This is a genomic window from Mesorhizobium sp. WSM4307 (genome assembly GCF_007003945.1).
Lineage (GTDB): Bacteria > Pseudomonadota > Alphaproteobacteria > Rhizobiales > Rhizobiaceae > Mesorhizobium.
In genome coordinates, this window is sequence record NZ_VFTB01000017.1 from 56,983 (window position 1) to 110,715 (window position 53,733).

Sequence of the window (53,733 nt, forward strand, 5' to 3'; positions counted from 1 at the left end):
TCCAAGATGCCCGGCGCGACGCGCCGGGCATTTTCTTTTGGTGCGTTCGGGTCGGCGATGATCTTTCTTGCCGGCACCTCTCAGGCGGAGAGATCGCATCCAGGATCGAAATTGTCGTCATTGTTCCGTCCGTTCGGGCCAAGGCATGCGAGTGTTGGCCGGATAATTGATTTAAATCGGTTTAAACCGGCGTTGATTTTGTTTGCACTGCAGCATTTTCACGCTAATCATTGCACCGATTTCCCGTCCCTGCCGCTGCTGGAGCCCAGTCCTTGGCCATCACGAAGATCCTCGTCGCCAACCGGTCAGAAATCGCCATCCGCGTCTTTCGCGCGGCCAATGAGTTGGGCCTCAAAACCGTGGCGATCTGGGCCGAGGAAGACAAATATTCGTTGCACCGCTTCAAGGCCGACGAGAGCTACCAGGTCGGGCGTGGTCCGCATCTTGCCAAGGATATGGGGCCGATCGAGAGCTATCTGTCGATCGAGGAGGTGATCCGCGTCGCCAGGCTTTCCGGCGCCGATGCCATCCATCCCGGCTATGGGCTCCTGTCCGAAAGCCCCGAATTCGCCGAAGCCTGCGCGCAAGCGGGCATCACCTTCATCGGGCCGAAGCCGGACACGATGCGCCGTCTCGGCAACAAGGTCGCGGCGCGCAATCTCGCCATTGAGGTCGGCGTGCCGGTCATTCCCGCCACCGATCCGTTGCCGGACGATATGGAGGCGGTCAAGAAACTGGCCAAGGAGATCGGCTATCCGGTGATGCTGAAGGCCTCGTGGGGCGGCGGTGGGCGCGGCATGCGCGCCATCCGTTCCGAGGCCGATCTCGCCCGTGAGGTCACGGAAGGCAAGCGCGAGGCGAAGGCCGCCTTCGGCAAGGACGAGGTCTATCTCGAAAAGCTGATCGAGCGCGCCCGCCACGTCGAGGTGCAGGTGCTTGGCGACACGCATGGCAATGCCGTGCACCTGTTCGAGCGCGACTGCTCGATCCAGCGTCGCAACCAGAAGGTCGTCGAGCGGGCGCCGGCGCCCTATCTCGAAATGGCGCAGCGCGAGGAGCTTTGCGGCCACGCGCTGAAGATCGCGCGCGAGACCAGTTATATCGGCGCCGGCACGGTCGAGTTCCTGCAGGATGCCGATACCGGAAAATTCTATTTCATCGAGGTCAACCCGCGCATCCAGGTCGAGCATACCGTCACCGAACAGGTGACCGGCATCGACATCGTCAAGGCGCAGATCCACATCCTCGACGGCTTCGCCATCGGCACACCGCAATCGGGCGTGCCGGCGCAGAAGGACATCAGGCTCAACGGCCACGCCTTGCAGTGCCGCATCACCACCGAGGATCCCGAGCACAATTTCATTCCGGACTATGGCCGCATCACCGCCTACCGCGGCGCCACCGGCTTCGGCATCCGGCTGGATGGCGGCACTGCCTATTCCGGCGCGGTCATCACTCGCTTCTACGATCCGCTGCTGGAGAAGGTGACGGCGTGGGCACCGACGCCGGCCGAGACGATTGCCCGCATGAACCGGGCGCTTCGCGAATTCCGCATCCGCGGCGTCGCCACCAACCTCACCTTCCTCGAAGCGATCATCAACCACCCGAGCTTCGCCGACAATTCCTATACGACGAAGTTCATCGATACGACGCCGGAACTGTTCCAGCAGGTCAAGCGGCAGGACCGCGCGACCAAGCTGCTCAACTATCTGGCCGATGTCAGCGTCAACGGCCACCCCGAGACGCGCGGCCGGCCGATGCCGAAAGCCGATGCGGCGGCACCGGTGGTGCCCTACCTCAATGGCAATGTGCCGGGCGGCAGCAAGCAGAAGCTGGACGTGCTCGGTCCTGAGAGATTCGCCGGCTGGATGCGCGAGCAAAGGCAAGTTCTGGTCACCGACACGACGATGCGCGACGGCCACCAGTCGCTGCTGGCGACACGCATGCGCACGCATGACATTGCCAATATTGCCGGCACCTATGCCCGCGCCCTGCCGCAGCTTCTGTCGCTCGAATGCTGGGGCGGCGCGACCTTCGACGTCGCCATGCGCTTCCTCACCGAGGATCCTTGGGAGCGGCTGTCGCTGGTGCGCGAGGCGGCGCCCAACCTGTTGCTGCAAATGCTGCTGCGCGGCGCCAACGGCGTCGGCTACACCAACTATCCCGACAATGTCGTGCAGCATTTCGTCAAGCAGGCGGCTGCCGGCGGTATCGACCTGTTCCGCGTCTTCGATTGCCTGAACTGGGTCGAGAACATGCGCGTCGCCATGGACGCGGTCGGGGCCGAAGGCAAGCTGATCGAAGCGGCGATGTGCTACACCGGCGACATTCTCGATCCGGCGCGGGCCAAATACGATCTGAAATACTATGTCGGCCTGGCCGGGGAATTGCAGGCCGCCGGCGCCCATATCATCGCCGTCAAGGACATGGCGGGCCTGTTGAAGCCGGCCGCCGCCCGCGTGCTGTTCAGGGCGCTGCGCGAGGCGACCGACCTGCCGATCCATTTCCACACCCACGACACGTCTGGCCTGTCGGCGGCGACCGTGCTGGCGGCGGTGGAGAGTGGCGTCGACGCCATAGACGCGGCGATGGATGCCTTCTCCGGCAACACGTCGCAGCCTTGCCTGGGCTCGATCGTCGAGGCGCTGAAGGGCACCGAGCGCGACCCCGGCCTCGACCCGCAATGGATCCGCAAGATCTCGTTCTACTGGGAAGCGGTGCGCAACCAGTACGCCGCCTTCGAAAGCGATCTCAAGGGGCCGGCCTCGGAAGTCTATCTGCATGAAATGCCGGGCGGACAGTTCACCAACCTCAAGGAACAGGCGCGCTCGCTCGGGCTGGAAACGCGCTGGCACGAGGTGGCGCAGACCTATCATGACGTCAATCTGATGTTCGGCGACATCGTCAAGGTGACACCGTCATCCAAGGTCGTCGGCGACATGGCTCTGATGATGGTCAGCCAGGACCTCACCGTCGCCGATGTCGAGAACCCGGCCAGGGATATCGCCTTCCCTGACTCGGTCGTCTCGATGCTGCGCGGCGATCTCGGCCAGTCGCCCGGCGGTTGGCCGGCGGCGCTGCAGAAGAAGGCGCTGAAAGGCGACAGGCCGATCACGGCGCGGCCCGGCTCGCTGCTGAAGCCCGCCGATCTCAAGGCCAGCCGCAAGGAGATCGAGGAGAAGCTCGAGCGCAAGCTCTCGGAATACGAGTTCGCCTCCTGGCTGATGTATCCGAAGGTGTTCACCGACTTCGCCGGCGCGCAAGAGACCTACGGCCCGGTCAGCGTCCTGCCGACGCCGACCTATTTTTACGGCATGAAGTCCGAAGACGAGATCTTCATCGACATCGAGAAGGGCAAGACGCTGGTCGTGCGGTGCCTCGCCATCGGCGATGTCGACGAGAAGGGCTTGGTCACCGTGTTCTTCGAGCTCAACGGCCAGCCGCGGCGCGTGAAGGTGCCGGACCGGGCGCATGGCGCCTCCGCCGCCAAGGCGCGCCGCAAGGCCGAGCCTGGCAACGAGGCGCATGTCGGCGCGCCCATGCCGGGCGTGGTCTCCGCGCTTTCGGTCGCCACCGGCCAGGCGGTGAAGGCCGGCGACGTGCTGCTCTCCATCGAGGCGATGAAGATGGAAACGGCGCTGCATGCCGAGCGCGACGGCACCGTCGCCGAGGTGCTGGTCAAGGCCGGCGACCAGATCGATGCCAAGGATCTGCTGATCGCCTTCGCTTGAGAAGCGGCAAAGGGCGGGCAGGCTGTCGGCTTCTGTCGGCAGCCCCCATGCCTTGTTCGATAACGGCTTGACCCGCCGCCGCCGGTCGGGCATCGAACCGGCTCAAATTTGCCGCCGTCTTTCGCCGAGTCGCGGCGCCGAACCCTTTTGGAGAAAAACATGGCCGACGATATCACCGAGACCAGCCAGACTGTTGCCGCCGGCCAGCTGCGTGCCTTCATCGAGCGCATCGAGCGGCTCGAGGAAGAGAAGAAGACGATCGCCGACGACATCAAGGAAGTGTTCGCCGAGGCCAAGGGCACCGGCTTCGACACCAAGGCGATGCGCACCATCATCCGCCTGCGCAAGAAGGACCAGGCCGAGCGCCAGGAAGAGGATGCGATCCTCGATCTGTACATGGCCGCGCTCGGCATGGTGTAAGGCGCGTGGCCGCAAACCGGCCATGAGTGGTTTGACGTCGGCGGCCGCCGCGCCTCGGCCAGCGATGGCGGTGGCGTCACATGAGCAGGCCGGGCGGCTCAGGATGACGAAATCGATCCTGGCCGCCGCGTGAAGCCGAGGCCCCTCGATTTCGGATCGGCATATCGAGGGCGGAGCGCATCTAAATTTGGACCGCTGCTTAAAGCGCGTCGCGATCCTTCGGGTTCGCTCCATGCGCTTTAGGTTTTGATTTTACGCATGTCTTTATCCCGAAACCGGTGCCCACTTTCGGGAGACATGCTTGGTCGCCTGCAGCTCAGTGGTCACCTGCCGCAAAGTTTTCCCTGCCAACCGAGAACACCAAGGCCGTTGGCCTCGCGGACTGTGAGCAAGTCTTGAAAGTTGTGCGCGGATAAACGCTCTTCGCGCCGGCGCTGTGCTCCGCTACAACGGAGCCGAGGGATGTTCTCCACAAAAGACTGGTCGTTCAGCACACGGGGTTTAAATCCAAACGAACCGTCTTCGGCGGCGTCGCATCACCGAGAGCGATGCCCACGCTTACGCAGGACTTGTCGATGAACGAGACCGTCGTTGAAATCCGAAGATATTCCGGGGAGGTCGAGAGGCACCAGCATGACTATCCCCAAGTGGTCCTACCGGTTTCCGGAGCACTCGAAATCGATCTGGGGCACCGTTCAGGACGGGTTTCGGGCAGCACTGGCGTCTTTGTTTCTGCCGGTTGCCAGCACGCGTTCTACGCCAAACAAACGGGCTCTTTCGTCGTACTCGACCTGCCGTCCCGCCTCGGCATCCGGGAGCCGGATGAAGACATACCCGCATTTTTTGCGATCGGCCGGGAGGTTCACGGCCTGATCGACTACATGGCGGTGCTGGCGACATCGCAGGAGCTTTCCGCCTCGCTTCGACACGCCTGGTCTACATTGCTGCTGGATCGCATCGCTCCTGCAAGGGATCGTCCGGATCGAGCAGAGCTTGCTGTCAGAAGAGCCACGGCGTTCATGCAACGAAAGCTTGCCGACCCAATCCGCATTGCGGATATCGCGGAAGCGGCAGGGATGAGCCCAACCCGTCTGCATGAAGCCTTCACCAGACGGCGCGCGACCACGCCGCACGCGCATTTGGTTGCGATGCGCCTCGATGCGGCTGAACGGCTGCTTGCCGATCCGCGCCTTTCCATCGCGGATATCGCGATTTTCAGTGGTCACTCTGACCAGAGCGCCTTGACGCGCGCAATGCGGCGGGAGCGAAACTCAACCCCGGCCGAAATTCGCCGAAATCTGCTCGGAAGAACGGGAGGAAAAGCCTAAAATCCGGAAGGTTTTGCCGAGATATCGGCCTCGCGCGGCGCTACGGATACGGAAATTACGCGTGTGTGAGGATCACCGATATGGATTTGACTCGTTTCAAAGCGCTGACATTCGATGTCTATGGCACGCTCATCGACTGGGAAACCGGCATCTGGAACGCGCTTCAGCCGCTTTTGAGCATGGCAAATCGCGAAATCAGCCGAAACGAAGCGTTGGAAACCTATGGGGAAATAGAGACGCGGCAGGAAGCCGAGACTCCTTCCTTGCACTACAGAACACTGTTGGCGGCAGTGCACGCAAGGCTGGCTCGACATTGGGAGATCACCGCGCAGGCTGATCTGCATGAACGTTTCGGCACCTCGGTGCCCGATTGGCCCGCCTTTCCGGATTCCAGGGAGGCGCTGGCCTATCTGAAACAGCATTTCCGTTTGGTCGTATTGTCCAATGTCGACGGCCAGAGTTTCGCGGCTTCAAACCGCAAGCTCGGTGTGAGCTTCGATGCCGTTTACACGGCGGAAGACATAGGCAGCTACAAGCCGGATCTGGGCAACTTCCGTTTCCTGTTCGGCAGGCTGAAGCAGGATCTGGGCATTCAGCAGGACGAAGTCCTTCATGTGGCCCAGAGTCTGTTTCATGATCATGCGCCGGCAGAGAGCATCGGGCTCGCCAGCGTTTGGATCGACCGCAGGTTTGGGATGGAGGGGTCAGGTGCAACGAAGCGGCCTCTTGCCCAGCCGAAGGTCGGAGGTCATTTTCCAACCTTGGCAGACTTTGCCGCTATGCATCGCGCAGCGAAGGAGAAGCATTGATCCCGTTCGCCAGATACGGGCGACGAGATCTGACGGTACACGCCGTCCTCGGCCGCGACCAAATGCGGCGTCTGCCGCATTGGCTGTCCTGGCGTTTTCTGCGCCTGCGTTGCGTGCGGACCCAAATGTCCGCTACGCTACGTTCTCAAAACGCCATCATATGACTCGCCAGAACGAATTTCGAAACAGCCTCGGGCAGCGGGGCAGCCGGCCATGAACGAATTCGACTTCGGTGGCCGCCGTGCCTCGGAGTTCCGCCATCGCGGCTTCTGGGCACTGTTCGCCGAGCGGCATCCGCAAGAAAGAGCCACGCTTGCAAGGCGGGGGCCGTGGTTCTGGCAGCGCGGGCTGCCGGATTTCGCTTTGGTGCTTTCGATGTATGTCGCGCCGGCGCAGAACCAAGTCGGCGTCTTCTTCGGGCGCAACGAAAAGTTCGGCGCCACGGAGTCCTGGTCGCGGCTGAAGCCTTTCCAGCCGGCGATCGAGGCCAGGCTGAAGCTCAAGCCCGAACAGAGTTGCCAGGGTCTCGGCATCAACTCGGTGTGGCGGGTGAACTGCTACGCCGAAGACAACTGGCCGGCCATGACCGACTGGCTGGTGAGGGAGTGCACACGCTTCGAAGAGGCCGTGACCGACGTTCTGGGGCAGGGGTGACGCGTCGGCGATGACGGACTTTTTCCGTACGCGCTGGAGGGGTGAAGCGCCGCTCGACCGGCTGTTCTGGCGCGACATGCTGCTCGTCGGGACGATCTTGAGCATCCTCTCTTCGGCGCTGGCGCTGATCCTGCTTGGATTGAAGCTGCCGCTCTGGCTGGTGCTGGTGGTGCATTTCCTCCCCGTTCCCTACAATATCTTCCTCACCATCGCCGTCTGGCGGACGGTGGAGAAGGGCGGCGGCCTGAAGGCGCAGCTGATGATGCTGGGTGCGGCGCTCTGGCTGATCGCGACGGTCGTGGCATGAGCCAAACGAAAAAGGGCGGCTGAAGCCGCCCTTTGCGAAGTCTTTTCCGAGGCATCAAGCCGCCGGTTCGAATTTCAGCGCCACGCCATTGATGCAGTAGCGCAGGCCGGTCGGCGGCGGGCCATCCTCGAAGACGTGGCCAAGATGGCTGCCGCAGCGCGAGCAATGGCACTCGGTGCGGACCATGCCGTAGCTGCGGTCGACAGTGGTCTCGATCGAGCCGGGCACCGGGTCGTTGAAGCTCGGCCAGCCGGTGCCGCTCTCGAACTTCAGCTTGGATTCGAACAGCGACTGGTCGCAGCCGACGCAGGAAAATGTGCCGGCGCGCTTCTCGTAGAGCAAGGCGCAGCTGCCCGGCCGCTCGGTGCCGTGATTGCGCATGACCGCATATTGCTCCGGCGTCAGCCGGGCGCGCCATTCGGCATCGGTGCGGGTGACGGGGTAGGTTTGGGTGTCCATTTGATCTCCTCAGCCTTGGCGGCTCGTTCTTGGTTGCAAGCTATATTCGCCTGAAGATAGGCGTTTGTTACAGACCTGCCCAGTGCCTGACATTCCAAAGTCGAATTCGCCCCTTTGGCCTTTTTCAGGCGTCGGCGCCGCCCCTCGCCGGCAGGACGGTGAGGGGCAGCGCCAACTTCCACGATTGGTGATCCCTGGAGCGATAGTCCCGCACGTCTTGAACTAATGCTTTCTGGAAAGCTGCTTCGTCGCGCTTTCGAGTCCGGCCAGCGTCAGCGGGAACATGCGGCCGCCGAAGATGTCGCGGATCATGGCGATCGAATGGGTATAGCCCCAGTTCTTTTCGCTCTCGGGGTTGAGCCATACCGCGTTCGGCCATTGCCGCAGCAGGCGGCCGAGCCAGACGGCGCCGGCCTCCGGATTCCAGTGCTCCACTGACCCACCGGGGTGGGCGATCTCGTAAGGGCTCATCGAGGCGTCGCCGACGACGATCACCTTATAGTCCGGCCCGTATTTGTGGAGGAGGTCGAAGGTCGGCATCACCTCCGCATGGCGGCGCCGGTTGTCCTTCCACACGCCCTCGTAGAGGCAGTTGTGAAAGTAGAAATATTCGAGCTGGCGGAATTCGGCGCGGGCCGCTGAAAACAGCTCCTCGACGCTCTTGATGTGGTCGTCCATTGAGCCGCCGACATCGAAGAACATCAAAAGCTTCACCGCGTTGCGCCGCTCGGGCCGCGTCTGCACGTCGAGATAGCCATGTTCGGCGGTGGCGTGGATGGTGCCGGGCAGGTCGAATTCCTCCTCGGCACCCTCGCGCACCCAGCGGCGCAGGCGTTTCAGCGCGATCTTGATGTTGCGGGTGCCGAGCTCGACGGCATCGTCGAAATTGCGGAACTCGCGCTTGTCCCAGACCTTCACCGCGCGGCGGTTGCGGCTTTCGTGCTGGCCGATGCGCACGCCTTCGGGATTGTAGCCATAGGCGCCGAAGGGCGAGGTGCCGCCGGTGCCGATCCATTTCGAGCCGCCCTGGTGGCGGCCTTTTTGCTCCTCGAGCCTTTGCTTCAGGGTCTCCATCAGCCTTTCGAAGCCGCCGAGCGCCTCGACCAGCTTTTTCTCCTCCTCGGTCAGGTGCTTTTCGGCAAGCCGGCGCAGCCATTCCTCGGGAATATTGGCGACATCGACCGCATCCGGTCCGCCCAGCGCCTCGATGCCCTTGAAGACATGCGCGAACACCTGGTCGAAGCGGTCGATGTGGCGCTCATCCTTCACCAAGGCGGCGCGGGCCAGGTAGTAAAAACCCTCGACATCGTAGTCGACCAGCCCGGCTTCCAGCCCCTCCAGCAGCGACAGATATTCCCGGAGCGAGACGGGAACGCGTGCAGCCTTCAGTTCGAGGAAGAAAGGGATGAACATTTTCTATTTATAGCAGATCATACTCGATGAAGCCGGTGCGGCGCGCCACGTGGTCGTAGAGCTTGCGCGCCGTGGTGTTGGTTTCGTGCGTCATCCAGTAGACGTTCTTGACGCCGATCTTTGCCGCTTCCTGCTTTACGGCATTGATCAGCGCGGCACCGATGCCCTTGCCGCGCACGTCCGGGTCGGCGAACAGATCCTGCAGATAGCAGTTGTTTTTCTCGGACCAGCCCGAGCGATGGTAGAGATAGTGGGTGAGGCCGACGGCCTTGCCGTCGAGCGTGGCGATAAAACCCTTCGGCTCGAATTCGCCTGCCGTGAACAGCCGCTTCCAGGTGACGGCATAGACCTCTTCCGGCAGCCTGGTTTCATAGAAGGTCAGGTAGTCGGTCCACAGGCGCTTCCAGTCGGCGTGGTCGGACTGCGCGAGCGGGCGGACAATAATCTCAGACATTTCATCTCCTGCGAAAGATTGCGGCCGAAGCTGCCTTCCCGTCCGGCCGGCGGCAACGGTCCACGGAAGGGAAAGCGCTATTGCTGCGGCCCTATTGCTGCCTTCTGGCCATGAAAGCCAGCCGCTCGAACAGATGCACGTCCTGTTCGTTCTTCAGCAGCGCGCCATGCAGCTTGGGCAATGCGTTCTTCGGGTCGGCGCGCAAATCCTCGGGCGCGATGTCGTCGGCGACCAGCAGGCGGATCCAGTCGAGCGCCTCGGACGTCGATGGTTTTTTCTTCAGGCCCGGTACCTCGCGGATCTCGTAGAACTGGGTGAGGGCCGCGCGCACCAGATTCTGCTTGATGCCGGGATAGTGGACGTCGACGATCCTGTGCAGGGTGTCGACGTCGGGAAAGCGGATGTAGTGGAAGAAGCAGCGGCGCAGGAAGGCGTCCGGCAGTTCCTTCTCATTGTTGGAGGTGATGATGACGATCGGTCTGATAGCAGCGCGGATGGTCTCGCCGGTCTCGTAGACAAAGAACTCCATCCGGTCGAGTTCCTGCAGCAGGTCGTTGGGGAATTCGATGTCGGCCTTGTCGATCTCGTCGATCAAAAGCACGACCTTCTTGCCGGCCGCGAACGCCTCCCAGAGCTTGCCGCGCTTGATGTAGTTCTTGATGTCGTTGAACCTGGCGTCGCCGAGCTGGCTGTCGCGCAGCCGCGACACGGCGTCATACTCGTAAAGGCCTTGCTGGGCTCGCGTCGTCGATTTGACATGCCATTCGATGAGATCGAGGCCAAGTGCCGCCGCCACCTGGTGGGCAAGCTCGGTCTTGCCGGTGCCGGGCTCGCCCTTGACCAGCAAGGGCCGCTCCAGCGCGATCGCCGCGTTGACGGCCACCATCAGATCCTTGTCGGCAACATAGGCCGCCGTGCCTTCGAAACGCATTTTTGCTCCTTGGTTCACCCCGCGACCGTAAGGACGCCGCCCGGCCTGTGCAAGGGTGCGATGCCGGCGGCGAATAAAGCAGCCGAGACCGGCTGCGTCACTGGCGCTTGACCGATGAGCGGCCTATATTGGGGAGGACGGTCTGTGCTTCCCGGCAGGAGAACATTTTCCCCGGGGCCTTAACGATCCTTAGGGAGCTGTCCCTGGGAAGACCCGTGGGTTTTCTCACACGGCGCCCACCTACTTTGTAGGTTCCCGGGATCGCTCTCTCCACCGGTTGTGTGGATCGTCACTTCTTGCCCCTGTATCCACGCATTTCGGTGGATGATGCGGTGGAAAACGTCGCTCCCAACACGCCATCCCGATCCGGCCTTTTCTATCGTCCGCGCATGACATCTCTCAAAGACCAGAAGAAACAGCTGCGACTCCAGGCGCTTGGACGCCGCGACGCGCTCGACGAATTCTGGCGGGTGGAAATGGCGCTCGAAATGGCCGAGACGGCGCGCGATCATCTCGCCATTGAGCCCGGCAAGATCGTCTCCGGCTTCTGGCCGATGCGTTCGGAAGTCGACGTCAGGCCCTTGATGTTCGCCTTGCGCGAAAAGGGCGCCAGGCTTTGCCTGCCTGCCATTCTCGACAAGACCACGATCGTCTTTCGCGAACTGGTGCGCGGCGCGCCGATGGTCGACATGGGCTTTGGCACGATCGGACCCCATGAAGAAGCCGAGGTGCTTGACCCCGAGGTGATGCTGGTACCGCTTGCCGCCTTCGACGCGCGCGGCCACCGCATCGGCTATGGCGCCGGCTATTATGACCGCGCGATCGCGAAGCTCGTCGACAAGGGGCATTCGCCCCGGCTGATCGGTATCGCCTTCGACTGCCAGGAGGTGGCGCAGGTTCCGGACGAGAACCATGACGTGATCATCCCGGAAATACTCACCGAGAGCGGGTTGCGCCGCTTCACGCCAAAATTGTAGATAATGGAGGCATGATCGTTTCGCGGATGTCATGCAGCTTTTGCTTCGCTGACTCTCGGTGCGGGATCATATGAGACTTCTCTTCCTCGGTGACATGGTCGGAAAAACGGGACGCACGGCGGTGTGGGAACAACTGCCCGGCCTGATCTCGGACTTCAAACTCGATTTCGTCATCGTCAATGGCGAGAATGCCGCGGGTGGCTTCGGCATCACCGAAGAGATCTTTCGCGAGACGATCGCGGCCGGCGCCGATGTCGTCACCACCGGCAACCATGTCTGGGACCAGCGCGATGCGCTGGCCTTCGCGCCGCGCGAAGAACGCTTCCTGCGTCCGTCGAATTTTCCCAAAGGCACGCCCGGGCGCGGCTCCGGCGTCTACATCGCCAGAAGCGGCGCGCGCGTGCTGGTCGCCAACATCATGGGCCGGGTGTTCATGCATCCCGAGCTCGACGATCCGTTCCAGGCTGGCGAACGCGAGCTTGCCGCCTGCCCGCTCGGCGAGCAGGCGGATGCGGTGGTGATCGACTTCCACGCCGAGGCGACCTCGGAAAAGATGTGCTTTGCGCATTTCGTTGACGGCCGCGCCAGCCTGGTCGTCGGCACCCACACCCACCAGCCGACCGCCGACCACCAGATCCTCAATGGCGGCACCGGCTATCTGTCGGATGCCGGCATGTGCGGCGACTATGATTCCTCGCTCGGCATGGACAAGGAGGAACCGCTCAACCGGTTCCTGTCGAAAGTGCCGAAGGGGCGCTTCGAGGCGGCGACCGGCCCGGCGACCTTGTGCGGGGTCGGTGTCAATATTTCCGATCGTACCGGACTGACCGAGAGGATCGCGCCGTTTCGTCGCGGGCCGCGACTGGAAGAAACGACTCCGTCCTTCTGGTCATGACATTGATATAGGCGCGCGCGGTACCTAACTGCCGACGACATCTGCTTCAGATCGTTAACAGAGGGGACAACGACCTCCATGCAGCTTATCGAATTTCTTGCGCCGCATTTTCAATTCGTTTCCGATCCAACCGCATGGGTCGCCTTGCTGACGCTGGTGGTGCTCGAGATCGTGCTCGGCATCGACAATCTGATCTTCATCTCGATCCTGACCAACAAGCTGCCGGAAGCGCAGCGGGCCCGTGCCCGCCGGCTCGGCATTTCGGCGGCGCTGGTCATGCGGCTGGTGCTTCTGGCCACCATCTCGGTCATCGTCCAGCTGACGACGCCGGTCTTCACCGCCCTCGGCCACGGCTTTTCCTGGCGCGACCTGATCCTGATCGCCGGCGGCCTGTTCCTGGTGTGGAAGGCGACCAAGGAGATCCATCACACGGTCGATCCCGACGACCACAAGGACACGATGATGGGTGAGACGCTCAAGATCTCGCTTGCCGGCGCGATCTTCCAGATCCTGCTGCTCGACCTCGTCTTTTCGATCGATTCCATCATCACCGCGGTCGGCATGACCGACGAGATCGCCATCATGTACATCGCCGTGATCGTGGCCGTCAGCGTGATGATGCTGGCGGCGGGTCCGCTGGCCAACTTCATCGCCAAGAACCCCAGCATCGTCATGCTGGCCCTGGGCTTCCTGTTGATGATCGGCATGACGCTGATCGCCGACGGCATGGGTTACCATGTGCCCAAGGGCTACATCTACGCGGCGATGGGTTTCTCGGCGCTGGTCGAGGGGCTCAACATGCTGGCGCGGCGGCGCAGGAAAGCGAAGCCCGGCGACGGGCATTGAGTATCGGGGTGCTGGGCATCTAACGCCCCGGCGCACCCTCCGGGTGGCGGTCGCCGATCAGGCCTAGCGTCAGGCCCTGTTCCAGCCAGGCCTTCGCGCCGGCCAGCACGAGCGTGAAGCCACCGGTCGAGCCGATCGCTTCCTTGACCTGTTCGTCGGGCGTGCCAGCGAAACCGAAGTTGCGGACCTCGAGAAAGGTCGCATCGCCAGGCATTTCGGTGAACGTCCAGACCACCGTTGTCGGCGGATCGCTCCATTGCATGACGATCCTTTCATTCCTGACGATCTCGCTGACCTTGGCGGTCGTCGAGACGCCATACATGCGCCACTCCCAGCGGACCTCCTTGCCGCTGTCCAGCCGGCCGCTGCCATGGGTGAACCAGAATTTGGTGGTGATAGCCGGGTCGACGATGGCCTCGAACACCTCGGCGACGGGCCGTCGGATCAGCATGCCGGCTTCGGCTGTCGGGGTTTCACGGATCTCCATGGCGGTCTCCTTTCTGGTCGTGGCGCTCACCAGGCGTCGGGCTCGCGCAGCATGTGAACGATGCTGGCCGGGTTGGTGATCCAGCCGCCGCGAAAGCCTTCGCCCAAGGGCTCGATGGCATCGCAACGCACGATGCCGGCCTCGGCGAAGTGTGCGGCAGCGGTGAAAAAATCTTCGGTGAACAGTTCCAGCCAGACCTCGGCCTGGCTCAACATCGGCGCCTCGTCGATCCACAGGCGGTTGGGTCCGAGCTCGAAGCCGACCGCCGGCGCCTTGGCGGTGAACGGCTTCAGGCCGACGATGTCGCGGTAGAAGGCGATCGTCGCCTCATACTGATGCGGTGGCACCTTCATGGCTATGTTGATGCCGCCGGTGATTTTCGTCGTCATTGCTGTCTCCATTGCGCTGCGCTTGGGTCGGCCATGTTCGGTCAGGCCAGGTTGACCTGCCATGAGACACCAAACCTGTCGTTCAACCAGGCGAAGCGGCGGCTGAAACCATAATTGTCGGGTGGCATCAGGAATCCGCCCTCCTTTGCCAGTGCGTCGACAATGCGGTCCAGTTCCTCCAAGGAGGAACAGTCGACGTAGAACGAGACCGACGGCGTGAAGCCGAAGGCGTGGTGTACGGGGCTGTTGAAGACCATGACGTCCCGGCCGGCGATGGAAGCGCGCGCCAGCTTCAGCGTCCCTTCAGGGCCATCCTCACCGGCACCATAGCGCGTGATGTCGAGGATGCTGCTGCCGGGAATGGTGTCGCAATAGAGGGCCATCGCCTCCTCGGCCTTGCCCTCGAACATCAGGAACGGCGTTACTATCGTCATCGCTGGCCTCCGTTTCCCTGCTCAAACATTGGTCTCGTTGGCGGGCTCGCCCTTCATCTCGCTGCGGTAATAGCCGTCGCGCAGATTGATGCCGTATTCGACATAGGCCTTCATGCAGGCCAGCATCTGCGACCAGCCCTCGCAGTTGAGGTAGGATTTCTTCAGGCCGACTGCGCCTTCCTGCCAACCGCTTTCGGCGATGGTGACGAGGGTGCCGCCATCGTCCAGCGGTTCGAAATTCATCTCGATGCGCGTCTTGTAGGCCGGCTTGCCGTCCGCGTCGGTGGCGTCCCAGCGCAGCACGATACGGCTGTCCTTGACCACCTCGTCGACCTCGACCGGCACCTTGCCCCACCAGACGACGCTCGTGCCGGTTTGCAGCGGTGCGCTGGCGCCGCCGATGGTGGTGAAATAGCCGCTGAGCTTCTTGGGGTTGACGACGGCGTCGAAAACTTCGGCGGCCGGTTTGCCGATGCGGCCGGAAACGCGGAATCCAAGAGACATATCCACAGCTCCATCCTTGAAAGGTTCAACAATATGTTATATAAACATAACATGTCAAGTCGATCGCAAGATGACAATGTTTTCAAGGCGCTGGCGCACCCGCGCCGGCGCGAAATGCTCGATCGGCTGAAGGACGAGCCGAAGACCACCGGCATGCTGTGCGATGCCTTTCCCGATATCGACCGCTGCACCGTCATGCTGCACCTGAAGGTGCTGGAGGAGGCGAAGCTGATCGTTGCGCGCCGCGATGGACGCGAGCGCTGGAACCATCTCAACGCACTGCCGATCAAGCAGATCCACGATCGCTGGATCAGCCAGTATGCCGGCCATGCGCTCAGCATCATCGACCGGCTGAAGTCCGATCTGGAGGCGTAAGCGTTTGCAGCAGCCTGTCCGGTTACGCCACGCGCGCGGTGCGGCTGGACGAATTGAGCCGATTTATCTATAAGCCGGCCATTCCGACAAAGAGCGCCGTACGTCCTCCGGACGCATCAAGGACGTTCTGAAATTTTGAATTCGAGCATTTTGCAACAGGCGAGGTAATGCATCTCGCTGCAGAACGCTCTAGCCGAACACGACAGGGGTGCCATGGCTGGCCATTCACAGTTCAAGAACATCATGCACCGCAAGGGCCGTCAGGACGCGGTGCGGTCGAAAATGTTTTCCAAGCTGGCGCGCGAAATCACCGTGGCCGCCAAGAGCGGCACGCCCGACCCATCGATGAATCCACGCCTGCGGCTGGCGATCCAGAACGCCAAGGCAGTGTCGATGCCGAAGGACAACATCCAGCGCGCCATCAACAAGGCGTCGATGGGCGATGCCGAAAACTACGAGGCCGTGCGCTATGAGGGCTATGGCCCAGGCGGCGTCGCCGTCATCGTCGAGGCGTTGACCGACAACCGCAACCGCTCGGCGTCGAATGTGCGCGCCGCCTTCACCAAGGCCGGCGGCGCGATGGGCGAAACCGGCTCGGTGTCCTTCATGTGGGACCGTGTCGGTGAGATCTATTATCCGGCATCGGCCGGCAGTGCCGACAAGGTCATGGAAGCGGCGATCGAAGCCGGCGCCGACGACGTCGAAACCGACGAGGAAGGCCACACGATCTATTGCGCCTTCGAGAATCTCGGCGAGGTGTCGAAGGCACTGGAAGCCTCGCTCGGCGAAGCGGAATCGGTGAAGCTGATCTGGCGGCCGCAGAACAATGTTCCGGTCGACGAGGAGCGGGCACAGTCGCTGATGAAGCTGGTCGCCACGCTCGAGGACGACGATGACGTGCAAAGCGTCTACGCCAACTTCGAAGTCGACGACGAGACCTTGGCCAAGCTCAGCGCGGCGTGATGAGCGAGACGCCGCTGCCCGCCATCCGCATCACCTATTGCACGCAGTGCCAGTGGCTGCTGCGCGCCGGCTGGATGGCGCAGGAGCTGCTCTCCACCTTCGGCACCGACCTTGGCGAAGTGACGCTTGTGCCCGGCACCGGCGGCGTCTTCACCATTTCCTGCAACGACGTGCTCATCTGGGACCGCAAGCGCGACGGCGGCTTTCCGGACGCGGCAAAACTCAAGCAGCTGGTCCGCGACGTAATCGATCCGGACCGCGACCTGGGCCATGCCGACCGCAAAACGCACAAGAAGACAGACCCCGCCTGAGGCGGGGTCTTTTGCATTCGCGGGCTGCTGTCTTCAGATCAAAGCCATGATGAAGCAGGCCATCGCCACGATGGCGGTGACGGTGCGGACGTGGTTCCACATTACCCACTGGCTCAGATGGTTCGCCCATACGGCGGCGCCGTTGGCGCTCGCAGGATCGACGGCGGCGAGTGCGTCGTTGAGCGGCACGTTGAAGACCATGGTCACGATCGGATTGCCGATGAAATAGATCACGGCGCCGGCAAGCAGCCAGTATGAGCCTGATTGGCTCCAGTCCAGAAGAACGGCGGCAATCAGCACGAGGCAGATGAGGCCGGTGCCGAAAAGAGCGGTCATGAAGCTTGGGGTGATCACCGTGACGTTGATCGAATTCATCGCGGCGATGCCTTGCGGGACGGGCAGCCGGGCAAGGGCTGCCATGACGAAATTGGAAAAGGCGAAGAAGACGCCGCCGACGACGCCCGAGCCGATTGCGGCGATGATGGTGAGGGTGGGAACAAGCTTGCTCATCTCAGTTACTCCAGATTCGGCTAGCGGCGGTTTCGGTTGCGTAGGCGGAAAAGTCTTTCGGTGCACGGCCGAGCACGCGCTGGACGCCGTCAGTGAGCATCTCGTTGCGGCCGTCGAGCACTTGGGTGAACAGCTCATCGAGCAGCCAGACGATTTCGGGTGGCAGTTCATGCGACGCGATAGCGGCCGTGAACTCGTCATGCGAAATTCTGACAAAGCGGATGTCACGTCCGGCTGCCTTGGCAATTTCGGCGACCGCGTCGGCGAAGCTCAACAGCCGCGGCCCCGTCAGCTCATAGAGCTGGCCGACATGACCGGGCCCGGTCAGCACCGCTTTGGCGGCGTCAGCGATGTCGTCGACATCGACAAAGGGTTCGCCGACAGGTCCGACCGGCAGGGCCACTTCGCCCGCCAGCAACGGCTCGACGAGAAAGCCTTCGCTGAAGTTCTGCGAGAACCATGCGCAGCGCAGGATCGTCCAGTCGGCCCCGGAAGCCTGCAGCATCTCTTCGGCGCGCTGCGCCTCGTGCTCGCCGCGGCCCGACAACAGCACCAGACGTCGAACGCCATGCTCCTCGGCAAGGCGGGCGAAGGCATCGATCACTTCGGCGGCGCCCGGCACGGCGATGTCGGGATAGTAGCTGATATAGACCGCGCTGACGTCCTTGAGTGCCGGAGCCCAGCTTGCGGGCGCCTCCCAGTCGAAGCGCGGCGTGCCGGAACGCGAGCCGATGCGTACCGGAATGCCGCGCGCCGTCAGCCGCTCGGCAAGACGGCGGCCGGTCTTGCCGGTGCCGCCGAGGATCAGAATTGGTTTGGTGTCGGTCATGGTGGTTTTCCTCTGTTTGAAAACATGAGTAATCCTCATATTTGCAAAACGTGATAAACCCTCGTATTTTATCAGTCAAGCCATTTTCTCGGCGATTGTGCCGAATGCATTGTTGGAGACAGTCCATGGAAGGCACGCCGGCCAACGAGCAGATCGCTTCGCCACGGCGGGCGCCAAGCCAGCAGCGCAGCCGCGAGCGGGTGGAGCGCATGCTGGCCGCGGCCTCGGCGCTGATCACCGAGCAAGGCAGCGACGCCATGCGCATGGGCGAGGTCGCGGAACGGGCAGGGGTGTCGATCGGCTCGCTCTACCAGTTCTTCCCCGACAAGCGGGCGATCATCTGGGCACTGGCCGAGCGCTACACTGCCGAAAGCCAGGCCTGTATCTCGGCGGCACTCGCCGATGTCGGCGACGCCGAAGGCCTGCGACGGGCGTTTTCGGAGCTGGTCGATATCTACTACGGGCTGTTCCTGGCCGAGCCGGTGATGCGCGACATCTGGTCGGGCACGCAGGCCGACAAGGCGCTGCGGCAGCTCGAACTCGCCGACAGCCGGGCCAATGCGGAGTTCCTCGTGGCGGTGCTGAAGCGCTTGCGTCCCGGCGCCGACCCCCTCGCCCTGGAAACCACGGCGCTTCTCGTCTGGCAAATGGGCGAGGCCGCGGTACGGCTGGCCATCTCGGTCGAGCGGCAGGAGGGCGACAGGCTGGTCGCCGCCTACAAGCGCATGGCGCTGCGGGAGTTGTTGGACGGGTAGAATGCCTCCAACCCCTCCCTTTGTGGGGTCGAAGGAAGGGCAAGCCCCGTGGCTCGCCCCGGCAAGCCGCTGCGAAGCAGCAGGGTGGGGCCGGCGCCAGACCCCCACCCGGACCTCGGTCCGAGTTCCCCACAAGGGGGAGGTAGGGGTGGGCGCCAGCTCGAGGCGCGTCACCTCATCGCAACAAAAAACCCGCCACAAGGGCGGGTTTTTTGATCTGCGACAATGCCGAAGTGGCTTAGAGGCCGAAACCTTCGAAACGCTTCTTGAACTTGGAGAGGCGGCCGCCGCGGTCGAGCAGGGTCTGCTGGCCGCCGGTCCAGGCCGGGTGGGTGGTCGGGTCGATATCGAGGTTCATCGTATCGCCTTCCTTGCCCCAGGTCGAACGGGTCGTGTATTCGGTGCCGTCGGTCATGACGACCTTGATGGTGTGGTAGTCGGGATGAATAGCGCTCTTCATGGTTCGGTTCCTGGCTTGCCGGCGCGGCTGACGGGCATGAGCCTGCGTCGATGCGCCTCTTTTTAAAACTCGAAGCCGTAGCTATTGAGGAGCCACGGCTTCTAAAACGGTCGGCGAGCCTATACATCAGCCGAAATTGAATCACAAGGCCGCGTCAAACGCATATTGATGGCGCGCACGAAAAGGGCCAGAGGAAAACGGTCATGGCGGACATCAGTGGCGATGCGGACGAGCGTCGGCGCTCGCTCAAGCCGCTCAGGCGCCTGTTCCCCTACCTCGGCCGCTACCGGAAACTGGTCATCGGCGCCGTGATCTCGCTGACGGTCGCGGCGGCGACGACACTGGCCCTGCCGCTGGCGGTGCGGCGCATGATCGACCACGGCTTTTCGGCATCGGATTCCAGCTTCATCGCCGAATATTTCGGCATGCTGGTGGTGATGGCCGCCGTGCTGGCGGCGGCGTCGGCCTGCCGCTACTATTTCGTCATCACGCTCGGCGAACGTGTTGTCGCCGACATCCGCAATGACGTGTTCAGCCATGTGACGACCCTCTCGCCATCCTTCTTCGATACATCACAGTCGGGAGAGATCGTATCGCGGCTCGCGGCCGATACGACGCAGGTCAAGTCGGCCGTGGGGGCGACCGCCTCGGTTGCGCTGCGCAACGTCATCCTCGGCCTCGGCGCCGTGGCAATGATGGTCTTCACCAGCCCGAAACTGTCCGGCCTGGTCATCGCGGCCATCCCCGTCATCGTCTTGCCGCTGGTCGCCTTTGGGCGCTCGGTGCGTCGCAAGTCGCGGCTGGCGCAAGACACGCTGGCTAATGCGACCGCCTATGCCAGCGAGCAGATCGGCGCGGTGCGGACGCTGCAGGCTTTCACCAACGAAAGACTGGTCACCGGTCGCTTTTCGTCCGCCGTGGAGGCCGCCTTCGAGGCGGCGCGCGCCTCGATCTTCGCTCGCTCCTTCCTCACCTTCTTCGCCATCTTCATGATCTTTTCCTCCGTCGTGGCGGTGCTGTGGTTCGGATCGCGCGACGTGCTCGAAGGCACGCTGTCGCCGGGCACGCTTGGCCAGTTCCTGCTCTATTCGGTGTTCGCCGCAGGCGCGCTCGGCGCGCTGTCGGAGGTCTGGGGCGAACTTGCCCAGGCAGCGGGCGCGGCCGAGCGGCTGACCGAGATCCTGGCCGAAAAGCCGGCGATCCAGGCGCCGGCCGAGCCGAAGCCGCTGCCGGCGGTCGCCAAGGGCGCGATCGTCTTCGACGACGTCTCCTTCTCCTATCCGGCGCGGCCCGACCGGGCCGCCGTCCACGGCCTGAGTTTCCAGGTCATGCCCGGCGAGACAGTGGCCATCGTCGGCCCTTCGGGGGCGGGCAAGAGCACGGTCTTTTCGTTGATCCTGCGCTTCTACGATCCCGAAACCGGCAAGATCATGATCGATGGCGTCGATGTGCGCGAAGCCGATCCGGGTTCGGTGCGCGAACGCATAGCCATCGTGCCGCAGGACGTCACCATCTTCGCGGCGAGCGCGCGCGACAATATCGGCTTCGGCCGGCCGGGCGCAGGCAATGCCGAGATCGAGGCGGCGGCGAAGGACGCGCTGGCCGACGAATTCATCCTCAAGCTCGAGAACGGCTATGACAGCCAGGTCGGCGAACGCGGCGTGACGCTGTCCGGCGGCCAGCGCCAGCGCGTGGCGATCGCCCGCGCCATCCTGCGCGACGCGCCGATCCTGCTGCTCGACGAAGCCACCTCGGCGCTGGATGCCGAAAGCGAGACACTGGTGCAGACGGCGCTGGAGCGGCTGATGCAAGGCCGCACCACCATCGTCATCGCCCACCGGCTGGCAACGGTGCTGAAGGCCGACAGGATCCTGGTCATGGATGGCGGCCGCATCGTCGAGGAAGGCACGCATCAGAGCCTGGTCGCCAAGGGCGGCATCTATGCCAGGCTTGCCAAGCTGCAGTTCGAGACCGGCGCCAGCGCCTTCAGAGGGGCGGCGGAGTAGACAGGCGCTTCTGCCCTGTCGGTTCCCTCGATGGCTTCACGCGGTTCCATACCGTTTGCGCAGGTGATCGACGAAATACACGGCGTTGAGCTTTTCGCCGGTGGCGCGTTCGAGCAGGTCCGGCGTCGACCAGCGCGAGCCCTGCGACCATATCTTCTTGCGGCGCCAGTCATTGATATCCGTGAAATTCCCTTTCGCCAGGTCGTCATCTGCGGAAGGATGTTCGCGCGTCAGCGCGGCCCATTGCTGCGCCGCCATCATCGCGCCCAGCGTGTAGGACGGGAAGTAGCCGAAGGCGGCACCCGGCCAGTGCACGTCCTGCATCGGCCCGTCGGCCGGATTGTCCAACGTGGAGAGGCCGAGATAGTCGCGCATCTTGGCGTCCCAGGCTTCGGGCAAATCGGCAACCTCCAGCCTGCCCGAGACCAGCTCCTGCTCCAGCTCGTAGCGCACGATGACATGCAGGGGATAGGTCACCTCGTCGGCATCGACGCGGATCAGGCCGCGCTCGACGCGATGCACATGCGGCAGGAGATCGTCGAGCGACCAGGCCTCGCCGAGATGCTTTTCCACCACCGGTAGCGCCCAGCGCCAGAAGGCGGGATTGCGGCCGATCTGCTTTTCGACGAACAGGCTCTGGCTTTCATGCACGGCCATGCCGCGCGCCTTGCCGAGCGGCCAGTGCGACCACGCCTTCGGCAGGTTCTGTTCATAGAGCGCATGGCCGGTCTCGTGCAGCACGCCCATCAGCGCCGACAGGAAATCCGATGTCTTGTAACGGGTGGTGATGCGCACATCGCTGGGCACGCCGCCGCAGAAGGGATGGTGCGATACCGACAGCGAGCCGTGCGTCAGGTCGAAACCGACGGCCGCCATCATGGCAAGGCCAAGCTCGCGCTGCTTGTCGATCGCGTAGGTGCCTGAGAGCGGCCTCAGCGGATGCTTGCGCAGCCGCGCCTCCTGGATCGCCAGCGCCTCCGGCACGAATCCCTTGAGGAAGGCTTTCAGGTCGGCGAAGACGGGGGTGATGTCGGCGGTACGGTTGCCGGGATCGAATTGCTCCATCAGCGCATCGTAAGGGGCGAGGCCGAGCACGTCGGAACGCAGGGCCGCCTCTTCGCGCACCAGCGCCACCACGCCCTCGAGCGCCGGCTGGAAACCCGCCCAATCGTTCTTGGCGCGCAGGTCGCGCCACAGCTGCTCGCAACGCATGCGCGCCGTCGTCTGGCGTTCGACGAATTCGACCGGCAGGCAGGTCAGGTTGGTGTATTGCCGCCGCAGTTCGCCGAGCGCCGCACGCTGCTGGTCGTCGAGCGCCTCGCCTTCGGCGGTGGCGATCCAATCGGCGATTTCCGGAGCGGTCGCCCTGCTGTGGTACATGCCGGCCAGTGCCGCCATCGCCTCGGCGCGCTTCTCGCCGCCGCCGACGGCCATATGCGTGGCTTCGTCAGCGCCGAGGATGGCCAGCGCATGCTCAAGCGCTTCGAGCTTGTGGCCGAGGTCGTCGAGTTTCTGAAAGGACATGGCGGCTTCCGTGATTGAGGACGGCGCGAAAAGACACCAACGCAAAAGCGTTGGCAACCCTCGGATGCCCTCCGGCGGATGCATCTTGCGCAGGCGATGCCACACATGAAATGCTGCCGGCAACGCATGAAGGGGGAGCAAATGATCGGCAACATCCTGGTCGGCCTGGCGGCCTTGATCCATGTCTACATCGTCTATCTCGAGATGGTGCTGTGGGACACGCCGCGCGGGCACAAGACATTCCGCCTGACGCCGGAATTCGCCAGGGCGTCGAAGGTGCTCGCCGCCAATCAGGGCCTCTACAACGGATTTCTCGCCGCAGGCCTGATCTGGGGGCTGTATCTCGGCGCCGCCGGTTTTCAGGTCAAGGTCTTCTTCCTGTTGTGCGTGGCCATTGCCGGCCTTTACGGCGCGGCAACGGCCGGCCGCAAGATCCTGTTCATCCAGACCGTGCCGGCGGTGGTCGCGCTGATCGCGGTCTGGCTCGGTTGGTAGGCAGGCCGGGCTGGTGAGGAAAAAGGACGCCCGCGGGATTGGGGTCCCGAAGGCGCCAGGTGGTCCCTTCCTCTTGGACCTTGCCGGAGGCCTCAGCCGTTCGGATAGGCTCCGCCGTCGGCGCCGTCACCCATCAGGAAACCGCTGCCGGTATCGACCCACAGCCGCTGGTCGACATTGTCGAGGCGGCGCAGCAGGTCATGGTATTGCGCTGCCGGTATCCTGCCGTGATCGGACGCGGCTATCTTTTCGGCCGCCTGCCTGATGCGGGCGGTGCGCATTTCCAGGCGCTCCGCCACCGCCGGGGTGATGTTGTTGGCCTGCCTGGCGTCGACTATGCCGTGGCGGATGCCCTGAGCCTGTTCGATGAGAGCCTCGACACGCGGGCCGGTCATGTCTGTCGGGTCCGTCGCCTCGAGAGCGCCCTTGTGATGGCCTGCGGCATAGGCGCCGGCGAGCGGGGCGACAATGAGAACCGTGGCAAGCGTTGCCGTCTTGAGAGGTGTTGATGTGCGCATGGGGCGCTTCCTCCTGCTGGGAAGGGGGCGGTCGCGCCGCCTCGCCTTCCGACCGTTTGGGTCGTCCAGTTCCGTCGCGTCGCGATGGGAGGCATCGCCGGCGGTTCTCGGCCCTGAGCGGCAAGCTAGGAGCGCTCCGGCGCGAAGTGTAATTAAAAAAAGATAATCTTTTCAGGCCTTGCCGGCTACACTCTGCGCCCTAGAGTTGAGCCGGCGAACAAATTCGCGTGAGTTCGCGTGATGAGAAATCAACGTTCGGTGAGCTTCAGTTCAATGCGGCGGTTTTTGTTGCGCGCTTCGTCGGTGTCGGCGGGGTCGAGCGGCTGGAACTCACCGAAGCCGGCGGCGACCAGACGGTTGGCCGGCACGCCGTTCTCGATCAGGAACTTGACCACCGAGGTCGAACGCGCCGTCGACAATTCCCAATTGTCGCGGTAGCGGCCGGTGCCGGAGAGCGGCTTGTTGTCGGTATGGCCGTCGACGCGCAGCACCCAGTTGATCTCGGGCGGGATTTCCTTCTGCAACTCGATGATGGCGTCGGCGAGCTTCTTCATCTCGACCTTGCCGGCATCGTTGATCACCTCGGAGCCGGTCGGGAACAACACTTCCGACTGGAAGACGAAGCGGTCGCCGACGATGCGGATATTCTCGCGGTCGGCGAGGATCTCGCGCAGGCGTCCGAAGAAGTCGGAGCGGTAGCGGTTCAATTCCTGCACGCGCTGCGCCAGGGCGACGTTCAGCCGGCGGCCGAGATCGGCGATCTTGGTGTTGGAATCGCGGTCGCGGGCTTCGGACACGTTGAGGGCGTCTTCAAGCGCGCCGATCTGCTTGCGCAGCGCGGCGATCTGCTGGTTGAGGATCTCGACCTGGCTCAGCGCCTGCTGGCTGATCTGGCGCTGGCTGTCGAGTTCGCCCGAAAGCGCCGCGGCGCGCTGGTTGGCCTGGTCGCCGGCGCCGGCGCCTTGCGCCAGCAACTGTTCGAGCCGGCTCTTCTCGGCCTCGGCCGCCGACAGCGACGCCTGCAGGTTGGCGAGCGAGTCCTCCTTGTCCTGCGCTGTCGAGCGCTCCAGCGCCAGAAGTTGTGTCAGTTCGTTGATCTGCGAGTTGAGGCGGTTGAGCACCGTGTCCTTGCCGGAAATCTCGCGGCCGAGCAGGAACTGGGCCAGCACGAAGACGGTGAGCAGGAACATGATGGCGAGCAGCAGCGTCGACAGCGCGTCGACGAAGCCCGGCCAGTAGTCGATGCGGCGGTCGGCGCGCCGTCTTGCTAGCGCCACGTCAGTGGACCCCTTGCTTCTTCAGCGCGTCGGCGATCTTCTCCAGCGTGTTGCGCATCGCCTTCTGCTCGTCGGACTGGGCCTCGACCCAGTCACGCATGATCTGTTGTTCCGAACGCATGTTCTTGACCAGGCCGGAAATGCCGTCGGCGAGATTGGCCATGGCGGTGGCGACGCGCGGATTGGAGCCGCCGCCATTCTCCTGCATGCTGCGCAGGCGCTCCGACAGCAGACGGATTTCGTCGGATGGTTCGCTCTTGGCCTGATCGGAGACGACGATGTCGGAGGAGAGATCGGTGACCGAGGACAGCCAGTTCTCAAGCTCGGTGTAGAAGCGCGTCTGGGCGCGGCCCGCCTGCAGGTCGAGGAAGCCGAGCACGAGCGAGCCGGAGAGGCCGAACAGCGAGGACGAGAAGGCCGTACCCATGCCGGCCAGAGGCGCTGCAAGCCCTTGCTTCAGCGAATCCAGCACGGCGGCGGCGTCGCCGCTGCCGGGATCGAGCGCTTCGATGGTTTCGCGAATCGAGCCTATCGTGTTCAGCAGGCCCCAGAAGGTGCCGAGCAGGCCGAGGAACACCAGGAGGCCGACCAGGTAGCGCGAGGTGTCGCGGCTTTCGTCGAGGCGCGTGGCGATGGAATCGAGCATGGTGCGCATCGAGGAGGTCGAGAATGCCATGGTCGAGGAGCGGCCGATCATGGCTTTCATCGGCGCCAGCAGCACCGGCTCGGTGGTCTCCGAACCGGCGCGGAAGGAGTTGAGCCAGCGCACTTCGCGAAACAGCCGCCCGACCTGGGCGAAGGCAAGCAGGATGCCGACCGCCAGCACGCCGATGATAAGACCGTTGAGCCCGGGATTGGTGACGAAAGCCGTCGAGATCTGTCGCGTCAGGATAGCGGCAATGAAGGCGACGATGGCCAGGAAGATGACCATGGTCAGCAGGAACACCTGCGGACTCGACAGTTTATGCGGATCGTAGATCAGTACGTCGGAGCGCTTGCCCATGCCGAAGGATCTGAGAAAAGCCATCCGTGCCCCGTTTCGCTGCCGCTGCCGCCGATCACGTCGTTCGCGACTCTAAACGCAATTGTGACCAAATTGAATGGCGCTTGGCAATATTGCCACGAGCGGATCAGAAACGGTTTATCACCAGACAGTCGACCATGGCCGCCAGATGCAGGCCTGCGCCGGTGACGACGAAGCCGTGCCACAAGGCGTTGTGAAAGCGCAGACCCTTCCAGGCGAAGAAGATGACGCCGCAGGAATAGACGACGCCACCGGCAACGATGAGCACGATCGACGTCGTCGGCAGCGTCGCGACAAGCGGCTTGACCAGGACGATGCCGCTCCAGCCGATGGCGAGATAGAAGACGATCGCCAGCCGGTCAAAACGGCCGGGAAAGCCCACCTTGATGGCGATGCCCGTCGCCGCCGCGATCCAGACCAGCACGATCATCCAGCGGGCCAGCGGCGACGCGTCGAGCTGGGCCAGAAAAGGCGTGTAGGTGGCGGCGATGAGAAGATAGATCGCGGCGTGATCGAAGCGCCGCAGAACCCATTTGGCCGGCGACGTCACCGGCCACAGATTGTAGGCCAGCGACACCGAGAGCACGGTCAGCAGCGAAACGACATAGAAGGCGGCGGCGATGTACTCGCCAGGTCCGACGCGAAACGCCGCCAGCGCCAGCAACGCCGAGCCGGCCGCGATCGCCAGCACGATGCCGACAGCATGGACAATGCCGTCGGCGATCATCTCCGCGCGGGAGTAGTGCCAGCGCCCGACAAAGGGGATTTCGATTTGCGGCGGGATGTTGGTCATCGATCGTCCTGCATCACCCCATATCTGGGCAACCGCCGGACAGTATTTCAAGCTCAGGTGGCGGTTTTGCGACCGCGGCCGTTCAGCGCGGCGGGAGGGCTTCAGCGGGGTGCCAGGGGCTTTTTCACCGTCTTCAGCAGCGCACGCTGGATGACCTCGTTGCCGGCAACGACGGAGCCGTTGTCCAGCATGTCCTGCCCGCCATCCATGTCCGAGACGAAACCGCCGGCTTCGCGGATCAGGAGCAGGCCGGCGGCGATGTCCCAGGCCGACAGGCCGGTTTCCCAGAAACCGTCCATGCGGCCGGCAGCGACATAAGCGAGATCGAGCGCGGCGGAACCGAGACGGCGCACGCCCGAGACCTCGGCCATGACGTTGCGCAATTCCACGAGGAAATTGCCGTGGTGGCCGCGTCCCAGATGCGGCATGCCGCAGCCGATCACCGTGTCAACCAGCTTCGTGCGGCCGGCCACGCGCAGCCGGCGGTCGTTCATGAATGCGCCGCCACCGCGCTCGGTCGTGTAGAGCTCGTCCATGGCCGGGTTGTAGATGACTCCAGCTACGATCTGGCCCTGGCGCTCCAACGCGATCGAGACGGCGAAAAGCGGAATGCCGTGCAGGAAATTGGTGGTGCCGTCGAGTGGATCGACGATCCAGCGGTGCTGGCTGTCTTCGCCTTCCACCGCACCGCGCTCTTCCATCAGGAAACCGTAGCCCGGACGCGCCTTCGACAATTCGGCAAAGATGATGTCCTCGGCCTTGCGGTCGGCCTGGCTGACATAATCGCCGGGTCCCTTCAACGAGACCTGCAGGTTCTGGACCTCGCCGAAGTCGCGCGACAGCGAGCGGCCGGCCTTCATTGCGGCCTGGACCATGACGTTGAGAAGGGCTGAGCGTGCCATCGTATGTCTTCCTGCTGCAGCGCGTCAGTCGGCGCGGCGCACGTAAGTGATTTCGTTGGTGTCGACGATGATGCGTTCGCCGGCGCCGATGAAGGGCGGCACCAGCACGCGAATGCCGTTCTCCAGCACCGCCGGCTTGTAGGAGGATGCAGCCGTCTGGCCCTTCACCACCGGGTCGGCCTCGGTGATGGTCAGGGTCACCTGATCGGGCAGCGAAATGCCGATCGGCCTCTCCTCATAGAGCTGGACAGTCACCATCATGCCGTCCTGCAGGAACGCGGCGCGGTCGCCGACGAAATCCTTGTTCAGTTCGAGCTGTTCGTAGCTTTGGGTGTCCATGAACACCAGCGCGTCGTCCTGCTCGTAGAGAAAGGAAAAATCCTTCAGGTCGAGGCGGATCTGTTCGACCGTCTCGGCCGAGCGGAAGCGCTCGTTGAGCTTGGTGCCGTTGATGAGGTTCTTCAGTTCGACCTGGTTGTAGGCGCCGCCCTTGCCGGGCTTGACGGTGTTGGTCCTGACCGCCACCCACAGGCCGCCATCATGCTCGATGACGTAGCCGGGACGGATTTCGTTGCCATTGATCTTGGCCATGATGGGGTGATCCGGAATGAGATTTTCGCCGGGACTAGCGATTTAGGGGCTCCCAAGACCACAAATCGTCCGGAGAGGCAAGGGACGCCGATCGGCCCCAGCCGGTCAGTCGGCATCAAGCCTCGATCTTGATGGCTTCGCCGACGGTCTTTGCAATGGCCTCAACGACCTTCGCCAGCCGGTTGAGATGTGGCGAGCGCAATGCCACGACCTGCAATGAAAGGTCGACACCTTCGAGATCGACAAGCGCGAGGCCGTCGGGAAGGCCACGCGTCGCGAGCCGCAACGGCATGAGGCCGAGGCCGTGTCCCCGACGCACCCATTCCACCTGCATCGCCGGATCCTGAATTTCCGCCGCCACAATGAGCGGATGCCGTTCACCGCCCAAACTGGAGAGGAGCGTCTGACGCGCGTCGCAAGGCTCGGGGCTGAGAACCCAGGGCATGCTGGTCCGAGCGTCCGCGAGATGGGCGCCGGCTTGCGCTATGATGCAAAGACGTTCGGTGCCAAGCGCGTCCGGGCCTTGATGACCGGCAGGTCGCAGAACGATCGCCATATCGAGTTGACCGCGTTCGAACTGCTCGACCAGCTCAGCGCTCCAACCGGTCTTGAGCCGCAACGATATCTTTGGGAACGCAGCGGCGGCGCCGGCGACAGCGCCCGCAACGCTTGCATCGGACAAGCCATGCGCCAGGCCGACACGCAGCACGCCCTGCGGCTCGGCGTCGGCGGCGAACGCTTTCAGAGCTTCGACCGAAGCCAGTATGTCCTTTGCCCGCGCCAGCACCTCCAATCCCGCCGCAGTCAGCCGCGGCGGCTTCTGCCGGCGATCGAGAAGCGTTGTCGCGAGCATATCCTCCAGCCGCTGCATCTGCCGGGTGACGGCCGGCTGCGTCAAAGGCAGGCGGCGGGCCACATTCTGGATCGAGCCTTCCTCGGCAAAGAGGACAAGCGTGCGCAATTCTTCCAGCATCCTTTGGTCCTCAAACGCATAATCATTCTGATTATTATGAATTTGAAATCAAGGTGCTGGCAAGCGATTTTCCTTTCGACGGACTTTCAAAAGGAAAGGGAAGACAATGAAGGCAATCGAATTGCAGGCCCCCGGCGGCATCGACAATCTCAGACTGGTCGAGCGGCCGATGCCAGAACCGGGCCGCCAGGAGATGATCATCAAGGTCAAGGCAACAGCGCTCAACTACCGCGATGTGGAGATCGCCCGTGGCAGCTACCACACCGCCTTTGCGCTGCCGCTGATACCGCTTTCGGACGGTGTGGGCGAAGTGGTCGCGGTTGGCGCCGAAGTGACCCGTTTCAAGGTCGGCGACCGCGTTTGCAGCACGTTCTGGCAGCGCTGGGTCGGCGGCAGTTTTGCCATGGCCGAGCCGTCCTATCAGCGTGGCGGCCCCATCGACGGTTTGCTCAGCGAGTTCGCGCGGCTGGACGAACAGGCGGCCGTGCTGGCGCCGCCACATCTAAGTGATGTCGAGGCGGCGACATTGCCTTGCGCCGCGGTCACTGCCTGGCATGCGTTGTTCACCGAAGGCCAGTTGAAACCGGGCGAGACGGTGCTGAGCCTGGGCACTGGCGGCGTCTCGTTGTTTGCCGTGCAGTTCGCCGCGGCAGCCGGCGCACGGGTCATCGTCACGTCAAGCAGCGACGACAAGCTCACGCTGGCAAAGGCGCTTGGCGCGCATGACGGCATCAACTATCGCGACAATCCCGATTGGTCGTCAGCCGTGCTGGCGCTGACCGGAGGCGGCGGCGCGGACCATATTATCGAGGTCGGCGGGCCGCAAAGCTTCACCCAGTCGCTGAAGGCTTCGGCGCGTGGCGCCCAGATCAACGTCATCGGCTATCTCGGCGGCAACGAAGGGTCCATCAATCCCCTCGACATCTTCCGCCGCCAGGTCAAGGCGCGCGGCATACCCGTGGGCTCACGCGAATCCTTCGAGGCAATGAACCGAGGCCTGACAGTCAACCGGATAAGACCCGTGATCGAGAAGGTATTTGCCTGGAAGGACGCGGCGGCAGCCTTCCGGTACCTCGAACACGCCTCGCCCTTCGGCAAGGGCGTCCTCGATCACACGCAATGATCCACCAACCGCCGTCACGGCAAACGATTCGCCTTCTGCAGGGCCTGTTTGGTCTGGTCGTCGCTCAGTCCTTGCAGGAAATCATCCATGTCGGGGTCGATCAGACCGGCGCGGCGGGCGGCGATGTACCAGGCGCCGGCGAGCACCAGGTCCGGGTCGGTACCGATGCCTTGCATGTAGAGTTTTGCCAGCCGGTTCCGCGCGGCGACGTTGCCGCCCTCGGCTGCCTGCTTTGTCCAGCCGAAAGCCGATTTCAGGTCGCGGACACCGCCGCGGCCCTCGATCATCCAGGCGGCGAGATCGATCTGCGCGGTGTCGTAGTTCTGCCGCGCGGCCTGGGCGAGGAAGCGTCTTGCCTGCGCGTCGTCGCGCGGCTTGCCGCCGACGCCATTGGCATAGATCTGGGACATGGCGTATTGCGCGTCGGCGAGGCCGGTCGCGGCGGCGCGCTCATAATAGGAAACCGCCTTGGCCAGGCCCGCATCGCCGGGATCCTGCTGAACCAGCATCTGCGCGAAATTGAACTGCGCCAGCTGGTTGCCGGCTTCGGCGGCAGCCTGCATCAGGGCGTAGGCCTCTTTCGGGTCCTTCTTGACGTAACGGCCGTCGAGCAGCATCAGCGCATACTGGAACTGCGCCTCAGGCACACCCTGTTCGGCGGCAAGCGCATACCATTTCGAGGCTTCCGCCGCATTCAGCGGCACGCCGAGCCCGCGCGACAGGATCTCGGCCACCAATGTCTGCGCCGCCGGGTCGCCATTCTGGGCGCGGGTCAGCGCCAGGTTATAGGCCGTTTTGTAGAGCCCGCGCTGGAAGGCGCCATAGGCCGCATCCGCCGGCTTGGCGCCGAAGCGGTCGGGATTGATGCTGTCAACTGAGGGCAGCGGTGCCGGCTCCGCCGTGGTGGCGGGCTGCGGCAGCTGCTTTTCGATCGGCTTGTCGGTGTGCAGGCCGGTTTCAGGCTTGGGCTGTGGCTGGGGTATGGGTTCGGCGGCGGCGGCCTGGATCATGACCGCTGCAAGCAAGGCCTGAAGGGGAAGCCTTACCGAAGTCACATCAGTCCTCGAAGCGCGGCGCGGTTTCGTCGAGCAACGCGTTGGCACGGGCCACGGCGGTTTTCGGATCGACGCCGTCGGCGAACACCGCGCTCGACAGCGCGACGAACTCGGCGCCGGTGGCGGCCACGTCCTCTACGGAAGCCAGATCGGATCCGGCCATGACGATGCAGGGGATCTGGATCATCTGCGCCCACCACTCGCCCAGCGACAGGTTGCGCGGATGCGGCTCCGGCTTGTTGTCGTAGCCGAAGCGGCCGAAGAAGATGTAGTCGGGCCTGACCTCACCAAGCTCGAGCGCGTCGTCGCGCTTCTTGGCGCCGCCGGCGCCGACCATCATCTTCGCCTGGAAATGTTCGATCGTTTCGGCCAGTTCGGCCTTGGACGCCTCGACATGGATGCCGTCGGCCTGGACACGGCCGGCGATGCGGGTGTCGCCGGCGATGATCACGGCCACGCCCGCCGCCTGCGCCGTCGGCACGATCTGTTCGGCAAAGGCCTGGAAGGAGGCCTCGTCCATGCCGTTTTCGGGCAGGATCAGCGAAGCGACGTCGCCGCCGTCGAATGCGGCGGCGATACGGGCGGCCGGCACGCCGGGCGGCGCGATCAGCACGATGCGGCAACGATTTGGGGGTGTGGCGTCGTTCATGGTTCTTCGATCCCGGGTTTCGCCTATGCCGGGCGAAGATGGTTGCATTGCGGCATAGAGCAAACTGCCCGCTTTGAACAGGCGGGCAGTCGGGATCGCGTTTCCTGGCCGCCGGGCGGCGCCTGCCCTACTTGACCGGCTCAGGGCTCGCGGTGACCGGCTTCGATTTCCACAAGGACCAGCCGAGATTCATGCCGGCGGCAGCCACCAGGATTGCGGCGGCGCCGGCGACCTGGCTGAGATGCAGCCGATGGCCGAAAGCCACGACATCGACCAGGATGGCGACAACCGGATAGATGAAGGACAGCGATCCCTGCAGATGCGTCGGCAGCTTCTGGATGGCGCCGTACATCAATATGTACATCAGGCCGGTGTGGACGATGCCGAGCGTCGCCAGCATGGCCCAGTTCCACGGATCGGCGGGAAGACGCGAGACATTGGCGAAGGGCGCCAGCATGACGACGCCGACGCAGACCTGGATCAGCGCGATCAGATGCGGCGGCGTGCCCTTGAGCTTCTTGGTGACGATGGCCGCGACGGCCCAGAAAAAGGCCGCGGCCAGCGCCATGAGGATGCCGGCAAAATAGTTGGTGCCGACATCGCCGGCGTCAGGGGCGGCCTCGACGATCAACACCATGCCGGCAAAGGCTATTGCCAGCCATGTCAGCTTGGTCAGCGTCAGCCGTTCGGCGAAGAAGAGCGCGCCGAAGCCGACCAGCATGAAGGGCTGGGTGTTGTAGACGGCGGTGGCGATCGAGATCGACGCGCGGGAGAAGGCGCTGAACAGGAGCAGCCAGTTGATGACGATGGCCGCGCCGCCAAGCGCGGCGAGGCCGATGACGCGCAGCGACAGCCTGCCGCGCAACAATCCCAGGCAAGCGCAGATGATCAGCAGCGTCACCGCGCCGAACGCGCAGCGCCAGAACACCACGTCCATGATCGGCTGGCCGGACATGACGACGAACCATCCGATCGTCCCGAGGATCGCCATTGCGGCCGACATTTCGACCGTGCCACGTACCATATCGTTCATGATAATCTCCGAGCCCATTTTGACGCGGCATAATCTCATGCGAGATGGGCGCTTTCCACCTGATTGGAAAGGTTGTATGATTGTATGACCTAATTATATTAGGCTACTTCCGCGAATTTGTGAGAAATCTGAAATGCTTGACGATCTCGACCGAAATCTCCTCGAAATCCTAGTACGGGATGCGCGGACTTCACTGAAGGAACTGGCTGCCAAGGTCGGGCTGTCGTCGCCGAGCGTTTCGGAGCGGCTGCGACGGCTCGAGGAGCGCGGCGTCATCCGGGCGTTCACAGTCGAGATCGATCCGCTGGCGCTCGGCTATACGCTGCAGGCGATCGTGCGCATCCGGCCTTTGCCGGGCAAGCTGCACATCGTCCAGAAACTGATCGAGGAGATCGCCGAGTTCGGCGAATGCGACAAGGTGACCGGTGACGACTGTTTCGTCGCGCGGCTGTTCGTGCGCTCGATCGGCGACCTCGACGGCATTCTCGATCGCATTGCCGACAAGGCCGAGACCAGCACCGCCATCATCAAGGCGCAGCCGATCCGGCGGCGGCCGCCACCGCTCGGGGTTCCATCTTCTTCGTCTTGACTCCGTATGGCAGTGGTGGACAGGCGCGATCAGTCCACTAAATGTCAGCCCGCCAGATGATTTGCCGAGAGACGAGGAAGACATGGCACAGAATATCTACGACCAACCGGATTTCTTCGCTGGCTACAGCCAGCTTGGCCGGTCGATCGAAGGCCTTGGCGGCGCCGCCGAATGGCCGGCGCTGCGCGCCATGCTGCCTGACCTCGGCGGCTTGCGGGTCGTCGACCTCGGCTGCGGTTTCGGCTGGTTCTGCCGCTGGGCGCATGAGCATGGGGCGAGCCATGTCCTGGGGCTGGACCTGTCGGAGAAGATGCTGGCCCGGGCGAGGGCCGCCGGCCCGGACACCGGCATCATTTATGAGAGGGCCGACCTCGACCAGCTCAGCCTGCCGCGAGCCGGCTTCGATCTCGCCTACAGCTCACTTGCGCTGCATTATGTCGAGGATGTCGCGCGGCTGTTCAGGACGGTGCACAAGGCGCTGTCGCCCGGCGGGCATTTCGTCTTCTCGACGGAGCATCCGATCTACATGGCTCCGACCAGGCCCGGCTGGGCGGTCGATGCCGAAGGCCGCAGGACATGGCCTGTCGACCGCTATCTGGTGGAGGGTCCACGCAAGACCGACTGGCTGGCCAAAGGCGTGGTGAAACATCATCGCACCATCGGCACGACGCTGAACGCGCTGATCGTGTCCGGTTTCGCGATCGAGCATGTCGAGGAGTTCTGTCCGACAGACGCGCAGATCACGGCCAGGCCGGAACTGGCGGAAGAGCTCGATCGGCCGATGTTCCTGCTGGTCTCGGCCCGGCGATAGGCACGAGTCGGACATTGGCGGGTGTTCGGCAACCTGTCGGGATTTACAGTCGCCCCAAGCGCAATTCTGGGCTATTCAGGCGTTGACGCCTTCCCTCCAGACCAGCTCCTCCCCATGTCAGGCCTGCTTCTCGATCCGTGGTTCTACGCGGCCGCCATTCCGGCGGTCATTCTGGTCGGCCTGTCCAAGGGCGGCTTCGGCGGCGCCGTCGGTTTCGTCGGCGTGCCGCTGATGGCGCTGACCATGCCGCCGGTGCAGGCAGCCGCCATCCTGCTGCCGATCCTGTGCCTGATGGACATTGTCTCGGTGTGGACATGGTGGGGCGTCTACGACCGCAAGATGCTGGTCGACATGATGCCGGGTGCCATCATCGGCATCGGCCTTGGCTGGCTGACGGCGGCTTTGGTCACCGAGGAAGCGGTGCGGCTCATCGTCGGCGCTGTTGCCATCATCTTCGTGCTGCGCTGGCTTTATCTGCAGTTCCGCCATGGTGCCGACCACGCCGCCGAACCCAACCGCGTGGCTGCGGCGATCTGGGGAACGGTCGCCGGCTTCACCAGCTTCGTCGCCCATGTCGGCGGCCCGCCCTTCCAGGTCTATGCACTGCCGATCCGGCTCGACCCCAAGGTCCTGTCGGGCACCGCTGCGATCTTCTTTGCCGCGACCAATGCGCTGAAGCTCATCCCCTATTTCGCGCTCGGCCAGTTCGACACCGCCAACCTGACGGCGTCGGCCGTGCTGATGCCGCTGGCGCCGCTTTCGACGATCGCCGGCGCCTGGCTGGTGCGGCGCATGCGGCCGGAGATTTTTTATCCCTTCACCTACGCGACCGTGGCGGTCGTGGCGCTGAAGCTTTTGTGGGACGGCCTCGCCGGCCTGATGTAGACAGGCGAGGCGGCTCGTCGGCCGCTCTCACCGTCAGGGAGATCAGGCGGCGCTCGGCACGAGGCGACGGCTGCCGCCAAAGGCCAGTATAGCGCCCGCTGCTATGACCAGCGCCATGCCGGCGAGGGTGCCGATATCATGCATGGTCGGCTTGAGCACCATGTCGGCGACGATCACCAGCATCACCGCATAGTCGAAGCGTGCCGCGCTCATCATGCGCTGGCCGATGGCCAGAACAGCCGGCGTGATGCCCTCGTTGGCGATCATCGCGCCCATGCGCTCGCCGGTCGGCTTGAAGATTAGCATGCCGATCGAGAAGGTCGTGGCGTAGCCGGCCAGGCCGATGATGATCCACAGGTCGGAGAAGCCGACCCAGAAGCCACACATGATGAGGCCGAAGATCAGGGTCAGCATCGACATCGGCGCGAAGAAACGCCCGCCCAACTGCCCGCTGGCCCGTATCGCCTGAAGCTTGTCCTCGATGTTGCCGTCGCGCTCGGCAAGCACGCCGAGGAGGAACAATACGAAGCCGCCTCCGACCCACAATATGGCCGAGGTGACGTGGAGGAATTTGACGATCGAGTACCAGTCCATGGCTTGCTCCGGGTAGGTTTGCGGTGGAGCGGATTTGCGCCAGCCGTCAGAGGAGCGGGCGTTTAGCGCGGCGCGTGTTTCGGAACGATGTCGCGGAAAACCCGGCTCTGTTTCGGCTACCTTTTTCGCGGGCATAAGCTGCAACGACCGCAGATGCCCAGATTCGTTTCTGCTAATATACGAAGTGTCGGGAGGGGTTTGGCGCGACATCGTCCGGAAACATTGCCAATGCTAGTGCGCCGACGCCGGGAGCCGGTGGCGACAGGAATCGCCTGACAATCAACCCATTCCCGCAGACGGGAAGAGGCAATCGAGGGGACATATGCAAGGGGTAGCACGGAATTTCTTCACGCTGGCCATCATCTATGCGCTGTGCGGCATGGCGCTCGGCCTGTCCATGGCGATCAGCCAGGACCATGGCCAGATGCCGACTCACGCCCACACGATGGTGGCCGGATGGCTGATGTCGGCGGTCTTCGCCTTTTTCTACCATCTGTTTCCGGCGGTCGGGCAAAAGACGCTCGCCGTCGTCCATTTCTGGCTGACGGCGATCAGCGGCATCGGCCTGCTGATCGGGCTCTACTTCCTGCTTGCCGGCAATGCCGCGATCGAACCGATGGTGGCGGCGTCCTCGATGGGGTTCTACGCGGCCATGCTGCTGTTTGCCTTCATCGCCTTGCCGGCCGTCTGGAAGAAGGCCTGAATGAGCTTCGGGGCTGTGCTGTTACGGCACAGAAAGGGGGCATTCGGTCAAAAAACATCGGGGCCGTTAAAGGTTCATTAAGCTTTACAGGCGTTTACTATGCGCATCCAGTGATCTGGATTCTTACCGAGTGGTTGGAGCCACTTTGTTTGACGCCTCCCTGTTAAACTCCTGAGAGCCGCCTTATCCGCGGCTCTTTTTTTGTCCGCATTCCAGGGATCCTGACGCAACGGCTCGCCGTTAACCTTCTGTTAAACATGTGCTTGCCTTCACCCCGTGCAAAGCGCATTTTCAAGCTTCAGTCAGATAGGGTGCCGGGTGTATCGGCAGAGAACCGAATCGGCCGGTTGCAAGTGCAGGGGCGTATCAATGAACGAGCCTTCGAAGGGCAGTGCGAACACCGTCAAACTGGCGGAGCGTCGGGTTTTTTCGCACTCCTTCAAGCCGCTCTACCAGGAAGGCATGGGGCTGGTCGAACAGGCGGCCGAGTATCTCGACGGCAAGGGCCGCGCCGAGGCCAAGAAGCTGTCGCGGCTGGCGGCCACGCTCTACGCGGCCGAATCGATGCGGCTGACGACCAGGCTGATGCAGGTGGCCTCATGGCTGCTTTTGCAGCGCGCGGCCAATTCCGGCGAGATGACCCGCGACCAGGTCGCTTCGGAAAAGTCCAAGGTGCGCCTCGATACCGCTTCCGCGCATGATGAAGCCGCCGGCTGGGCCGAATTGCCCGAGGAGTTCCTCGACCTGGTCAACCGCTCGCTTCGCCTGCAGGCATTGGTGCGCCGCATGGACGACGAGATCTACGGCGCCGGCGCCGTGGTCGACATGCAGCCGATGGGCCGCCGGCCCAATCCGGTTTCCGACCAGATCAGCCTGCTCAACACGGCGTTCGCCCGCAACTGAGCGGCTTCGGACTATTTCCCGCCGGATAGGCCTCCGTTTCCGGTTTGTTCACATTTCGCTGGCATCGCTGTCCCCCGGAGGTAAAGTGACCGGATGGGGGACGCGATTCGCATCATCGGCATCGATCCGGGGCTCAGGCGCACCGGCTGGGGCATCGTAGAGAGCCTCGGCAATTCCTTGCGCTTCGTCGCGTCCGGCACGGTGCGCTCCGAGGACAAGGCGGCGCTGGCGACGCGGCTCTGCCAATTGCATGACGGGCTCGCCGAAGTCCTGCATGCGGCAATGCCGCATGAGGCGGCCGTCGAACAGACCTTCGTCAACAAGGATGCTGTGGCAACGTTGAAGCTCGGCCAGGCGCGCGGCATCGCTATGCTGGTGCCGGCGCGTGCCGGCCTTGTCGTCGCCGAATACGCGCCCAATGCGGTGAAGAAGGCGGTCATCGGCGTCGGCCATGGCGACAAGAAGCAGATCCACATGATGGTGAAAGTGCTGCTGCCCAAGGCGACCTTCGACACCGAACATGCCGCCGACGCGCTGGCCATCGCAATTTGCCACGCGCACCACCGGCAGAGCGCTGCCTATCGGATGGCGGCATTGGCATCGTGAGGAATTGTTGGGCATGATCGGCAAGCTCAAGGGCACGCTGGACGAGATCGACGAGGATCATTGCCTCGTCGACATTCATGGCGTCGGCTATGTCGCCTACTGTTCGGCGCGCACACTGGCAGCGCTGCCTTCGCCCGGCGAGGCGGTGGTGCTGTTCATCGAGACCTATGTGCGCGAGGACATGATCCGGCTTTACGGCTTCCAGTCGGCGCTGGAGCGCGAATGGTTCCGGCTGTTGATGAGCAATGTGCAGGGCGTCGGCGCCAAGGTGGCGCTCGCCATCCTGTCGACGCTGGCGCCCGCCGATCTGGCCAATGCGATCGCGCTGCGCGACATCGCCATGGTTTCCCGCGCGCCTGGTGTCGGCAAGAAGGTGGCCGAGCGCATCGTCACCGAATTGAAGAACAAGGCGCCGGCCTATGCGGGCGCGGCCTCGGGCACCATCGGCCTGAAACAGGAGCTCGGTGAAGGTGTCGCCTCGGCCCCGATCACCGACGCGGTCTCGGCGCTGGTCAATCTCGGTTATTCGCGCGACACCGCCGCCAATGCGGTGGCCGCGGCGCTGAAGACTGCGGGCGAGGACGCGGATGCCTCGAAGCTTATCCGCTTCGGGCTGAAGGAACTGGCGCGGTGAGGGCTCGCTTGCCCCTCCTCTTGCCATATGCAAGGAAGACAGCATGAGCCTGTCGCCCCGTCTCATAGCTCCGGAAAAACGCGGCGAGGATGCCGATCAGACCTTGCGGCCGCAAACACTCGCCGATTTTGTCGGCCAGGCGGCGGTGCGGGCCAACCTCAAGGTCTTCATCGAGGCCGCCAAGGGCCGCAACGAGGCGCTCGACCATGTGCTGTTCGTCGGGCCGCCGGGGCTGGGCAAGACGACGCTGGCGCAGATCATGGCGCGCGAACTCGGCGTCAATTTCCGCTCGACGTCCGGGCCGGTCATCGCCAAGGCCGGTGATCTCGCCGCACTGCTCACCAATCTCGAAGAAGGCGACGTGCTGTTCATCGACGAGATCCACCGGCTCAACCCTGCGGTGGAGGAAATCCTCTATCCGGCGATGGAGGATTTCCAGCTCGACCTGATCATCGGCGAGGGGCCGGCGGCGCGCTCTGTCAAGATCGACCTCGCCCGCTTCACCCTCGTCGCGGCCACCACGCGGCTTGGCCTGCTCACCAATCCGCTGCGCGACCGGTTCGGCATTCCGGTGCGGCTCAACTTCTATACGGTCGAGGAACTGGAGCAGATCGTCCGGCGCGGCGCGCGCATCCTGCAAATGCCGCTCGGCGACGACGGCGCGCTGGAGATCGCGCGGCGCGCGCGCGGCACACCGCGCATCGCGGGGCGGCTGTTGCGCCGCGTGCGCGACTTCGCCTCGGTCGCCGGCGACGGCCATGTCGATCGCCTGATCGCCGACGAGGCATTGACCCGGCTGGAGGTCGACGCGCTCGGCCTCGATGCGCTCGACCGCCGCTATCTCTCGATGATCGCCCGCAATTTCGGCGGCGGGCCGGTCGGTATCGAGACGATCGCCGCCGGCCTGTCCGAGCCGCGCGACGCCATCGAGGACATCATCGAGCCCTATCTGATCCAGCAGGGCTTCATCCAGCGCACGCCGCGCGGGCGCATGCTGACGGCCAATGCCTGGCGCCATCTCGGCCTCGATGCGCCGAAGGATTTGGCGCAGCAGCAGATCAACCTGTTCCAGGAAGAATAGCCGCCAAGCGTTCAGGCGCGGGTTCCCAGACCAGCGATCAAGGATATGTGACCCATCCTGCGCAAAATCTGCGCGTCTTTGCCGATTTGCCGGCGTAATCGTGGATTTTATCGGACGCGTGCGGGGAATCGCGCGATCGAAGGGCTGGGAGCCAATCCATGATAACCAGACGCGGGTTCCTGCGTTTCATCGGCGGGTCGTTCCTGACGGCTGCCGCGCTCGGCGCCTATGCGGTCGGCATCGAGCCGATGCTATTGACCCATGTGAAGCGCTACGCTCTGGCGCCGCCGCACTGGCCTGATGGCCTGAAGCTGCGGGTTGTCGCGCTCGCCGATATTCATGCCTGCCGGCCGTGGATGACGCCGGAACGTATTGCTTCGCTCGTCGAAGACGCCAATGCGCTGCAACCGGACCTCATCGTGCTGCTGGGCGACTACATTGCCGGCATGCCCCTGGTGACGGGACCGGTGACGCCGTCGCAGTGGGCCTCCGCCCTGTCGGGCCTCAAGGCGCCGCTCGGCGTTCTGTCGATCCTTGGTAACCATGATTGGTGGAGCGACGGCTTTGCGCAGCGCGCCGGCGCGGGTCCAATCATCGCACGCAAGGCACTGGAAAAGGCCGGCATCCCGGTGCTGGAGAACGATGTCGTGCGCCTGGAAAAGGATGGTCATGGCGTTTGGATCGCCGGCCTTGCCGACCAGCTGGCGCTGCTGCCGGCCAGGAGGGGCGACGACTGCAAGGGGCTCGACGATCTCGACGGCACGTTGGCCAAGGTCGGCGACTCCGCGCCGATTATCCTGCTCGCCCATGAGCCGGATATTTTTCCGACCGTCCCGTCGCGGGTTTCGCTGACCCTGTCGGGCCACACTCATGGCGGGCAGGTGCGGCTGTTTGGCTATTCGCCCGTCGTGCCGTCGCGTTTCGGCAACCGCTACGCCTATGGCCATGTCGTCGAGAACGACCGCAATCTGATCGTCTCCGGCGGGCTCGGCTTCAGCATCATGCCGGTGCGTTTCGGCGTGCGCCCGGAGGTCCTGCAGATCGACCTTGGCTGATTTGAACGACAGCGCTCAGGGAAGCGAGCGGATCACGTCCATCACATCCGGCTCGGCCTTGTCGCCATTGAAGGCATCGACGATGCCGAAGGCGCCGCCATAGCTCCACACCGACCATGAGAAACCATGCGCCTCGGCGCGGGCGATCATGTCCTTGACGTAAGCGGCGCGGTACCGTGCCGGCATTACATAGGCATTGCCGTATTCCTGGCGGATCATGCCGAACTCACCAAGCGTGATGTTTTCGGGCTTGATGCCGCTGGCCTTCGCCCATGCCTCGACCCTTTTGAACGGCGCGTCCATCAGGCCGAGCAGCTTGCCGGGGCCATCCATGCTGGCGATCTGTTCGTCGAGATAGGCAAGCAGCCCGCTCTGCCGTGTCCACGGCGCTTCGGCCTTGATCCGGGCGCGGATGGTGTCGAGCGTGACGTCGAGCTGCGCCTTCGGCACGGCGTCGAGCGGATAGGGCAGGCCGGTCACATAGGGGATAAAATCGCCGGCCCAGGTCGCGCCCTGGTGGGTGAGCAGGAATGGGTCATAGGAATGGAAGGTCCAGATGACATTGTCTTCGGGGATCGCCTTGGGATCGATCTTCTCCAGGGACGAAGCGGCGGAATAGCAGCCGCCGGTCAGCACCAAGGTCAATTTCGTCGCCGAGGATCGTGCCGCGGCGAACAATTTGCGCTGGCGGTCCGGCCACAGGCTGGTGCCGTCGCTGTCGCAGTCGACGATCGGTTCGTTCATCAATTCGAAGGCGACCTGGCTCGGATCTTCGCCGGCCAGGGTGCGGGCCACCTTGCGCACCATGTCGACGTAGCGGTCGAAGGTCTGGGGATCGTCCATTACCTGCGCCATGCCGATCTTGCGGCTGCCGCCGGCCGGGATCAGGTGCATGTCGACGATCACCTTCAGGCCGGCGCGGTTGATCATGCGAACGGAGTCCAGCACGCTGTCATAGAGGTCTCCACGCAACGCCGTTGTCTGGTCGGACAGGAAAGGCGACGGGTCGACCGGCATGCGCAGGAAATCGAAACCCGCTTCCTTGAGCGCTCTGAGATCGTCGGCCTTGAGGAATTTGCGCCATTCCGGATAGGGCAGTATGGTCTTGGCGTCGCCCCACTGATCCTCGCCGGGCCAGGTGACCCACTGGTCGAGATTGAGGCCGCGCTTCATCGCAAAAGTAGCCGCCTGACCAGGCAGCGCCAAGGCCATCAGCAACAGCAGCGCCGCCATCAAGCTCTTGATCATCGCCCTCAACAGTGCCATCCGATGTTTCTGGAGCATGATCTCTGGCCAAACGGAAACCCGTTTGGCCGAGAAAACCGGTTCCCACTTTTCGGGATCATGCTCTAGGTCACGCGCGGAACAGGTGCCTCGCCGCGACTGAAAAAGGAAGCGCAATGGACGATCATGGTGAATCGGCGACGCTGCTGGCCGGGCTTTCCGGCGCGCTGACGGCGTTCGGCCACCGGCTGATGGCGCGGGTCTATTATGCCGACACCGATTTCTCCGGTGTCGTCTACCACGCGCGCTATCTCGAATTTCTCGAGCGCGGCCGCTCCGACTATCTCAGGCTCACCGGCGTGCATCACACGGAACTCGCCGACGGCAAGCATGGCGAGAAGATCGTCTGGGTGGTGCGCCGCATGGAGATCGACTTCCGCAGCCCCGCCCGCATCGACGACATCCTGACCGTCGACACCCGCACCGACACCATTTCCGGCGCGCGCATCTTCATGGCGCAGCAGCTCAAGCGCGGCGACGAGGTGCTGGTCGAAGCCAAGGTCGAGGCGGCGATCATCGGCGAGAATGGCCGACCGAGGCGTTTTCCCAAGGAGTGGGTCGCGGCGTTCATGCCCAAGGTGGGCTGATATTCAGGTGATGCCGGCCGGCAAACGGCGGCTTCCTGCGCTTCCCCGTTCTACTGCGACGCAGCAGAACGGCGCTCCCAGAAGTACGCTCCGCTCCGGTTCTCGGAGCCCACCATTTTCGACTCGGCCTAGCCTGAATCTCAACCCACCTTTGAGCGTCGTATGAGTTGACGCAGGCCCGGTTCGGAGGCTGCCAGGCGCGGCAATGCGCCGCGCCTTATTCACTAACCCATCCTTAACCATAACGGTTCATGAAGAGATTGGTGAAGATTGGCGCTGTCCAGCGCCTTCCTTTCACCAATATTTGCCCTGAAAAGGCCGCTAACGGCACGGTTTGGGGCGTCCGGTAGCTTCGTGCGAACCGACCACAAGGGATGCCAGGGGCCAGCCGCCAGCTTTGCCCGGAAAATCTTAAGGACGTAACGATGGAAAATATCGCACTCGCCGAACCGGGCGCGCAATTGTCGATTTGGGCGCTGTTCATGCAGGCCAGCTGGGTGGTCAAGCTGGTCATGATCGGGCTGCTCTGCGCCTCGGTCTGGACCTGGGCGATCATCATCGACAAGCTTGTTGCCTATGGCCGGATGCGGCTGGCGCTGAACCGCTTCGAGCAGGTCTTCTGGTCCGGGCAGTCGCTGGAGGAACTCTACCGCACACTCGCCGACCGCAAAACCTCAGGCATGGGCGCCATTTTCGTCGCCGCCATGCGCGAGTGGAAGAAGAGCTTCGAGAAAGGCGCCAAGACGCCGCTCGGGCTGCAGACCCGCATCGACAAGGCAATGGACCTGGCGCTGACCCGCGAGATGGAGAAGCTGGAGGGCCGCCTCGGCTTCCTCGCCACCACGGGCTCGGCGGCCCCGTTCATCGGTCTGTTCGGCACGGTCATCGGCATCATGACCTCGTTCCAGGCCATCGCCGGCTCCAAGAACACCAGCCTTGCGGTTGTCGCACCCGGCATCGCCGAGGCGTTGCTGGCGACGGCCATCGGCCTGCTCGCCGCCATCCCGGCGGTCATCGCCTACAACAAGCTGTCATCGGATGCGAGCAAGCTCGCGGTGCGCATGGAAGGGTTCTCCGACGAGTTCTCCGCCATACTCTCGCGCCAAATCGATGAAAAAGTCGCGCCGAAGGCCTGAGGAGTAGCTGATGGGTATGTCCGTAGGCATGGCTGGACGCGGCGGGCGCGGCCACAGGCGGCGCGGCCGTCACCATGGGCTGATGTCGGAGATCAACGTCACGCCGATGGTCGACGTGATGCTGGTGCTTTTGATCATCTTCATGGTCGCCGCACCGATGCTGACGGTTGGCGTGCCGATCGACCTGCCCGACACGCAGGCCAAGGCGATGAATGCCGACACGCAGCCGATCACCGTTTCGATCAACGCCACCGGCCAGATCTATCTCCAGGAAACCGAGATCCCGATCGAAGAGCTGGTGGCCAAGCTGCAGGCGATCTCGAAGACCGGCTACGAGGAGCGCATCTTCATCCGTGGTGACAAGTCCACCGACTACGGCACGGCGATGAAGGTGATGGCCCGCATTTCGGCCGCCGGCTACAAGAATATCGGCCTGGTTTCGCTGCAGGAACAGGATCAATAGACGCGCGATGAAGACCGGCCTCACCACATCGGTGATCTTGCACACGGCGGTGCTGGCCTTCGGCCTCTTCACGCTGTCGGCGCCGGCCGCGCTTCCGTCCGCCGATGTCGAGTCGGTCGCGGTCGATATCGTGCCGATGGAAGCCATCGCGCAGACGCTGCAGGGCGACAAGAAGGCCGTGATGCATCAAAAGCCGGCGCCGCTGCCGACGCAGCGCCCGGATATCGTGCCGGCTTCGCAGAAGGTCGGCGAGAACAGCGTCGACACCGACAAGCCGATAACGCCGGAGGCCAAGCCGAAGCCCGTCGACATGACATCGGCCCCGCCGCCCGCGCCGACTCCCAAAGAGACGCCGAAGACCGAGGACGTGCCGAAGCCGCAGGAAAAGCCGAAGCCCATTCCGGCGACGGAAGTGGCGCCTGCGCCGACGCCCAAGGAAGAGGTCAAGCCCGAGCCGGTCAAGCAGACCGAGCCGAAGCCGACGCCGGCCAAGCCGGCGCCGACCCCGCCGCCGCAGGACAAGACCGCCGCTATCGATCCGACGCCCGAGGTCAAGCCGGATGCCGTCGCCGAGGCCATAGCCAAGGATCCGCCGACCGAAGAGACGCAACTGCCGAGCTCGGCGCCCGCGCCGGAAGCGCGGCCGAAGCCGCAGCCGGCACAGGCTGAAAGCGCCAAGGCGCCTGAACGCAAGGATGCCGACAAGCCGGTCAAGGAAGCGTCGTCGAAGCCGAAATCCGACGACAAGCAGTTCAACGCCAACGAGATCTCCGCGCTCCTCGACAAGCAGAAGCCGTCCGGCGGCGGTGCCAAGCGCTCGACGCAGCAGGCCTCGCTCGGCGGTGACAAGGACCAGGGCCAGAAGCTGTCGAAGTCGGAACAGGGCGCCCTGGAAAGCCAGTTGGGTGGTTGCTGGACATTGCCTGTCGGCCTCGAGGGCTCGGAGAATTTCGTAGTGGTCGTGCGCTTCAACCTGGACAACTCCGGCAAGCTCGATGGCCGTCCGTCCGTTGAAAAGTCGAGCGGCAACCGGCAGTTCGATGAAAGCGCGGTTCGTGCGGTTCAGAAATGCGACGTGGCCGGCCTGCAGGTTCCTGCCGGCAAGCAGGACATCTGGAACGACATCCGGGTCACTTTCGATCCAAGGGAGATGCTCGGCCTCTAGGCCTGGCGCCCAACCAATCAAAAGAAGAGAAGCGAGAAGATATGAGATCCTTCCTCAAGCCGCTCCTGACGATTGCAGCCGTGGCGCTGGGCATGACGGCGGTAGTCCCCATGCCGGCGTGGGCGCTCGTCGAGCTCAACGTCAACAAAGGCAATGTCGAGCCGCTGCCGATCGCCATCACGGATTTCCAGGGCGGCGACGCGCTTGGCGCGCAGATCTCTCAGATCGTCACGGCCGACCTGAAGCGCTCGGGCCTGTTCGCGCCGATCGACAAGAGCGCCTTCATCGAGAAGATCTCGAACCCGGATGCCGCACCCCGCTTCGACGACTGGAAGGTGATCAACGCGCAGGCGCTGGTCACCGGCAGCGTCAGCAAGGAGGCCGATGGCCGCATCCGTGCGCAGTACCGGCTTTGGGACACTTTCGCCGGACAGCAGATGTCGGGTGAGCAGTTCTTCGCCAACGACGCCAACCAGCGCCGCGTCGCCCACATCATCGCGGACGCCATCTATGAACGGCTGACCGGCGAGAAGGGCTACTTCGACACGCGCGTGGTGTTCATCGACGAATCCGGCGCCAAGAACGCGCGCAAGAAGCGCCTGGCCATCATGGACCAGGACGGCGCCAATGTCCGCTATCTCTCGGACGGCCGGTCGATCGTGCTGACGCCGCGTTTCTCGCCGAACCGGCAGGAAATCACCTACATGTCCTATGAGAGCGGCCAGCCGCGGGTCTATCTCCTGCAGATCGAGACCGGGCAGCGCGAACTGGTCGGCAATTTCCCCGGCATGACGTTTGCGCCGCGCTTCTCGCCCGACGGCCAGAAGGTGATCATGAGCCTGCTGCGCGACGACGGCAATTCCAACATCTTCGCCATGGACCTGCGCAGCCGCTCGACGACGCGGCTGACCAACTCGACCGCCATCGACACCTCGCCCTCCTATTCGCCCGACGGCAGCAAGGTGGTGTTCACCTCGGACCGCGGCGGCCGCGCGCAGATCTATGTGATGGGCGCCGACGGCTCGGGCCAGACCCGAATCTCCTTCGGCGACGGCGTCTATTCAACGCCGGTGTGGTCGCCGCGCGGCGATCTCATCGCCTTCACCAAGCAGACCGGCGGCGAATTCCAGATCGGCGTCATGAAGACCGACGGTTCCGGCGAGCGCATTCTGTCGTCCGGTTTCCAGCAGGAAGGACCGACCTGGGCGCCAAACGGCCGCGTGCTGATGTTCTTCCGCGACTCCAATGGCGGCCCGAAGCTGGTTTCTGTCGATCTCACCGGCCGCAATGAGCAGCCGATCCCGACCGCGAACTTCGCGTCGGATCCGGCCTGGTCGCCGCTGCTGGAATAGCGTCGGCCGAATTGCCACACATGCTGAAAAGGGGCCGTTTCGGCCCCTTCTCCATGCCTTCGTCGCGTTTTGGCCGCATTTCCGCCTAGGGTCCGCGCCAACTGTGACCCCGATCAAAAGGTTGCGGACGGGCAGCCTAAACCAAATTTTAACCGTGTTTCTTGAATGCCGGTTAACCCAAACGTGGTTACTGGGTGATCAACGAAATCACTCGAAATGCGAAGGAGAGGCGGCATGGGCCGTATCGCAGCACTTACCAGAAACCCGGTCATGATCGCGCTGGTGGCGATGCTCGCCATCGCCGGTTGCGCTTCGAAGAAGACGCCCAACAGCGCCGCCGATCTTGGCCTCAACGGTGCCGGCGCCGCAACGCCCGGCTCGGCGCAAGATTTCACCGTCAACATTGGCGACCGGATCTTCTTCGATACGGACTCGTCCTCGATCCGTGCCGATGCGCAGACGACGCTGGCCCGCCAGGCGCAGTGGCTGAACCAGTACAAGCAGTACGCCATCGTCGTCGAAGGTCACGCCGACGAACGCGGCACGCGCGAATACAATCTGGCGCTCGGCGCCCGCCGCGCCGCCGCCGCCCGCGACTTCCTCGTTTCCAAGGGTGTCGCTTCCAGCCGCCTGAAGACCATTTCCTACGGCAAGGAACGTCCGGTCGCGGTGTGCGACGACATCTCCTGCTGGTCGCAGAATCGCCGCGCCGTCACCACGCTCAGCGGCGCCGGTTCCTGAGTTGGCCGCGCGTCGGGAGACGCGATCGCGCCGACTGGCAAAAATGCAACACAGCTTTGCGAAAGGCGGCCTCCGGGCCGCCTTTTTCATATCCGGGTGACCGAAACAAAATTTGGCCGAAGTCTCGCGTCCTGCTATGAGCCGAGGGCGCCTGGCTGGTCCCATCCTGATTGGAAGGCGCGAACAGACAAACGACACACGGCGAGAGGCACATGCATTTGAGATCGGTTCTGAGCGGCACGCTTGCGGCGCTGCTCCTATCAGGCTTCACCGCCCTGGCAAGCGGTCCGGGGGCAAGCGCCCCAGGGCAGTCAACCGACAGCGGCTTTTCCTTCCATCTGCCGAGCCTCGAGTTGCCGAGCCTCTTCGGCGACAAGAAGAAACCCGACCAGGTCCAGCTCGCGCAGCAGTCGAACGGCGCCGGCGCCACCGGGCTCGAGGACCAGCTGCGCCAGATGAACGGCAAGATCGAAGAGCTCAATTTCCAGATCCTGCAGATGCAGGAACAGATGCGCAAGCAGCAGGAAGACAACGAGTTCCGCTTCCAGCAGCTTGAAGGCGGCGCGCAAGGCGGACAGCCTCCGGCGCAGAAGAAATCCGATGCCACCACCGACACCAACGCCGACGTGGCGGCGGCCCCGGCAACCCAGGCTCCGGCCGATGCCGGCGCCGCGCCCGGCGCCAATCAGTCCGCGGGCGGCAAGACGGTCGAGGACGTCATCGTCGAATCGCCGGATGGCGACCCCGGCAAGGTGATCCCCGGCACGGGAGCCCCGGAAAAGACCTTTGGTTCCATCACCGTCGACAAGAACGGCAATGTGATCGACGCCGGCGGCAACACCCAGTCGACCGCGCCGGCGCAAGATGGCGCCCCGGCCACCGGCGCTCCGGCCAAGGCCGGCAAGTCCAATGGCACGATCGTCGCGGCGCTGCCCTCCACCAAGGACCCGGAGGAACTCTACCGCAATTCCTACCAGTTCATCCTGTCGGGCGACTACAGCACCGCCGAACAGGGTTTTCGCGATCATATCTCGCGCTTCCCGCGCGATGCGAAGGCGGCGGACGCGCATTACTGGCTAGGTGAATCGCTGCTTGGCCAGCAGAAATACCGCGACGCGGCCGAAGTCTTCCTCGCCGCCAGCAAGGACTACCCCAAGGCCAAGAAGGCGCCCGACATGCTGTTGAAACTCGGCGTGTCGCTGGTCGGCCTCAAGCAGCACGACGTCGCCTGCGCCACCTTCAGCGAAGTCGGCAAGCGCTACCCCGACATCTCCAGTGCCCTGAAGGAACGCGTCAAGCAGGAGAAGGCCCTGGCTGCGTGCTGATTTTTCCCAGGCATGTCTTGGTCCTTGGACCGCGACCGCCTTTGGACGACATGCGTTGATGCTCGACACCGAGCCTGATCTTTCGACCAGACTTTTTTCGCCTATCGATTTTACCCGCGGCGCCATTGCGGCCGTGTCCGGCGGCAGCGACTCGACCGCCCTGCTTCTCCTTCTCAAACAGCATCTCGACCGAACCGCATCGTCAGCGAAGCTGCTGGCCGTGACGATCGACCATGGCCTGCGCCAGGGTTCGGCAGCCGAGGCGCAAGCCGTGGCGAAGCTGTGCGCCGAGCGCGGCATTGCCCACCGCACCCTGACGTGGTCCGGGCGCAAGCCATCGACCGGCCTGCCGGCGGCGGCGCGCGAGGCGCGCTACCATCTGCTGGCCGAGGCGGCGCGCGCGGAAGGCATCGGCCTGATCGTCACCGGTCATACCGCCGACGACCAGGCCGAGACGGTGCTGATGCGGCATGCACGCGGCCGGGAGCTTGCCGACATGGCAGGCCGTGGGCTTGCCGGCATGGCGCCGGGCACCCTCTATGACTGGCGCGAGTGGATCGTTCGCCCACTTCTGGAGATGCGGCGCTCGGCGCTTCGCGATTTCCTGCGGCATGAACATGTTGGCTGGGCCGATGACCCGACCAATATCGACGAGGCCTTCGAGCGGCCGCGCGTGCGCGCAGCACTTGCCGGCGAAAGTGCCGGCCACATGGAGAATGCGCTGCGGGTCGCTGGCCAAGCCGCCGTCGAGCGCAGGCAGCTTGGCGCCAGCGCTGCCGATCTGATCCATCGCTTCGCCAGCCAGCCGTGCACGGGTCTCGTCCGGCTCGATCCAGCAATGCTGACCGCGGACGACGGCCGGGCGCCCGCCTATGCGTTGCGCATCCTGCTGGCCACCGCCGGAGGCGTTGCCTTCCTGCCGGACCAGGCGCGCAGCGAGGCGCTGTTGGGCCGGCTGAAGGCCGGATTTCTTTGCGCCACATTGTCGCGGACGGTGGTCGATTTCCGGCGAACCGGTCTCTTCCTGCGCCGCGAGGCGCGGGGTTTGCCGCCCGCCGCAACAGCTGTCGACAACACCATCTGGGACGGCCGCCGCCACATCACATTGAACGACAGGTCCGGCGCATTGTTGATCGCACCGTTGGGCGTGACAGCTGCGAGGCGGCTGGCGATCGATGATGGAGAAACCCCGGCAAGCCTGATGCGCGCCGCAATGGCCGCGGAACCGACATTGCGACAAGCCCTTGAAAAGCCTGGTTCGCCGCAGGGCGGGCCGGGGTCGCTGGCGTTCGCGGCGCGACCGGTCGTGTCGCCTTTTTCCCGCTTTCTGCCGTCCTTCGATCTGGCGCCGGCGCGGGCCGTCGCCGAACTGATCGGCGCGTCACCGCTTCCCGCTTCGCCATTGGGCGGCCACAGTGCCGATTGATGGTGGCCGAAAGCTTAACCCAGACGTGCTGTTCTGCTTGGCAAGGGGAGACGCTCTCCCTATGTTAGGCTCAAGTTTCCTCTCATGATGCTGTCCGTGCGCGGACGCCAACGGGACAATTGATGAATCCGAACTATCGCAACCTCGCGCTCTGGGCGATCATAGCGGTCCTGCTCATCGCTCTCTTCAATCTGTTCCAGACGCCGCAGACGCGCGGGGCTTCGAGCGATGTGCCTTATTCGCAGTTCCTGCAGGATGTCGCGGCCGGCCGGGTCAAGACGGTGACCATTGCGGGCGCCCGCATCACCGGCACCTACACCGACAATTCCACCGGCTTCCAGACGTATTCGCCCGGCGATCCCCAGCTGGTCTCGCGGCTGCAGGACAAGAACGTCACCATCAATGCGCGGCCCGAGACCGACGGTTCCAATTCGCTGTTCGGCTACCTGATCTCCTGGCTGCCGATGATCCTGATCCTCGGCGTCTGGATATTCTTCATGCGCCAGATGCAGTCTGGATCAGGGCGCGCCATGGGTTTTGGCAAGTCGAAGGCCAAGCTTCTGACGGAGGCGCATGGCCGCGTCACGTTCCAGGACGTCGCCGGCGTCGACGAAGCCAAGGAAGATCTGGAAGAGATCGTCGAGTTCCTGCGCGATCCGCAGAAGTTCCAGCGTCTCGGCGGCAAGATTCCGCGCGGCGTGCTTTTGGTCGGCCCTCCCGGCACCGGCAAGACGCTGCTCGCCCGCTCGGTCGCCGGCGAAGCCAACGTGCCGTTCTTCACCATTTCGGGTTCGGACTTCGTCGAGATGTTCGTCGGCGTCGGTGCATCCCGCGTGCGTGACATGTTCGACCAGGCCAAGAAGAACGCGCCCTGCATCATCTTCATCGACGAAATCGACGCGGTCGGGCGCCACCGCGGCGCCGGCCTCGGCGGCGGCAATGACGAGCGCGAGCAGACGCTGAATCAGCTGCTGGTCGAGATGGACGGCTTCGAATCCAACGAAAGCATCATCCTGATCGCCGCCACCAATCGTCCCGACGTGCTCGATCCGGCGCTGCTGCGTCCGGGTCGTTTCGACCGCCAGGTGGTGGTGCCGAACCCCGATATCGTCGGCCGCGAGAAGATCCTCAAGGTGCATGTGCGCAACGTGCCGCTGGCCCCCAATGTCGATCTCAAGGTTGTCGCGCGTGGCACGCCGGGCTTCTCCGGCGCCGACCTGATGAACCTTGTCAACGAATCGGCGCTGATGGCGGCGCGGCGCAACAAGCGCCTCGTCACCATGGCCGAGTTCGAGGACGCCAAGGACAAGATCATGATGGGCGCCGAACGCCGCTCATCGGCCATGACCCAGGCCGAGAAGGAGCTGACCGCCTATCACGAAGCCGGCCACGCCATACTGGCGCTCAACGTGCCGTCGGCCGACCCGCTGCACAAGGCCACCATCATTCCGCGTGGCCGCGCGCTCGGCATGGTCATGCAGTTGCCGGAAGGCGACCGCTATTCGATGAGCTACAAATACATGATCTCGCGCCTTGCCATCATGATGGGCGGCCGCGTTGCCGAGGAGTTCAAATTCGGCAAGGAGAACATCACTTCGGGCGCCTCTTCCGACATCGAGCAGGCAACCAAGCTGGCGCGCGCCATGGTCACGCGCTGGGGCTTTTCCGACAAGCTCGGCCATGTCGCCTATGGCGACAACCAGGAAGAAGTGTTCCTCGGCCATTCGGTGGCGCGCACGCAAAACATCTCGGAAGAGACCGCGCAGATCATCGACGCCGAAGTGCGTCGCCTGATCGACGAGGCCTATTCGACAGCAAAGTCCATCCTGACCAAGAAGAAGAAGGAATGGATCGCGCTGGCGCAGGGCCTGCTCGAATACGAGACGCTGTCGGGCGACGAGATCAAGCAGCTGATCGCCGGCGAGAAGCCCGCGCGCGATCTCGGCGACGACACGCCGCCCAGCCGCGGCTCGGCCGTGCCGAAGTCCGGCGGCCGCCGCAAGAAGGGTCCCGAGCCCGAAGGCGGCATGGAGCCACAGCCGTCAAGCTGAGCCGGGGCGGACAGCAGATCCTCGGGACAAGCCCGAGGATCACGGCTCAACGTCTGCGTGACCGCTTTATCCGCCGTATTCCATTTTTATGATTCAGCTTTCAGCCGCGCATTGCACAGGCTGTAATAACCGCCGCCCTTCTGGATCCAGCGAAGGCCGTTCAACGTACCCGCGTCCTTGTTGCCGTGGTAACCCTGCAGGCAGGTCTTCATCCGCGCCTTCGCGGGCTTTTCGGTCTTGAACTCGGCGGCGAGGGTGGTTGGGAATGTCACGCCTGCCGGCGCTACAGTGGGGGCGACCGCCGCGTCGGATTCCTTTTTCGGCTGCGGCGCGGTTTTGACGGTATCCCCGCTGACACTCTCCGCGGCGGGCGTCGCGCATTTCTCCTTGCGGAAAGCGGCCCAGTCCATGCCGTTCAGAGTGCCGCCTTCTTTGGCCGTCCGATAGGTCTCGCCGCATTCCTTCATCGTCAATGCGCTTGCAGGGGCGACGCTCCAAGCAACCGATGCCGTCACAGCCAATACCGCCAATTTCAAATTGGGCATAAGATCCTCCCGGTTGATAACAAGTTAGACATCCTTTTGTATACTGTTTGTTCCTGATATGTTCAATTAGAATCTTTGGGAGCTCGCGATAAGGGCCGGCGGTGGGCAGTGTGGGCGAATTGATGCCGACAGCTCCCGCGATAGATGCGAGCAAGGCCGCGGGCGTCGTCGCGAGCAACAAAAGGCCCGCGAAGCAGATGCGTCGCGGGCCTTTACCTGTCCTTGCCTGACTTTCCGTCTAACTCAATTCGATCTCAACCGGCTCATGCCTCATCGATCCGGGGGAATGCGTAGCTTAGCCCTTCAGCTTGGCATTGCACAGGCTGTAGAAGCCGCCGCCCTTCTGGATCCACTTCAGGCCGCCAAGCGCATTGGCGTCCTTGAGGGCATAGTACTGGTCGAGGCAGGTGTGCATGCGGCCCTTTCCGGGGGTCTCGCTGGCATATTTCGGCGAGATCGCGGACGGGAAGGTGACGCCCTTGGGCGCAACCGTCGTCGGCTTCGCCGGCTCCTTGGTGTAATTTGCTTCACTCGGGGCAGGCACGGTGTCGTCATCCGAGGCGCTGGCGCCGCATTCGGCCTTGCGGAAGTCG

Annotated in this window: 60 protein-coding genes and 1 other RNA gene (1 of these 61 only partly in view); 35 read left to right on the forward strand and 26 right to left on the reverse strand. The window is 63.7% G+C overall.

Annotation, left to right across the window (positions count from 1 at the left end; translation table 11 throughout):
- The first annotated feature begins 272 nt into the window (after window positions 1-272).
- From pyc to FJV83_RS32165, 6 genes are all read left to right on the forward strand, one after another.
- Window positions 273-3,731, forward strand: a complete 3,459-nt coding sequence (pyc, locus tag FJV83_RS32140; protein WP_142886815.1) for a pyruvate carboxylase — start codon at window positions 273-275, stop codon at window positions 3,729-3,731.
- A 159-nt stretch (window positions 3,732-3,890) separates the two neighbouring features.
- Window positions 3,891-4,151 (forward strand): DUF2312 domain-containing protein, encoded by a 261-nt coding sequence (locus FJV83_RS32145; protein ID WP_095772329.1) that lies wholly within the window; start codon window positions 3,891-3,893, stop codon window positions 4,149-4,151.
- 575 nt (window positions 4,152-4,726) lie between these two features.
- On the forward strand, window positions 4,727-5,479 hold the full coding sequence (locus tag FJV83_RS32150; protein ID WP_142877004.1) for an AraC family transcriptional regulator: 753 nt from the start codon (window positions 4,727-4,729) through the stop codon (window positions 5,477-5,479).
- A gap of 80 nt (window positions 5,480-5,559) precedes the next feature.
- Entirely contained in the window at window positions 5,560-6,288 is a 729-nt protein-coding gene (locus FJV83_RS32155; protein WP_142886816.1) for a haloacid dehalogenase type II, read from the forward strand.
- Window positions 6,289-6,501: 213 nt separating this feature from the next.
- A complete protein-coding gene (locus FJV83_RS32160; protein WP_095772016.1) occupies window positions 6,502-6,942 on the forward strand; it encodes a hypothetical protein in 441 nt (146 codons plus the stop codon).
- Between the two features lie 10 nt (window positions 6,943-6,952).
- On the forward strand, window positions 6,953-7,249 hold the full coding sequence (locus tag FJV83_RS32165; protein WP_095772017.1) for a hypothetical protein: 297 nt from the start codon (window positions 6,953-6,955) through the stop codon (window positions 7,247-7,249).
- A 54-nt stretch (window positions 7,250-7,303) separates the two neighbouring features.
- Here the strand turns inward: FJV83_RS32165 and msrB are convergent, their stop codons facing one another.
- The 4 genes from msrB to FJV83_RS32185 form a co-directional block, all read right to left on the reverse strand.
- Window positions 7,304-7,708 carry a peptide-methionine (R)-S-oxide reductase MsrB gene (gene msrB / locus FJV83_RS32170; RefSeq protein WP_095772018.1) on the reverse strand — a complete coding sequence of 135 codons (405 nt, stop codon included), beginning with the start codon at window positions 7,706-7,708 and terminating at the stop codon, window positions 7,304-7,306.
- A 222-nt stretch (window positions 7,709-7,930) separates the two neighbouring features.
- Window positions 7,931-9,121, reverse strand: coding sequence for a VWA domain-containing protein (locus tag FJV83_RS32175; RefSeq protein ID WP_095793465.1), 1,191 nt, complete (start codon window positions 9,119-9,121; stop codon window positions 7,931-7,933).
- A 7-nt stretch (window positions 9,122-9,128) separates the two neighbouring features.
- Window positions 9,129-9,575, reverse strand: coding sequence for a GNAT family N-acetyltransferase (locus tag FJV83_RS32180; protein WP_095789917.1), 447 nt, complete (start codon window positions 9,573-9,575; stop codon window positions 9,129-9,131).
- A 91-nt stretch (window positions 9,576-9,666) separates the two neighbouring features.
- Window positions 9,667-10,506, reverse strand: a complete 840-nt coding sequence (locus FJV83_RS32185; RefSeq protein ID WP_142886817.1) for a MoxR family ATPase — start codon at window positions 10,504-10,506, stop codon at window positions 9,667-9,669.
- Between the two features lie 136 nt (window positions 10,507-10,642).
- Here FJV83_RS32185 and ssrS point away from each other — a divergent pair.
- The 4 genes from ssrS to FJV83_RS32205 all read left to right on the forward strand — a co-directional run bounded on the left by ssrS (window position 10,643) and on the right by FJV83_RS32205 (window position 13,224).
- Window positions 10,643-10,798: non-coding RNA, 6S RNA (ssrS, locus tag FJV83_RS32190), on the forward strand.
- 97 nt (window positions 10,799-10,895) lie between these two features.
- Window positions 10,896-11,483, forward strand: coding sequence for a 5-formyltetrahydrofolate cyclo-ligase (locus FJV83_RS32195; RefSeq protein WP_142886818.1), 588 nt, complete (start codon window positions 10,896-10,898; stop codon window positions 11,481-11,483).
- 70 nt (window positions 11,484-11,553) lie between these two features.
- Window positions 11,554-12,378 carry a YmdB family metallophosphoesterase gene (locus FJV83_RS32200; protein ID WP_095772023.1) on the forward strand — a complete coding sequence of 275 codons (825 nt, stop codon included), beginning with the start codon at window positions 11,554-11,556 and terminating at the stop codon, window positions 12,376-12,378.
- A 78-nt stretch (window positions 12,379-12,456) separates the two neighbouring features.
- Complete coding sequence (locus tag FJV83_RS32205; protein ID WP_095772024.1) at window positions 12,457-13,224, forward strand: TerC family protein; 768 nt, start codon at window positions 12,457-12,459, stop codon at window positions 13,222-13,224.
- Between the two features lie 19 nt (window positions 13,225-13,243).
- On the opposite strand, the gene FJV83_RS32210 is transcribed toward FJV83_RS32205, so the two are convergent.
- Genes FJV83_RS32210 through FJV83_RS32225 form a run of 4 tightly spaced genes read right to left on the reverse strand, consistent with a single transcriptional unit; the run spans window position 13,244 to window position 15,038 of the window.
- A complete protein-coding gene (locus tag FJV83_RS32210; protein ID WP_095789950.1) occupies window positions 13,244-13,711 on the reverse strand; it encodes an SRPBCC family protein in 468 nt (155 codons plus the stop codon).
- A gap of 26 nt (window positions 13,712-13,737) precedes the next feature.
- Window positions 13,738-14,100, reverse strand: a complete 363-nt coding sequence (locus tag FJV83_RS32215) for a hypothetical protein (protein WP_095789915.1) — start codon at window positions 14,098-14,100, stop codon at window positions 13,738-13,740.
- A 41-nt stretch (window positions 14,101-14,141) separates the two neighbouring features.
- The gene (locus FJV83_RS32220) at window positions 14,142-14,534 is read right to left on the reverse strand and encodes a VOC family protein (RefSeq protein WP_095772026.1); all 393 of its coding nucleotides are present in this window, start codon (window positions 14,532-14,534) and stop codon (window positions 14,142-14,144) included.
- 21 nt (window positions 14,535-14,555) lie between these two features.
- Window positions 14,556-15,038, reverse strand: a complete 483-nt coding sequence (locus FJV83_RS32225) for an SRPBCC domain-containing protein (RefSeq protein WP_095772027.1) — start codon at window positions 15,036-15,038, stop codon at window positions 14,556-14,558.
- Between the two features lie 51 nt (window positions 15,039-15,089).
- On the opposite strand from FJV83_RS32225, the gene FJV83_RS32230 reads away from it, so the two are divergent.
- From FJV83_RS32230 to FJV83_RS32240, 3 genes are all read left to right on the forward strand, one after another.
- Entirely contained in the window at window positions 15,090-15,413 is a 324-nt protein-coding gene (locus FJV83_RS32230; protein WP_095793464.1) for a helix-turn-helix domain-containing protein, read from the forward strand.
- 213 nt (window positions 15,414-15,626) lie between these two features.
- On the forward strand, window positions 15,627-16,376 hold the full coding sequence (locus FJV83_RS32235) for a YebC/PmpR family DNA-binding transcriptional regulator (protein WP_095772028.1): 750 nt from the start codon (window positions 15,627-15,629) through the stop codon (window positions 16,374-16,376).
- The gene (locus FJV83_RS32240; protein ID WP_095772029.1) at window positions 16,376-16,687 is read left to right on the forward strand and encodes a SelT/SelW/SelH family protein; all 312 of its coding nucleotides are present in this window, start codon (window positions 16,376-16,378) and stop codon (window positions 16,685-16,687) included. Before FJV83_RS32235 ends, FJV83_RS32240 begins: the two co-directional genes overlap by 1 nt.
- Before the next feature lie 33 nt (window positions 16,688-16,720).
- Here FJV83_RS32240 and FJV83_RS32245 read toward each other — a convergent pair whose 3' ends face one another.
- On the reverse strand, window positions 16,721-17,197 hold the full coding sequence (locus FJV83_RS32245) for a DUF1772 domain-containing protein (RefSeq protein ID WP_142886819.1): 477 nt from the start codon (window positions 17,195-17,197) through the stop codon (window positions 16,721-16,723).
- 1 nt (window position 17,198) lies between these two features.
- Window positions 17,199-18,026, reverse strand: a complete 828-nt coding sequence (locus tag FJV83_RS32250; protein WP_142886820.1) for an NAD(P)H-binding protein — start codon at window positions 18,024-18,026, stop codon at window positions 17,199-17,201.
- A gap of 125 nt (window positions 18,027-18,151) precedes the next feature.
- Here FJV83_RS32250 and FJV83_RS32255 point away from each other — a divergent pair, with 125 nt between their 5' ends.
- Window positions 18,152-18,781: a TetR/AcrR family transcriptional regulator gene (locus FJV83_RS32255; RefSeq protein WP_142886821.1), complete on the forward strand. Its 630-nt coding sequence runs from the start codon at window positions 18,152-18,154 to the stop codon at window positions 18,779-18,781.
- A 238-nt stretch (window positions 18,782-19,019) separates the two neighbouring features.
- Here the strand turns inward: FJV83_RS32255 and rpmE are convergent, their stop codons facing one another.
- Window positions 19,020-19,241: a 50S ribosomal protein L31 gene (rpmE, locus tag FJV83_RS32260; protein ID WP_010912060.1), complete on the reverse strand. Its 222-nt coding sequence runs from the start codon at window positions 19,239-19,241 to the stop codon at window positions 19,020-19,022.
- A gap of 203 nt (window positions 19,242-19,444) precedes the next feature.
- Here rpmE and FJV83_RS32265 point away from each other — a divergent pair, with 203 nt between their 5' ends.
- Window positions 19,445-21,247 carry an ABC transporter transmembrane domain-containing protein gene (locus tag FJV83_RS32265; protein WP_142886822.1) on the forward strand — a complete coding sequence of 601 codons (1,803 nt, stop codon included), beginning with the start codon at window positions 19,445-19,447 and terminating at the stop codon, window positions 21,245-21,247.
- Between the two features lie 36 nt (window positions 21,248-21,283).
- Here the strand turns inward: FJV83_RS32265 and FJV83_RS32270 are convergent, their stop codons facing one another.
- The gene (locus tag FJV83_RS32270) at window positions 21,284-22,771 is read right to left on the reverse strand and encodes a carboxypeptidase M32 (RefSeq protein WP_142886823.1); all 1,488 of its coding nucleotides are present in this window, start codon (window positions 22,769-22,771) and stop codon (window positions 21,284-21,286) included.
- 141 nt (window positions 22,772-22,912) lie between these two features.
- On the opposite strand from FJV83_RS32270, the gene FJV83_RS32275 reads away from it, so the two are divergent.
- Window positions 22,913-23,266 carry a DUF1304 domain-containing protein gene (locus tag FJV83_RS32275; protein ID WP_095789910.1) on the forward strand — a complete coding sequence of 118 codons (354 nt, stop codon included), beginning with the start codon at window positions 22,913-22,915 and terminating at the stop codon, window positions 23,264-23,266.
- A gap of 92 nt (window positions 23,267-23,358) precedes the next feature.
- On the opposite strand, the gene FJV83_RS32280 is transcribed toward FJV83_RS32275, so the two are convergent.
- The 7 genes from FJV83_RS32280 to FJV83_RS32310 form a co-directional block, all read right to left on the reverse strand.
- Window positions 23,359-23,784 (reverse strand): hypothetical protein, encoded by a 426-nt coding sequence (locus tag FJV83_RS32280; RefSeq protein WP_142886824.1) that lies wholly within the window; start codon window positions 23,782-23,784, stop codon window positions 23,359-23,361.
- A gap of 248 nt (window positions 23,785-24,032) precedes the next feature.
- Window positions 24,033-25,061, reverse strand: a complete 1,029-nt coding sequence (locus FJV83_RS32285; RefSeq protein WP_095772037.1) for a peptidoglycan -binding protein — start codon at window positions 25,059-25,061, stop codon at window positions 24,033-24,035.
- A 1-nt stretch (window position 25,062) separates the two neighbouring features.
- On the reverse strand, window positions 25,063-26,088 hold the full coding sequence (locus FJV83_RS32290) for a MotA/TolQ/ExbB proton channel family protein (RefSeq protein ID WP_142876990.1): 1,026 nt from the start codon (window positions 26,086-26,088) through the stop codon (window positions 25,063-25,065).
- 103 nt (window positions 26,089-26,191) lie between these two features.
- Entirely contained in the window at window positions 26,192-26,878 is a 687-nt protein-coding gene (locus FJV83_RS32295; protein ID WP_095772039.1) for a hemolysin III family protein, read from the reverse strand.
- Window positions 26,879-26,979: 101 nt separating this feature from the next.
- Complete coding sequence (locus tag FJV83_RS32300) at window positions 26,980-27,780, reverse strand: inositol monophosphatase family protein (protein WP_095789907.1); 801 nt, start codon at window positions 27,778-27,780, stop codon at window positions 26,980-26,982.
- A 24-nt stretch (window positions 27,781-27,804) separates the two neighbouring features.
- Window positions 27,805-28,371, reverse strand: coding sequence for an elongation factor P (gene efp, locus FJV83_RS32305; RefSeq protein WP_032932086.1), 567 nt, complete (start codon window positions 28,369-28,371; stop codon window positions 27,805-27,807).
- 115 nt (window positions 28,372-28,486) lie between these two features.
- The gene (locus FJV83_RS32310) at window positions 28,487-29,344 is read right to left on the reverse strand and encodes a LysR family transcriptional regulator (RefSeq protein ID WP_142886825.1); all 858 of its coding nucleotides are present in this window, start codon (window positions 29,342-29,344) and stop codon (window positions 28,487-28,489) included.
- A gap of 106 nt (window positions 29,345-29,450) precedes the next feature.
- Between FJV83_RS32310 and FJV83_RS32315 the strand changes: the two genes are divergently transcribed.
- A complete protein-coding gene (locus FJV83_RS32315) occupies window positions 29,451-30,467 on the forward strand; it encodes an NAD(P)-dependent alcohol dehydrogenase (RefSeq protein ID WP_142887469.1) in 1,017 nt (338 codons plus the stop codon).
- Window positions 30,468-30,481: 14 nt separating this feature from the next.
- Here the strand turns inward: FJV83_RS32315 and FJV83_RS32320 are convergent, their stop codons facing one another.
- The 3 genes from FJV83_RS32320 to FJV83_RS32330 form a co-directional block, all read right to left on the reverse strand.
- Window positions 30,482-31,522, reverse strand: a complete 1,041-nt coding sequence (locus FJV83_RS32320) for a tetratricopeptide repeat protein (protein ID WP_095789904.1) — start codon at window positions 31,520-31,522, stop codon at window positions 30,482-30,484.
- Between the two features lies 1 nt (window position 31,523).
- Entirely contained in the window at window positions 31,524-32,171 is a 648-nt protein-coding gene (locus tag FJV83_RS32325) for a thiamine phosphate synthase (RefSeq protein WP_095772044.1), read from the reverse strand.
- A gap of 127 nt (window positions 32,172-32,298) precedes the next feature.
- On the reverse strand, window positions 32,299-33,204 hold the full coding sequence (locus tag FJV83_RS32330) for a DMT family transporter (RefSeq protein WP_142886827.1): 906 nt from the start codon (window positions 33,202-33,204) through the stop codon (window positions 32,299-32,301).
- A gap of 133 nt (window positions 33,205-33,337) precedes the next feature.
- Between FJV83_RS32330 and FJV83_RS32335 the strand changes: the two genes are divergently transcribed.
- The 3 genes from FJV83_RS32335 (at window position 33,338) to FJV83_RS32345 (ending at window position 35,489) form a co-directional block, all read left to right on the forward strand.
- Window positions 33,338-33,793 (forward strand): Lrp/AsnC family transcriptional regulator, encoded by a 456-nt coding sequence (locus tag FJV83_RS32335; protein ID WP_095789902.1) that lies wholly within the window; start codon window positions 33,338-33,340, stop codon window positions 33,791-33,793.
- Window positions 33,794-33,875: 82 nt separating this feature from the next.
- Window positions 33,876-34,604 carry a class I SAM-dependent methyltransferase gene (locus FJV83_RS32340; protein ID WP_142886828.1) on the forward strand — a complete coding sequence of 243 codons (729 nt, stop codon included), beginning with the start codon at window positions 33,876-33,878 and terminating at the stop codon, window positions 34,602-34,604.
- Window positions 34,605-34,718: 114 nt separating this feature from the next.
- Window positions 34,719-35,489 carry a sulfite exporter TauE/SafE family protein gene (locus FJV83_RS32345; protein WP_095772047.1) on the forward strand — a complete coding sequence of 257 codons (771 nt, stop codon included), beginning with the start codon at window positions 34,719-34,721 and terminating at the stop codon, window positions 35,487-35,489.
- Window positions 35,490-35,531: 42 nt separating this feature from the next.
- Here FJV83_RS32345 and FJV83_RS32350 read toward each other — a convergent pair whose 3' ends face one another.
- The gene (locus FJV83_RS32350) at window positions 35,532-36,083 is read right to left on the reverse strand and encodes a DUF2269 family protein (protein WP_142886829.1); all 552 of its coding nucleotides are present in this window, start codon (window positions 36,081-36,083) and stop codon (window positions 35,532-35,534) included.
- Between the two features lie 322 nt (window positions 36,084-36,405).
- Here FJV83_RS32350 and FJV83_RS32355 point away from each other — a divergent pair, with 322 nt between their 5' ends.
- The 6 genes from FJV83_RS32355 (at window position 36,406) to FJV83_RS32380 (ending at window position 41,065) form a co-directional block, all read left to right on the forward strand.
- Window positions 36,406-36,786: a hypothetical protein gene (locus tag FJV83_RS32355; RefSeq protein ID WP_095772049.1), complete on the forward strand. Its 381-nt coding sequence runs from the start codon at window positions 36,406-36,408 to the stop codon at window positions 36,784-36,786.
- Window positions 36,787-37,155: 369 nt separating this feature from the next.
- Complete coding sequence (locus tag FJV83_RS32360; protein ID WP_095772050.1) at window positions 37,156-37,689, forward strand: DUF1465 family protein; 534 nt, start codon at window positions 37,156-37,158, stop codon at window positions 37,687-37,689.
- A 93-nt stretch (window positions 37,690-37,782) separates the two neighbouring features.
- Window positions 37,783-38,295: a crossover junction endodeoxyribonuclease RuvC gene (ruvC, locus tag FJV83_RS32365; RefSeq protein WP_095772051.1), complete on the forward strand. Its 513-nt coding sequence runs from the start codon at window positions 37,783-37,785 to the stop codon at window positions 38,293-38,295.
- Between the two features lie 13 nt (window positions 38,296-38,308).
- A complete protein-coding gene (gene ruvA, locus FJV83_RS32370) occupies window positions 38,309-38,929 on the forward strand; it encodes a Holliday junction branch migration protein RuvA (RefSeq protein ID WP_142886830.1) in 621 nt (206 codons plus the stop codon).
- 43 nt (window positions 38,930-38,972) lie between these two features.
- On the forward strand, window positions 38,973-40,010 hold the full coding sequence (gene ruvB / locus FJV83_RS32375) for a Holliday junction branch migration DNA helicase RuvB (RefSeq protein ID WP_010912034.1): 1,038 nt from the start codon (window positions 38,973-38,975) through the stop codon (window positions 40,008-40,010).
- 158 nt (window positions 40,011-40,168) lie between these two features.
- Window positions 40,169-41,065: a metallophosphoesterase gene (locus tag FJV83_RS32380; RefSeq protein ID WP_095772053.1), complete on the forward strand. Its 897-nt coding sequence runs from the start codon at window positions 40,169-40,171 to the stop codon at window positions 41,063-41,065.
- Window positions 41,066-41,080: 15 nt separating this feature from the next.
- On the opposite strand, the gene FJV83_RS32385 is transcribed toward FJV83_RS32380, so the two are convergent.
- On the reverse strand, window positions 41,081-42,331 hold the full coding sequence (locus FJV83_RS32385; protein WP_142886831.1) for a cellulase family glycosylhydrolase: 1,251 nt from the start codon (window positions 42,329-42,331) through the stop codon (window positions 41,081-41,083).
- 134 nt (window positions 42,332-42,465) lie between these two features.
- On the opposite strand from FJV83_RS32385, the gene ybgC reads away from it, so the two are divergent.
- From ybgC to ftsH, 9 genes are all read left to right on the forward strand, one after another.
- Window positions 42,466-42,936, forward strand: a complete 471-nt coding sequence (gene ybgC / locus FJV83_RS32390) for a tol-pal system-associated acyl-CoA thioesterase (protein ID WP_095772055.1) — start codon at window positions 42,466-42,468, stop codon at window positions 42,934-42,936.
- A 425-nt stretch (window positions 42,937-43,361) separates the two neighbouring features.
- Window positions 43,362-44,072, forward strand: a complete 711-nt coding sequence (tolQ, locus tag FJV83_RS32395) for a protein TolQ (RefSeq protein WP_019861737.1) — start codon at window positions 43,362-43,364, stop codon at window positions 44,070-44,072.
- Window positions 44,073-44,082: 10 nt separating this feature from the next.
- Window positions 44,083-44,535, forward strand: coding sequence for a protein TolR (gene tolR, locus FJV83_RS32400; RefSeq protein WP_027023582.1), 453 nt, complete (start codon window positions 44,083-44,085; stop codon window positions 44,533-44,535).
- Between the two features lie 7 nt (window positions 44,536-44,542).
- A complete protein-coding gene (locus FJV83_RS32405; protein ID WP_142886832.1) occupies window positions 44,543-45,700 on the forward strand; it encodes a TonB family protein in 1,158 nt (385 codons plus the stop codon).
- 92 nt (window positions 45,701-45,792) lie between these two features.
- Window positions 45,793-47,052 carry a Tol-Pal system beta propeller repeat protein TolB gene (tolB, locus tag FJV83_RS32410; protein WP_245318095.1) on the forward strand — a complete coding sequence of 420 codons (1,260 nt, stop codon included), beginning with the start codon at window positions 45,793-45,795 and terminating at the stop codon, window positions 47,050-47,052.
- Between the two features lie 234 nt (window positions 47,053-47,286).
- Window positions 47,287-47,793, forward strand: a complete 507-nt coding sequence (gene pal, locus FJV83_RS32415; protein WP_013892538.1) for a peptidoglycan-associated lipoprotein Pal — start codon at window positions 47,287-47,289, stop codon at window positions 47,791-47,793.
- A 212-nt stretch (window positions 47,794-48,005) separates the two neighbouring features.
- Window positions 48,006-49,118 (forward strand): tol-pal system protein YbgF, encoded by a 1,113-nt coding sequence (gene ybgF, locus FJV83_RS32420; RefSeq protein ID WP_142886833.1) that lies wholly within the window; start codon window positions 48,006-48,008, stop codon window positions 49,116-49,118.
- A 58-nt stretch (window positions 49,119-49,176) separates the two neighbouring features.
- Window positions 49,177-50,544 (forward strand): tRNA lysidine(34) synthetase TilS, encoded by a 1,368-nt coding sequence (gene tilS, locus FJV83_RS32425; RefSeq protein ID WP_142886834.1) that lies wholly within the window; start codon window positions 49,177-49,179, stop codon window positions 50,542-50,544.
- 122 nt (window positions 50,545-50,666) lie between these two features.
- Entirely contained in the window at window positions 50,667-52,595 is a 1,929-nt protein-coding gene (gene ftsH / locus FJV83_RS32430) for an ATP-dependent zinc metalloprotease FtsH (protein WP_019861731.1), read from the forward strand.
- A gap of 86 nt (window positions 52,596-52,681) precedes the next feature.
- Here the strand turns inward: ftsH and FJV83_RS32435 are convergent, their stop codons facing one another.
- Together FJV83_RS32435 and FJV83_RS32440 are read right to left on the reverse strand one after the other, a co-directional pair.
- On the reverse strand, window positions 52,682-53,140 hold the full coding sequence (locus FJV83_RS32435; RefSeq protein WP_095772058.1) for a hypothetical protein: 459 nt from the start codon (window positions 53,138-53,140) through the stop codon (window positions 52,682-52,684).
- A 295-nt stretch (window positions 53,141-53,435) separates the two neighbouring features.
- Window positions 53,436-53,733, reverse strand: partial view of a hypothetical protein gene (locus FJV83_RS32440; protein WP_142886835.1) — the end only. 539 nt of this gene lie beyond the right edge of the window; 298 of the gene's 837 nt are visible here — the last part of the coding sequence; the start codon falls outside the window, past its right edge — the gene reads right to left on this strand; its stop codon occupies window positions 53,436-53,438.

What these genes read in the sequence shown, in the direction of transcription:
- FJV83_RS32180 (WP_095789917.1), bottom strand. Translation starts at nt 9,575, where the DNA reads ATGTCTGAGATTATTGTCCGCCCGCTCGCGCAGTCCGACCACGCCGAC.
- ftsH (WP_019861731.1), top strand. Translation starts at nt 50,667, where the DNA reads ATGAATCCGAACTATCGCAACCTCGCGCTCTGGGCGATCATAGCGGTC.
- FJV83_RS32195 (WP_142886818.1), top strand. Translation starts at nt 10,896, where the DNA reads ATGACATCTCTCAAAGACCAGAAGAAACAGCTGCGACTCCAGGCGCTT.
- FJV83_RS32435 (WP_095772058.1), bottom strand. Translation starts at nt 53,140, where the DNA reads ATGCCCAATTTGAAATTGGCGGTATTGGCTGTGACGGCATCGGTTGCT.
- FJV83_RS32350 (WP_142886829.1), bottom strand. Translation starts at nt 36,083, where the DNA reads ATGGACTGGTACTCGATCGTCAAATTCCTCCACGTCACCTCGGCCATA.
- FJV83_RS32335 (WP_095789902.1), top strand. Translation starts at nt 33,338, where the DNA reads ATGCTTGACGATCTCGACCGAAATCTCCTCGAAATCCTAGTACGGGAT.
- FJV83_RS32255 (WP_142886821.1), top strand. Translation starts at nt 18,152, where the DNA reads ATGGAAGGCACGCCGGCCAACGAGCAGATCGCTTCGCCACGGCGGGCG.
- FJV83_RS32325 (WP_095772044.1), bottom strand. Translation starts at nt 32,171, where the DNA reads ATGAACGACGCCACACCCCCAAATCGTTGCCGCATCGTGCTGATCGCG.
- FJV83_RS32340 (WP_142886828.1), top strand. Translation starts at nt 33,876, where the DNA reads ATGGCACAGAATATCTACGACCAACCGGATTTCTTCGCTGGCTACAGC.
- FJV83_RS32345 (WP_095772047.1), top strand. Translation starts at nt 34,719, where the DNA reads ATGTCAGGCCTGCTTCTCGATCCGTGGTTCTACGCGGCCGCCATTCCG.
- FJV83_RS32245 (WP_142886819.1), bottom strand. Translation starts at nt 17,197, where the DNA reads ATGAGCAAGCTTGTTCCCACCCTCACCATCATCGCCGCAATCGGCTCG.
- ruvC (WP_095772051.1), top strand. Translation starts at nt 37,783, where the DNA reads ATGGGGGACGCGATTCGCATCATCGGCATCGATCCGGGGCTCAGGCGC.
- efp (WP_032932086.1), bottom strand. Translation starts at nt 28,371, where the DNA reads ATGGCCAAGATCAATGGCAACGAAATCCGTCCCGGCTACGTCATCGAG.
- pal (WP_013892538.1), top strand. Translation starts at nt 47,287, where the DNA reads ATGGGCCGTATCGCAGCACTTACCAGAAACCCGGTCATGATCGCGCTG.
- FJV83_RS32380 (WP_095772053.1), top strand. Translation starts at nt 40,169, where the DNA reads ATGATAACCAGACGCGGGTTCCTGCGTTTCATCGGCGGGTCGTTCCTG.
- FJV83_RS32200 (WP_095772023.1), top strand. Translation starts at nt 11,554, where the DNA reads ATGAGACTTCTCTTCCTCGGTGACATGGTCGGAAAAACGGGACGCACG.
- FJV83_RS32175 (WP_095793465.1), bottom strand. Translation starts at nt 9,121, where the DNA reads ATGTTCATCCCTTTCTTCCTCGAACTGAAGGCTGCACGCGTTCCCGTC.
- FJV83_RS32295 (WP_095772039.1), bottom strand. Translation starts at nt 26,878, where the DNA reads ATGACCAACATCCCGCCGCAAATCGAAATCCCCTTTGTCGGGCGCTGG.
- FJV83_RS32240 (WP_095772029.1), top strand. Translation starts at nt 16,376, where the DNA reads ATGAGCGAGACGCCGCTGCCCGCCATCCGCATCACCTATTGCACGCAG.
- FJV83_RS32355 (WP_095772049.1), top strand. Translation starts at nt 36,406, where the DNA reads ATGCAAGGGGTAGCACGGAATTTCTTCACGCTGGCCATCATCTATGCG.
- FJV83_RS32330 (WP_142886827.1), bottom strand. Translation starts at nt 33,204, where the DNA reads ATGAACGATATGGTACGTGGCACGGTCGAAATGTCGGCCGCAATGGCG.
- FJV83_RS32205 (WP_095772024.1), top strand. Translation starts at nt 12,457, where the DNA reads ATGCAGCTTATCGAATTTCTTGCGCCGCATTTTCAATTCGTTTCCGAT.
- FJV83_RS32230 (WP_095793464.1), top strand. Translation starts at nt 15,090, where the DNA reads ATGTCAAGTCGATCGCAAGATGACAATGTTTTCAAGGCGCTGGCGCAC.
- FJV83_RS32385 (WP_142886831.1), bottom strand. Translation starts at nt 42,331, where the DNA reads ATGGCACTGTTGAGGGCGATGATCAAGAGCTTGATGGCGGCGCTGCTG.
- FJV83_RS32310 (WP_142886825.1), bottom strand. Translation starts at nt 29,344, where the DNA reads ATGCTGGAAGAATTGCGCACGCTTGTCCTCTTTGCCGAGGAAGGCTCG.
- FJV83_RS32250 (WP_142886820.1), bottom strand. Translation starts at nt 18,026, where the DNA reads ATGACCGACACCAAACCAATTCTGATCCTCGGCGGCACCGGCAAGACC.
- FJV83_RS32155 (WP_142886816.1), top strand. Translation starts at nt 5,560, where the DNA reads ATGGATTTGACTCGTTTCAAAGCGCTGACATTCGATGTCTATGGCACG.
- FJV83_RS32290 (WP_142876990.1), bottom strand. Translation starts at nt 26,088, where the DNA reads ATGGCTTTTCTCAGATCCTTCGGCATGGGCAAGCGCTCCGACGTACTG.
- FJV83_RS32235 (WP_095772028.1), top strand. Translation starts at nt 15,627, where the DNA reads ATGGCTGGCCATTCACAGTTCAAGAACATCATGCACCGCAAGGGCCGT.
- FJV83_RS32265 (WP_142886822.1), top strand. Translation starts at nt 19,445, where the DNA reads ATGGCGGACATCAGTGGCGATGCGGACGAGCGTCGGCGCTCGCTCAAG.
- FJV83_RS32160 (WP_095772016.1), top strand. Translation starts at nt 6,502, where the DNA reads ATGAACGAATTCGACTTCGGTGGCCGCCGTGCCTCGGAGTTCCGCCAT.
- FJV83_RS32300 (WP_095789907.1), bottom strand. Translation starts at nt 27,780, where the DNA reads ATGGCACGCTCAGCCCTTCTCAACGTCATGGTCCAGGCCGCAATGAAG.
- FJV83_RS32275 (WP_095789910.1), top strand. Translation starts at nt 22,913, where the DNA reads ATGATCGGCAACATCCTGGTCGGCCTGGCGGCCTTGATCCATGTCTAC.
- FJV83_RS32165 (WP_095772017.1), top strand. Translation starts at nt 6,953, where the DNA reads ATGACGGACTTTTTCCGTACGCGCTGGAGGGGTGAAGCGCCGCTCGAC.
- ybgC (WP_095772055.1), top strand. Translation starts at nt 42,466, where the DNA reads ATGGACGATCATGGTGAATCGGCGACGCTGCTGGCCGGGCTTTCCGGC.
- FJV83_RS32215 (WP_095789915.1), bottom strand. Translation starts at nt 14,100, where the DNA reads ATGACGACGAAAATCACCGGCGGCATCAACATAGCCATGAAGGTGCCA.
- FJV83_RS32315 (WP_142887469.1), top strand. Translation starts at nt 29,451, where the DNA reads ATGAAGGCAATCGAATTGCAGGCCCCCGGCGGCATCGACAATCTCAGA.
- FJV83_RS32360 (WP_095772050.1), top strand. Translation starts at nt 37,156, where the DNA reads ATGAACGAGCCTTCGAAGGGCAGTGCGAACACCGTCAAACTGGCGGAG.
- FJV83_RS32280 (WP_142886824.1), bottom strand. Translation starts at nt 23,784, where the DNA reads ATGCGCACATCAACACCTCTCAAGACGGCAACGCTTGCCACGGTTCTC.
- rpmE (WP_010912060.1), bottom strand. Translation starts at nt 19,241, where the DNA reads ATGAAGAGCGCTATTCATCCCGACTACCACACCATCAAGGTCGTCATG.
- tilS (WP_142886834.1), top strand. Translation starts at nt 49,177, where the DNA reads ATGCTCGACACCGAGCCTGATCTTTCGACCAGACTTTTTTCGCCTATC.
- FJV83_RS32270 (WP_142886823.1), bottom strand. Translation starts at nt 22,771, where the DNA reads ATGTCCTTTCAGAAACTCGACGACCTCGGCCACAAGCTCGAAGCGCTT.
- tolR (WP_027023582.1), top strand. Translation starts at nt 44,083, where the DNA reads ATGGGTATGTCCGTAGGCATGGCTGGACGCGGCGGGCGCGGCCACAGG.
- FJV83_RS32150 (WP_142877004.1), top strand. Translation starts at nt 4,727, where the DNA reads ATGAACGAGACCGTCGTTGAAATCCGAAGATATTCCGGGGAGGTCGAG.
- FJV83_RS32210 (WP_095789950.1), bottom strand. Translation starts at nt 13,711, where the DNA reads ATGGAGATCCGTGAAACCCCGACAGCCGAAGCCGGCATGCTGATCCGA.
- FJV83_RS32145 (WP_095772329.1), top strand. Translation starts at nt 3,891, where the DNA reads ATGGCCGACGATATCACCGAGACCAGCCAGACTGTTGCCGCCGGCCAG.
- ruvA (WP_142886830.1), top strand. Translation starts at nt 38,309, where the DNA reads ATGATCGGCAAGCTCAAGGGCACGCTGGACGAGATCGACGAGGATCAT.
- FJV83_RS32405 (WP_142886832.1), top strand. Translation starts at nt 44,543, where the DNA reads ATGAAGACCGGCCTCACCACATCGGTGATCTTGCACACGGCGGTGCTG.
- FJV83_RS32185 (WP_142886817.1), bottom strand. Translation starts at nt 10,506, where the DNA reads ATGCGTTTCGAAGGCACGGCGGCCTATGTTGCCGACAAGGATCTGATG.
- ruvB (WP_010912034.1), top strand. Translation starts at nt 38,973, where the DNA reads ATGAGCCTGTCGCCCCGTCTCATAGCTCCGGAAAAACGCGGCGAGGAT.
- FJV83_RS32225 (WP_095772027.1), bottom strand. Translation starts at nt 15,038, where the DNA reads ATGTCTCTTGGATTCCGCGTTTCCGGCCGCATCGGCAAACCGGCCGCC.
- msrB (WP_095772018.1), bottom strand. Translation starts at nt 7,708, where the DNA reads ATGGACACCCAAACCTACCCCGTCACCCGCACCGATGCCGAATGGCGC.
- tolQ (WP_019861737.1), top strand. Translation starts at nt 43,362, where the DNA reads ATGGAAAATATCGCACTCGCCGAACCGGGCGCGCAATTGTCGATTTGG.
- FJV83_RS32220 (WP_095772026.1), bottom strand. Translation starts at nt 14,534, where the DNA reads ATGACGATAGTAACGCCGTTCCTGATGTTCGAGGGCAAGGCCGAGGAG.
- tolB (WP_245318095.1), top strand. Translation starts at nt 45,793, where the DNA reads ATGACGGCGGTAGTCCCCATGCCGGCGTGGGCGCTCGTCGAGCTCAAC.
- ybgF (WP_142886833.1), top strand. Translation starts at nt 48,006, where the DNA reads ATGCATTTGAGATCGGTTCTGAGCGGCACGCTTGCGGCGCTGCTCCTA.